The organism is Acinetobacter sp. YH12255, assembly GCF_013417355.1.
Lineage (GTDB): Bacteria > Pseudomonadota > Gammaproteobacteria > Pseudomonadales > Moraxellaceae > Acinetobacter > Acinetobacter pseudolwoffii.
Genome location: NZ_VPEC01000014.1, coordinates 1 through 57,671 on the forward strand (window position 1 = coordinate 1; position 57,671 = coordinate 57,671).

43 protein-coding genes and 1 pseudogene (1 of these 44 running past the window's edge) are annotated in these 57,671 nt (G+C 44.3%); 13 read left to right on the forward strand and 31 right to left on the reverse strand.

Features of this window, described 5'->3' with window-relative positions:
- Positions 1 to 746: 746 nt before the first annotated feature.
- On the forward strand, positions 747 to 1,616 hold the full coding sequence (locus FTV30_RS07765; RefSeq protein WP_074382801.1) for an SDR family oxidoreductase: 870 nt from the start codon (positions 747 to 749) through the stop codon (positions 1,614 to 1,616).
- A 184-nt stretch (positions 1,617 to 1,800) separates the two neighbouring features.
- Entirely contained in the window at positions 1,801 to 1,971 is a 171-nt protein-coding gene (locus tag FTV30_RS07770; protein WP_005096870.1) for a hypothetical protein, read from the forward strand.
- A gap of 89 nt (positions 1,972 to 2,060) precedes the next feature.
- Here FTV30_RS07770 and FTV30_RS07775 read toward each other — a convergent pair whose 3' ends face one another.
- The 6 genes from FTV30_RS07775 to FTV30_RS07800 form a co-directional block, all read right to left on the reverse strand.
- The gene (locus tag FTV30_RS07775) at positions 2,061 to 3,122 is read right to left on the reverse strand and encodes an enoyl-CoA hydratase/isomerase family protein (RefSeq protein WP_005096872.1); all 1,062 of its coding nucleotides are present in this window, start codon (positions 3,120 to 3,122) and stop codon (positions 2,061 to 2,063) included.
- A gap of 20 nt (positions 3,123 to 3,142) precedes the next feature.
- Entirely contained in the window at positions 3,143 to 3,916 is a 774-nt protein-coding gene (locus FTV30_RS07780) for an enoyl-CoA hydratase (RefSeq protein ID WP_005096874.1), read from the reverse strand.
- Between the two features lie 19 nt (positions 3,917 to 3,935).
- On the reverse strand, positions 3,936 to 5,063 hold the full coding sequence (locus FTV30_RS07785; protein WP_005096876.1) for an acyl-CoA dehydrogenase family protein: 1,128 nt from the start codon (positions 5,061 to 5,063) through the stop codon (positions 3,936 to 3,938).
- A 59-nt stretch (positions 5,064 to 5,122) separates the two neighbouring features.
- The gene (locus FTV30_RS07790; protein ID WP_180001365.1) at positions 5,123 to 6,772 is read right to left on the reverse strand and encodes an AMP-binding protein; all 1,650 of its coding nucleotides are present in this window, start codon (positions 6,770 to 6,772) and stop codon (positions 5,123 to 5,125) included.
- Between the two features lie 86 nt (positions 6,773 to 6,858).
- Positions 6,859 to 7,749 (reverse strand): 3-hydroxyisobutyrate dehydrogenase, encoded by an 891-nt coding sequence (gene mmsB / locus FTV30_RS07795; RefSeq protein WP_180000090.1) that lies wholly within the window; start codon positions 7,747 to 7,749, stop codon positions 6,859 to 6,861.
- An 11-nt stretch (positions 7,750 to 7,760) separates the two neighbouring features.
- Complete coding sequence (locus tag FTV30_RS07800) at positions 7,761 to 9,290, reverse strand: CoA-acylating methylmalonate-semialdehyde dehydrogenase (RefSeq protein WP_180001366.1); 1,530 nt, start codon at positions 9,288 to 9,290, stop codon at positions 7,761 to 7,763.
- 176 nt (positions 9,291 to 9,466) lie between these two features.
- Between FTV30_RS07800 and FTV30_RS07805 the strand changes: the two genes are divergently transcribed.
- Together FTV30_RS07805 and FTV30_RS07810 are read left to right on the forward strand one after the other, a co-directional pair.
- A complete protein-coding gene (locus FTV30_RS07805) occupies positions 9,467 to 10,351 on the forward strand; it encodes a LysR family transcriptional regulator (protein ID WP_159138126.1) in 885 nt (294 codons plus the stop codon).
- 205 nt (positions 10,352 to 10,556) lie between these two features.
- Positions 10,557 to 11,234, forward strand: a complete 678-nt coding sequence (locus tag FTV30_RS07810; protein ID WP_180001367.1) for a type 1 glutamine amidotransferase domain-containing protein — start codon at positions 10,557 to 10,559, stop codon at positions 11,232 to 11,234.
- A gap of 100 nt (positions 11,235 to 11,334) precedes the next feature.
- On the opposite strand, the gene aliA is transcribed toward FTV30_RS07810, so the two are convergent.
- The 4 genes from aliA to FTV30_RS07830 form a co-directional block, all read right to left on the reverse strand.
- Positions 11,335 to 12,990 carry a cyclohexanecarboxylate-CoA ligase gene (gene aliA, locus FTV30_RS07815; protein ID WP_180001368.1) on the reverse strand — a complete coding sequence of 552 codons (1,656 nt, stop codon included), beginning with the start codon at positions 12,988 to 12,990 and terminating at the stop codon, positions 11,335 to 11,337.
- Between the two features lie 48 nt (positions 12,991 to 13,038).
- Positions 13,039 to 14,196 carry a cyclohexanecarboxyl-CoA dehydrogenase gene (aliB, locus tag FTV30_RS07820; protein WP_180001369.1) on the reverse strand — a complete coding sequence of 386 codons (1,158 nt, stop codon included), beginning with the start codon at positions 14,194 to 14,196 and terminating at the stop codon, positions 13,039 to 13,041.
- Between the two features lie 12 nt (positions 14,197 to 14,208).
- Positions 14,209 to 14,991, reverse strand: a complete 783-nt coding sequence (gene badI / locus FTV30_RS07825) for a 2-ketocyclohexanecarboxyl-CoA hydrolase (protein ID WP_101162355.1) — start codon at positions 14,989 to 14,991, stop codon at positions 14,209 to 14,211.
- A 75-nt stretch (positions 14,992 to 15,066) separates the two neighbouring features.
- Positions 15,067 to 15,831 carry a glucose 1-dehydrogenase gene (locus FTV30_RS07830; protein WP_180001370.1) on the reverse strand — a complete coding sequence of 255 codons (765 nt, stop codon included), beginning with the start codon at positions 15,829 to 15,831 and terminating at the stop codon, positions 15,067 to 15,069.
- Positions 15,832 to 16,334: 503 nt separating this feature from the next.
- On the opposite strand from FTV30_RS07830, the gene FTV30_RS07835 reads away from it, so the two are divergent.
- Entirely contained in the window at positions 16,335 to 16,826 is a 492-nt protein-coding gene (locus FTV30_RS07835) for a MarR family transcriptional regulator (protein ID WP_180001371.1), read from the forward strand.
- A 194-nt stretch (positions 16,827 to 17,020) separates the two neighbouring features.
- Here FTV30_RS07835 and FTV30_RS07840 read toward each other — a convergent pair.
- The 5 genes and pseudogenes from FTV30_RS07840 to FTV30_RS07860 form a co-directional block, all read right to left on the reverse strand.
- Positions 17,021 to 17,493, reverse strand: a pseudogene (locus FTV30_RS07840) (3-oxoadipyl-CoA thiolase); the annotation flags it as partial.
- Between the two features lie 32 nt (positions 17,494 to 17,525).
- Entirely contained in the window at positions 17,526 to 19,046 is a 1,521-nt protein-coding gene (locus FTV30_RS07845) for a 3-hydroxyacyl-CoA dehydrogenase (protein WP_180001372.1), read from the reverse strand.
- 2 nt (positions 19,047 to 19,048) lie between these two features.
- Complete coding sequence (locus tag FTV30_RS07850) at positions 19,049 to 19,822, reverse strand: enoyl-CoA hydratase (protein WP_180001373.1); 774 nt, start codon at positions 19,820 to 19,822, stop codon at positions 19,049 to 19,051.
- 648 nt (positions 19,823 to 20,470) lie between these two features.
- The gene (locus FTV30_RS07855; RefSeq protein ID WP_100354827.1) at positions 20,471 to 21,670 is read right to left on the reverse strand and encodes an acyl-CoA dehydrogenase; all 1,200 of its coding nucleotides are present in this window, start codon (positions 21,668 to 21,670) and stop codon (positions 20,471 to 20,473) included.
- A gap of 32 nt (positions 21,671 to 21,702) precedes the next feature.
- Positions 21,703 to 22,857 (reverse strand): acyl-CoA dehydrogenase family protein, encoded by a 1,155-nt coding sequence (locus FTV30_RS07860; RefSeq protein ID WP_074383164.1) that lies wholly within the window; start codon positions 22,855 to 22,857, stop codon positions 21,703 to 21,705.
- Between the two features lie 480 nt (positions 22,858 to 23,337).
- On the opposite strand from FTV30_RS07860, the gene FTV30_RS07865 reads away from it, so the two are divergent.
- On the forward strand, positions 23,338 to 24,174 hold the full coding sequence (locus FTV30_RS07865; protein WP_005170895.1) for an IclR family transcriptional regulator: 837 nt from the start codon (positions 23,338 to 23,340) through the stop codon (positions 24,172 to 24,174).
- A 220-nt stretch (positions 24,175 to 24,394) separates the two neighbouring features.
- Positions 24,395 to 26,107, forward strand: coding sequence for an electron transfer flavoprotein-ubiquinone oxidoreductase (locus FTV30_RS07870; protein WP_180001374.1), 1,713 nt, complete (start codon positions 24,395 to 24,397; stop codon positions 26,105 to 26,107).
- A gap of 295 nt (positions 26,108 to 26,402) precedes the next feature.
- Here the strand turns inward: FTV30_RS07870 and FTV30_RS07875 are convergent, their stop codons facing one another.
- From FTV30_RS07875 to betI, 5 genes are all read right to left on the reverse strand, one after another.
- The gene (locus FTV30_RS07875; RefSeq protein ID WP_180001375.1) at positions 26,403 to 28,601 is read right to left on the reverse strand and encodes an OsmC domain/YcaO domain-containing protein; all 2,199 of its coding nucleotides are present in this window, start codon (positions 28,599 to 28,601) and stop codon (positions 26,403 to 26,405) included.
- 365 nt (positions 28,602 to 28,966) lie between these two features.
- A complete protein-coding gene (locus FTV30_RS07880; protein ID WP_100357599.1) occupies positions 28,967 to 29,737 on the reverse strand; it encodes a hypothetical protein in 771 nt (256 codons plus the stop codon).
- A gap of 147 nt (positions 29,738 to 29,884) precedes the next feature.
- A complete protein-coding gene (gene betA / locus FTV30_RS07885; RefSeq protein WP_100354824.1) occupies positions 29,885 to 31,552 on the reverse strand; it encodes a choline dehydrogenase in 1,668 nt (555 codons plus the stop codon).
- A gap of 15 nt (positions 31,553 to 31,567) precedes the next feature.
- Positions 31,568 to 33,043 carry a betaine-aldehyde dehydrogenase gene (betB, locus tag FTV30_RS07890; RefSeq protein ID WP_180001376.1) on the reverse strand — a complete coding sequence of 492 codons (1,476 nt, stop codon included), beginning with the start codon at positions 33,041 to 33,043 and terminating at the stop codon, positions 31,568 to 31,570.
- A 14-nt stretch (positions 33,044 to 33,057) separates the two neighbouring features.
- A complete protein-coding gene (gene betI / locus FTV30_RS07895) occupies positions 33,058 to 33,645 on the reverse strand; it encodes a transcriptional regulator BetI (RefSeq protein WP_074382768.1) in 588 nt (195 codons plus the stop codon).
- A 260-nt stretch (positions 33,646 to 33,905) separates the two neighbouring features.
- Here betI and FTV30_RS07900 point away from each other — a divergent pair, with 260 nt between their 5' ends.
- Together FTV30_RS07900 and FTV30_RS07905 are read left to right on the forward strand one after the other, a co-directional pair.
- Positions 33,906 to 35,942, forward strand: coding sequence for a choline transporter (locus tag FTV30_RS07900; RefSeq protein WP_005170883.1), 2,037 nt, complete (start codon positions 33,906 to 33,908; stop codon positions 35,940 to 35,942).
- Between the two features lie 30 nt (positions 35,943 to 35,972).
- Positions 35,973 to 36,581: a MarC family protein gene (locus FTV30_RS07905; RefSeq protein ID WP_100357603.1), complete on the forward strand. Its 609-nt coding sequence runs from the start codon at positions 35,973 to 35,975 to the stop codon at positions 36,579 to 36,581.
- A gap of 83 nt (positions 36,582 to 36,664) precedes the next feature.
- On the opposite strand, the gene FTV30_RS07910 is transcribed toward FTV30_RS07905, so the two are convergent.
- The 5 genes from FTV30_RS07910 to nirB form a co-directional block, all read right to left on the reverse strand.
- Complete coding sequence (locus FTV30_RS07910; protein WP_180001389.1) at positions 36,665 to 38,869, reverse strand: TonB-dependent receptor domain-containing protein; 2,205 nt, start codon at positions 38,867 to 38,869, stop codon at positions 36,665 to 36,667.
- Positions 38,870 to 39,556: 687 nt separating this feature from the next.
- Complete coding sequence (locus FTV30_RS07915; RefSeq protein WP_074382765.1) at positions 39,557 to 41,287, reverse strand: bifunctional protein-serine/threonine kinase/phosphatase; 1,731 nt, start codon at positions 41,285 to 41,287, stop codon at positions 39,557 to 39,559.
- Positions 41,288 to 41,352: 65 nt separating this feature from the next.
- A complete protein-coding gene (locus FTV30_RS07920) occupies positions 41,353 to 42,162 on the reverse strand; it encodes a formate/nitrite transporter family protein (protein WP_005170868.1) in 810 nt (269 codons plus the stop codon).
- Positions 42,163 to 42,467: 305 nt separating this feature from the next.
- Positions 42,468 to 44,078, reverse strand: coding sequence for a nitrite reductase small subunit NirD (gene nirD, locus FTV30_RS07925; RefSeq protein WP_180001377.1), 1,611 nt, complete (start codon positions 44,076 to 44,078; stop codon positions 42,468 to 42,470).
- 24 nt (positions 44,079 to 44,102) lie between these two features.
- A complete protein-coding gene (gene nirB, locus FTV30_RS07930; RefSeq protein ID WP_218950564.1) occupies positions 44,103 to 46,649 on the reverse strand; it encodes a nitrite reductase large subunit NirB in 2,547 nt (848 codons plus the stop codon).
- A 503-nt stretch (positions 46,650 to 47,152) separates the two neighbouring features.
- Here nirB and FTV30_RS07935 point away from each other — a divergent pair.
- Positions 47,153 to 47,731 (forward strand): ANTAR domain-containing response regulator, encoded by a 579-nt coding sequence (locus FTV30_RS07935; RefSeq protein WP_180001378.1) that lies wholly within the window; start codon positions 47,153 to 47,155, stop codon positions 47,729 to 47,731.
- A 10-nt stretch (positions 47,732 to 47,741) separates the two neighbouring features.
- Positions 47,742 to 48,743 carry an ABC transporter substrate-binding protein gene (locus FTV30_RS07940; protein WP_180001379.1) on the forward strand — a complete coding sequence of 334 codons (1,002 nt, stop codon included), beginning with the start codon at positions 47,742 to 47,744 and terminating at the stop codon, positions 48,741 to 48,743.
- On the opposite strand, the gene FTV30_RS07945 is transcribed toward FTV30_RS07940, so the two are convergent.
- Positions 48,732 to 49,625, reverse strand: coding sequence for a LysR family transcriptional regulator (locus FTV30_RS07945; protein ID WP_005096940.1), 894 nt, complete (start codon positions 49,623 to 49,625; stop codon positions 48,732 to 48,734). The genes FTV30_RS07940 and FTV30_RS07945 overlap by 12 nt on opposite strands.
- Positions 49,626 to 49,907: 282 nt before the next feature.
- Between FTV30_RS07945 and FTV30_RS07950 the strand changes: the two genes are divergently transcribed.
- Complete coding sequence (locus tag FTV30_RS07950) at positions 49,908 to 50,618, forward strand: HAD family phosphatase (RefSeq protein ID WP_180001380.1); 711 nt, start codon at positions 49,908 to 49,910, stop codon at positions 50,616 to 50,618.
- A gap of 65 nt (positions 50,619 to 50,683) precedes the next feature.
- Here the strand turns inward: FTV30_RS07950 and FTV30_RS07955 are convergent, their stop codons facing one another.
- The 4 genes from FTV30_RS07955 to FTV30_RS07975 all read right to left on the reverse strand — a co-directional run bounded on the left by FTV30_RS07955 (position 50,684) and on the right by FTV30_RS07975 (position 55,448).
- Positions 50,684 to 50,995 (reverse strand): hypothetical protein, encoded by a 312-nt coding sequence (locus tag FTV30_RS07955; RefSeq protein WP_180001391.1) that lies wholly within the window; start codon positions 50,993 to 50,995, stop codon positions 50,684 to 50,686.
- Positions 50,996 to 51,292: 297 nt separating this feature from the next.
- Positions 51,293 to 52,459 carry an acyl-CoA desaturase gene (locus tag FTV30_RS07960; RefSeq protein WP_180001381.1) on the reverse strand — a complete coding sequence of 389 codons (1,167 nt, stop codon included), beginning with the start codon at positions 52,457 to 52,459 and terminating at the stop codon, positions 51,293 to 51,295.
- A 31-nt stretch (positions 52,460 to 52,490) separates the two neighbouring features.
- Positions 52,491 to 53,513: a flavin reductase family protein gene (locus FTV30_RS16105; protein WP_218950565.1), complete on the reverse strand. Its 1,023-nt coding sequence runs from the start codon at positions 53,511 to 53,513 to the stop codon at positions 52,491 to 52,493.
- A gap of 297 nt (positions 53,514 to 53,810) precedes the next feature.
- Entirely contained in the window at positions 53,811 to 55,448 is a 1,638-nt protein-coding gene (locus FTV30_RS07975; protein ID WP_180001382.1) for a long-chain-fatty-acid--CoA ligase, read from the reverse strand.
- 471 nt (positions 55,449 to 55,919) lie between these two features.
- Here FTV30_RS07975 and FTV30_RS07980 point away from each other — a divergent pair, with 471 nt between their 5' ends.
- Positions 55,920 to 57,326, forward strand: coding sequence for a PLP-dependent aminotransferase family protein (locus FTV30_RS07980; RefSeq protein ID WP_180001383.1), 1,407 nt, complete (start codon positions 55,920 to 55,922; stop codon positions 57,324 to 57,326).
- Between the two features lie 62 nt (positions 57,327 to 57,388).
- On the opposite strand, the gene FTV30_RS07985 is transcribed toward FTV30_RS07980, so the two are convergent.
- Positions 57,389 to 57,671: the 3' portion of a DcaP family trimeric outer membrane transporter gene (locus FTV30_RS07985; RefSeq protein WP_180001384.1), read on the reverse strand. The gene runs 1,058 nt beyond the window's last position; only the last 283 of its 1,341 coding nucleotides appear in the window; its start codon lies beyond the right edge, outside the window — the gene reads right to left on this strand; its stop codon occupies positions 57,389 to 57,391.

Consider the following 57,671-nt stretch of genomic DNA (forward strand, 5'->3'; position numbering starts at 1 on the left):
TTAAGTTCTTTATCCGACATAGACACCAACATATCAAACCGTCCGCTTCAATAATCGCAAAAGTGCATATTCTAAAAGCGGACATTTTTACTTTGGAGAAACCGGACATTTCTATTTTGGGCTTACAGACTGATTTCGTATAATGTATATTATGTTAAGTTGAGTACATGATACTTTAAGTTCATCTATCTTCTACTGTTCATAAAAGTTAATTTTGAAATTTTCAGCTTCATTACTTTTTAATCTCAACAGCTCATTTCTTTATAGAGATATGCCTCAAAATCTTAATGAGGTGAATCTCATATTTCCTTTTTTTCAAATGAAATTTCTCATGCACTATTACGTCAGCTATTACATTTAGTGTGATCATGTTAGTTTGGCTGCTTCAACACCTTCATGTAATTTTACTGGTGTATCTTCTTGCTAATATATTTATTGACCCTGCCAAACTTGGTAAAGGCCTATCCTTATCTAAAGCATTTTTCTGCTATTTATTAATCAGATAAATTTTGATGAATATCATAATTATTAATTTATTCAATAATTTTAGATGCTTAATTAAATCTAGAGCCATATCCTAAAAGGACATAAAAACTCTGATAGAAATGGTTGCTCAAAATGTGAGAGATAGAATGCTGTAAACCATAGGCGGTATAATGCATTCTGTTATTAAATGTTGAGACCGAATGCATAAAGCTAGAAAGCCTCTAAGATATTTCTAAACTTTGTACAGAGAAAAGGAAAACATGAATAACTATCCTGAAACCCCTGCTTCAACTGAAACTCAAGATCATCAACCTGGTGTGCAAACCAAAATGGATCCTGCACCGGAAGTCATCAAACCGAATTATAAAGGTAGCGATAAACTTAAAAGTAAAATCGCCCTGATCACAGGTGGCGATAGCGGTATAGGTCGGTCAGTCTCGGTCTTGTTTGCCCGTGAAGGTGCTGATATTGTGATTTGTTATCTGGATGAAGATCAGGATGCTCAAGATACCAGAAAGATGGTAGAGGATGCAGGACGGCGTTGTTTACTGATCAAGTGTGATTTACAAGATCAAGATGAAATCAAGAAAATGGTTGAGCAGACGCTTCAGGAATTTAAAACCATTAATATTCTGGTCAATAATGCCGGGGTTCAATATCCGCAGAAAAGTATTAGCGATATTTCTCCTGAGCAACTTTTTAAGACCTTTAATGTGAATATTTTGTCGATGTTTCACTTGACTCAGGCTGTGATTCCGCACATGCAAGAAGGTGACAGCATTATTAATACCACCAGTATTACCAGTTATCATGGACATGATGAACTGATTGATTACTCAAGTACTAAAGGTGCCATCACCACATTTACCCGCAGTCTTTCCACCAGTTTGTTAAAAAATAAAACCGGGATCCGGGTCAATGGCGTAGCACCCGGCCCCATCTGGACTCCCCTCATTCCAAGCAGTTTTGATGAAGAACAGCTCAAAGAGTTCGGTAAACAGACACCCATGGGTCGGATGGGCCAGCCTAGTGAAGTCGCACCAGCGTATTTATTTCTAGCGAGTGAAGAAGCCAGTTATATTTCCGGTCAAGTCATTCATGTTAATGGAGGCAGTATCATTAACGGTTAATTAGAATTTGAAGATAACAGTCAGTGAGAACCGTTATCTTCATTCATTTATTCTTCAGGTTTTCTATCACTTAAAAGATGCTGGTTTTATAAAATAATTTCAACAAATACATGACAGATATTTACCGCCATAGAAACAGGTCATTGTTATAGTAATTTCAGCCAACCTTGATGAGGACAGCAATATGCCTAGAGGTGACAAATCAGCCTATACCGATAAACAAAAACGGCAGGCCGAACATATTGAAGAAAGCGAAAAAGAACGCGGTCATTCTGAGGAGGAAGCCGAACGTATTGCCTGGTCTACTGTCAACAAGCAAGATGGCGGTGGTAAGAAAAGGAAAAAATCCCATTAATAATAGGAAGTTAGGGTAAAATCCTATGTTGAAAGCTCGGCGAAAAACCCTCTCATTACTGCGTATGAGAGGGTTTTTAATCTGAATCTTTAATATGTATTTTCTACGCGCTGTTGAGTCCAAACCGGCCAGAGTTTTTCCAGCGTTTTTTCAAATTTCGAATTATCGGTTTGCCATTGTGGATTTTTATCTTTATCAATAATCAGTGCACGTACACCTTCAATAAAGTCGCCTTGCTCCAACCAGACATCCTGTAGATCTCGCTCCAGTTGCATACATTTTTCCAGCGATAAGTTTTGTCCGGCCTGCTGTAACTTCAGACTCGTTTGCTTGGCCATGACTGGACGTTGCTGCAAGATGACCAGCATTTTATTGGCCCACTCCTGATCGGTGGCGCTACTTGCATGTGCCAAACTCTGTTCGATCTCATCGAGGTTTGGATGGCCAAAATGCTGACTAATCAGATCTGCACGTTTTTGCAACTCGCTTTCTACCGGATGGGTAATGTACGCACTGATGATTTTTTGGATTTCAATCTGATTTAATACCGGTGCAGCAATCAATGCGGTTTCCAGTTCAGCAAAATTTTCACTCGGTACATGATAATCGACCAGATCCAGATAGAGCGCATCACTGCTGCTGATCTGCTCCCCTGTCAACGCCATATAAATGCCTACATCATCCAGTCGGGAGAGAAAGTGGGTGGCTCCCACATCCGGGAAAAATCCAATCGCGGTTTCTGGCATGGCAAAGCGTGATTTTTCACTGCTCACTTTAATATGACAGGCTTGAGCCAGACCAAAGCCACCGCCCAGAACATAACCATCCATCATCACGATGACAGCCTTTGGAAAATTGCGCAGTGTGCTCAGCATGCTATATTCAGTGGCAAAAAAATCCTGATATTGGGTATTGCCTGCCTGATAGCTGTCATACAGATAACGGATGTCTCCTCCGGCACAGAATGCCTTGGGACTGTTAGAATTGATCAGAATCGCTTGCACCGCTGGATCATGGCGCCACTGATCTAGTTGTGACTGAATCCCTTGAATCATCCGCAGGGTTAAGGCATTTAAATGACTGGTGCGGTCCAGGCTGATAATGCCTAAACGTCCTTGTACCCGAATCGCTAAATTATTTTCATCACTCATTTTATTTTCCTATTTTTGTTTTATTGATGGGTGAATTTGGCTGGGCGTTTTTCGACAAAAGCCTGCATGCCTTCCTTTTGATCAGCACCGGCAAAAATGGAATGGAATATCCGTCGTTCAAAGCGTAGACCTTCGGCCAGACTGACTTCAAAAGCCCGATTAATTGATTCTTTAATCATCATCACGGCCGTAAGCGACTTTTCAGCAATTTTTTCGGCAGCTTGCAGAGTTTGTTCTAGTAACTCTTCTTTGGCAAAGACACGTGCCACTAACCCACTTTGCTCGGCTTCTTGCGCGCCCATGTGACGTGCAGTCAGACACATTTCCATGGCTTTGGCTTTACCAATCGCCAAGGTTAAACGTTGCGTTCCGCCAATGCCGGGCAATACCCCTAAAGTGACTTCAGGCAAACCAAATTTTGCATTATCAGCGCAGTAAATAAAATCGCACATTAAGGCCAATTCACAACCACCGCCCAAGGCATAGCCACTCACCGCAGCAATTAAGGGCTTACGGCGCTGGGCAATCCGGTCGGCCAGACTGAAAAAATCATCCAGATAAATTTGCGGAAAGTTTAAATCTGCCATTTCTTTGATATCTGCACCTGCAGCAAAGGCTTTTTCCGAACCAGTGATGACAATACAGCCAATCTGCGGGTCTTTTTCCAGCTGATCCAGCGCCTGATTCACTTCAACGATCAATTGATTATTCAAGGCATTTAAGGCTTGTGGACGATTTAAAGTAATCAGCCCGACCCCGTTACGCTGTTCGAGTAAAATAGTTTGCCATTGCATGATAAAAATCCCTTTAAAATTATAAACTACGTGCAATTACCAGACGCTGAATATCGCTGGTGCCTTCATAAATCTGACAAATACGCGCATCGCGATAAATGCGTTCAATCGGAAAGTCTTTCAGATAACCGTAACCGCCAAAAATCTGCAGCGCTTTGGAACAGACACGTTCTGCCATTTCCGAAGCAAAGAGTTTGGCCATAGAGGCTTCGGTTAAACAGCTTTCACCTGCTTCCTTTTTACGTGCAGCAAAATGGACCAGTTGTCGCGCCGCTTCAATTTCGGTGGCCATGCTGGCCAGCCTGAACGAAATCGCCTGCTGTTCAAAAATCGGTTTGCCAAAGGCCACGCGATCATGTGCATAAACAGTCGCTTCTTCCAATGCAGCGCGGGCCAGACCCACTGCTTGTGCGGCAATGCCGATCCGTCCACCTTCCAGATTGGCCAAGGCAATTTTTAAGCCTTCACCTTCTGCACCGAGTCTTAAACTTTCATGAACGCGGACATCGGTTAAAGCAATCTGACAGGTATCCGAAGCATGCAGACCGAGTTTTTCTTCGACCCGAATCACTTCATAACCGGGCGTGTCGCGCGGCACTAAAAATGCACTCATGCCTTTTTTTCCCGCAGTTGGATCGGTCACGGCAAAGACAATAATCATCCCGGCATTATGACCCGAGGTAATAAACTGTTTGGCGCCATTGATAATGTAGTGATCGCCATCTTTCACGGCCCGGGTTTTAATCGCTGCAGCATCCGATCCGGTATGCGGTTCGGTCAGGGCGAAGGCACCAATCATTTGCCCTTGAGCCAAAGGTTTTAGAAACTGCTGCTTTTGCTGTTCCGTTCCAAACTTGAGAATCGGCACACAACCCACCGAGTTGTGTACGCTCATGATGGCGGACGTTGCACCATCTGCCGCTGCCACTTCTTCGAGGGCCAGTACATAAGCCAGCGTGCCTGTACCTGAACCGCCCCACTCTTCTGGAATCAGCATGCCTAAAAAACCTAGCTCACCCATTTGAGACAAGGTCTGTTTAGGAAATATGCCTTTTTGATCCCACTCGCCGGCAAAAGGTTTAATCTGTTCCTGAGCGAAGCTTTTGGCCATATCCTGAATCAGTTGTTGCTCTTCCGTAAATTGCATGGATGCTTCCTTCAATCTCTTTATTTAATATTTTTATTCAATCTGCTGGCTTTGGCTAGTTATGCGGTCTTTACCTGCTGCTTGTTGATTTCCTGATTACGCAGTAAGAAACGCTGAATCTTGCCACTCGGGGTTTTTGGCAATTCTGTGACGAATTCAATCAGGCGCGGATAGGCATGCGCAGACAAACGCTTTTTCACAAACTGGCCTAGTTCTTCTTCCAGATGAGATGAAGCTGCAAAGTTATTCGCCAGAATCACAAAGGCTTTAATCACTTCGGTACGTTCAGGATCAGGCACGCCAATGACTGCTGCTTCGATTACCGCATCATGTTCCAGCAAGGCACTTTCCACATCAAATGGCCCCACGCGATAGCCTGAGGTGGTAATGACATCATCACTACGTCCAACAAAGCTCATACTGCCATCAGCATGAATTTCCGCGGTATCACCGGTTAAATAGTAATGTCCAACAAAGGGCGATTTACGGCTTTCTTCATAACCCGAGAACCACATCATGGGTGATTGACTGATATCCACTGCCAGGACGCCCGGAACGTCAGCCGTTAATTCATGACCTTGTTCATCGACGACTGCAATCCGGTAACCCGGGCTGGCAAAGCCTGCCGAACCTGAACGGACCGGATGTTGCAGCGCATGATGATTACACACCACCATCCCGACTTCAGTCTGGCCATAATGGTCATAAATTGGCACATCCAGCACCTCTTTAAACCAGCGGATCACTTCCGGGTTTAAAGGTTCTCCAGCACTGCTGACCACGCGCAACTTGCCCCGTAGCTGTGCCATCTGTTCAGCATCTGCTGCCATCATCATGCGGTAAGCGGTCGGCGCACCGGCCAGATTGGTAATGCCATATTGCTTGACAATGTCGCAGACACTTTCGGCATTGAAACCACCCTCATAAAACAGGGTCGAGTGTCCGAGCAATAACGGGCCGGTAATCCCATAGTACAAGCCATAAGCCCAGCCCGGATCAGCAATATTCCAGAAAGCATCATTTTCGGTTAGACCGATGGCATTGTGCATATAGCCGGCAAAAGCAATCAGGGCTTTAAGTGGAACTTTTAAGGGCTTGGCCGGTCCAGTGGTTCCAGAGGTAAACATCAATAAAAATGGCTCATCGATACTGAGCATTTCCAGTTCACAACCTTCAGCCTGGCGGTTTAACACCGTCCAAAAACTGAGGTCTTGTGGATAACGCTCTGCCTCGGTTTCGACATGTACAGTGACGATCGTGGGACAAGCGCTAAGATCGGATAGTTTCTCCCGATTCGCCAGATCAGTCACTACCAGCTTGCTTTGCGCCAGCTGAATGCGATGTTCAATGGCTTTGGGACCAAAGGCAGTAAATAAAGGTTGATACACTGCACCAATCCGCCAGGTCGCTAAAATGGTAATGATCAGCTCTGGAGTCCGCGGTAATAATCCGGAAACGCGGTCGCCTTTGCCAATGCCTTGAGATTTTAAAAAGTTGGCAAACTGGCTGGAATATTTCTTGAGTTCGCGAAAACTATACTGTTCTTTGCGGCCATCTTTACCGTACCAGTGTAAAGCAATTGCATCGGAGTCAGCATGGCGGTCGCAACATTCATAACAGGCGTTCAGCGCCTGCATCGAACCGGACAGATACTGCTTTGCCACTGCATCTAAATCAAAATTTTCAATTGTTTTTTGATAATCTAACATGTTAAACCTCAGCCTGAATTTATCGTTATTACTGACAAGGTATTGTTGATGAAGCGAATCCTTGCTCCATCTGGATATTTTAAGTATTAAGCATTTGGCGTGGTGTATTGATGCATAATACTGGAGAAGTCCAGATGAGCATCGCCTTCCTGACACAGTTGTTGATAGAGTTTCTGCACCATGCTACCCAGAACCACCGGTTGGTCCACCTGTTGCGCTGCATCGACAGCCAGGCCCAAATCTTTAAGCATCAGCTGTGCTGCAAAACCATCGGTATAACCCCGTGATGACGGTGCATTGGCACAGATATCCGGCCAAGGATTATAGATTTCAGAACTCCAGCAACGTCCGGTGGAACTATTGATTACCCCGGCTAGTGCTTGCGGATCAATTCCCAGTTTGGCTCCAAGTGCCATGCCTTCTGCAACGGCGGTCATGGAAATACCCAGAATCAGGTTATTGCAGATTTTTGCGACCTGTCCTGTTCCTACAGCGCCACAATGCACCAGATTTTTGCCCATACAGTTGAGGACCGGTTTTACGGCCTCAAAGGTGGCATCGTCTGCACCCACCATAAAGGTCAAAGTTCCGTCTTTGGCGCCCAAAGTCCCGCCAGAGACTGGCGCATCACAGACACGAATTTGTCTGGCCTGCGCTGCTGCAGCAACCTCCTGAATGGTTTGCGGGTCAATGGTACTGCTGTCGATACACAAACTGCCCGCCTGAAGCACGTTCAGAATACCGTGCTCACCGAGATAAACTTCACGTACATGCTTGGCTGCAGGTAACATGCTGACCACAAAATCTGCCTGTTTTGCGGCCGCTTGTGGACTGTCACAAACGATACCACCCGCTTCGGCAAAATGCTGTAAAGCGACTTCACTCAAGTCATAACCAAAAACCTGATGCCCTGCCTTGAGCAGGTTCTGCGCCATCGAGCCACCCATGTTGCCCAAACCAATAAATGCAATCTTCATGCTGATGCTCCTTAGCGCAGGCTAATCGTGGTATTGACACCTGTGGTTTCCTGATCATCTTCAAACCAGCGGCTGGTAATGGTTTTGGTCTGGGTATAGAACTGCACTGCCTGCTTGCCATAAGGACCTAAATCCCCCAGTTTTGAACCACGCGAACCGGTAAAGCTGAAGAACGGCACAGGTACAGGAATTGGAATGTTAATACCGACCTGACCGATATCAATCTGGTGCTGGAATGTGCGTGCAGTATTGCCATTTTGAGTAAAGAGTCCAACGCCGTTACCGAATGGATTGGCATTAATCAGCTCAATCGCTTGTTCTAAAGTATCAACATGTATGATCGCCAGTACCGGACCAAATACTTCTTCCTGATAAATGCGCATATCGGTCGTGACCTGATTAAAAATCGTTGGTCCGACAAAATTGCCTTTTTCATAACCCTGAACATTCACATCACGACCATCCAGCAGCAGTTCAGCGCCTTGTTCAACGCCACTGTTAATTAAGTCGATGACACGCGCTTTGGCACGGGTCGAAATCACTGGCCCAACATCAGTATTCGGTTCATGGCCTGCATTAACTTTCAAAGTTTTGGTTTTATTAACCAGTTCATCGACCCAGTGCTTGGTGTCCCCGACCATCACGGCCACCGAAAGCGCCATACAACGCTGACCGGCTGCACCAAATGCTGCACCGACCAACGCATTTAAGGTCTGTTCTTTATTGGCATCCGGCATCACCACGACATGGTTTTTCGCGCCCATCATCGACTGTACACGTTTACCGTGCTGGCCGGCCAGATTGTAGACATGCGTACCCACAGCGGTTGAACCGACAAAGGAAATGGCTTTGATGTCACGATGGGTACACAGCAGATCCACCACTTCTTTACCGCCATGCACTACATTCAGCACACCAGCAGGTACGCCTGCCTCAATTGCCAGTTCCACCAGCATCATGGTCGATAGCGGATCCTGTTCAGAGGGCTTTAAGACAAAGGTATTACCGCAGACAATCGCCATCGGGAACATCCACAGTGGAATCATCGCCGGAAAGTTAAACGGCGTAATTCCCGCACAAACACCGAGTGGTTGCTGCAAGGTATAGGTATCGACCCCACGTGCCACACCTTCAACATATTCACCCATTTGTAGTGAACCAATAGAACAGGCATGCTCCACCACTTCTAAGCCACGCTGAATGTCACCTTCGGCATCAGCCAGGGTTTTGCCCTGTTCCGCCGTTAATACTTGGGCAATACTTTTTAAGTTAGTACGAATCAGATCCTGCAGCTTCAACATAATCCGCATACGTGCCTGAATCGGGGTTTGGCGCCAGCTGGCAAAGGCATTTTGTGCGGCAGCAATCGCGGCATTGACTTCTTCTGCAGTTGCAAATGGCACCTGACCCAAAACTTCTTGAGTGGCAGGGTTGATAATATCTTGCCAATGACTGGTTTTTGATTCGACAAATTCACCATTAATGAGGAGTTTTGCGGTGGTGAATCCGGTACTTTGCTGTGGATGATGAATGGCGTTCATGGTCGCTCCGTGCTGGTTTGTTATTGTGGTTGTGTCTGCCTTTACTGGCTGTTTTAAACGTATTATTTTTACGCTGTTTCAGCAGACTAACAAAGAACACTTTGACCACCAATAGAAATTGATGCACGATAGATGTGCAAATATGCACAGGGATTTAACAGGATGTTAAATAGAAGATGAAAGTAGATTGGGATCATTTACGTTTCTTTTTGGTTTTGGCACGTGCCAAAACGCTCACCAATGCAGCACGCTTGATTGGGGTGGAACACAGTACCGTGGCACGGCGGATTCAGGCGCTGGAAAACACCTTGGGTACTCAACTGTTTAAACGCGAAGCGACAGGGTATGAGCTGACCTCGGAAGGTCTGGCATTGGTGCCGCGTGTGGAACTGATGGAACAATCCTTTATCCAGATTGACAAACGCAACGATCCCTTGCAAGGCCGGGTGCGGATTGGTGCACCAGAAGGTTTTGGTACGGCATTTTTAGCGCGCTTACTGGCCGAGTTCTCCCAGCACTACCCTTTACTGACCATTGACCTGATTCCGGTGCCGAAAGCGATCAAACTTTCGCATCGTGAAGCCGATATTGTAATTGCGATTGACCGGCCCAAATCGGGCCCCTATATCATTACCCGGCTGTCCAACTACTGTTTAAAGCTGTATGGCAGTAAAGATTATTTACAGCAAAATCCCCCCATCAAAGGGATAGAAGATTTAACTCAGCACCGTTTTGTCGATTATATTGATGATCTGGTCTATAGCTCTGCGTTGTATTCGCTAGAACGTTTACCGCTGCAAGTGACTGCCTGCTTTCGCAGTAACAGCATTTTGGCTCAGCAGATTGCAGTCAGTGCCGGTGCCGGACTGGCGATTTTGCCACGTTTTATTGCCCATGAAAAAGCCGAGCTACAAGAGGTTCTCAGTGATCAAGTCAGTTTTTCCCACACCTTCTGGATGCTGACGCTGGTAGATTTGCAACATGAGCCCCGGATTAAACTGGTCTGGGACTTTTTGCGTAAACAGGCCGATGTACAGCAAGAACTGTTAATGGGCAGATAGCCTATCTTGGCGTTTAAATCAGTTGTTTTGGTTAATTCAATACTATCTGGAATGAATCCGGAATCAGTTGAATCAAATCGGAATAACAACATCTCGATACAGCAATTGAACGTATCAGAACATTGCTGACGCCTGTGACTTGTTAAATTAGTTAAATTAACAGCCGATGACTTGCATTATCTATAAACAAATACAGGAAAATAATATGAAAATTCTGATTGTTCTGACCTCACATGACACGCTGGGTGATACCGGCAAGAAAACCGGTTTCTGGCTGGAAGAGCTTGCAGCACCTTATTATGCATTTATCGATGCCGGTGCAGAAGTCACCCTGGTCTCTCCTCAGGGAGGTCAGCCACCGTTGGATCCGAAAAGTAGCGAACCGGATGCACAAACGGCAACGACCCAGCGTTTTGAAGCAGATGAGGTAGCGATGCAAGCACTGGCAAATACCCAGAAACTAAGTACAGTCTCGATTGATGATTTTGATGCAGTATTCTATCCAGGTGGTCATGGGCCTTTATGGGATCTGGCCGAAGATCAGAACTCTATTTCCCTGATTGAGCGGACTTTGCAGGCAAATAAACCTGTGGCATTGGTTTGTCATGCGCCGGGTGTCCTTCGACATGTCGAAGATGCTGAAGGCCGTTCAATTGTAGAAGGCAAGACTGTGACTGGCTTTAGTAATAGCGAAGAAGACGCTGTTGGTCTGACCGAGATTGTTCCATTTCTGGTTGAGGACATGCTAAAAGAAAATGGCGGAAAATACTCGAAAGCTGAAGACTGGCAGGTACATGTTAAAGAAGATGGCCTGCTCATTACCGGACAAAATCCGGCATCTTCTGCTGCAACAGCTGAGGCTTTACTCAAACGATTAAAGTAACCAGATAAATCAGCTTTAAAGCTTCGCCTTTCATTTCAAACAATAAAAAAACAAACTCCTGAATACATTTCAGGAGTTTGTTTTTATAGATCAATGGGGCTTAACTGGATGATGCAATATGACTGGCCAGCAGCTCGCGAAGTTTAAACTTCTGGATTTTTCCAGACGGTGTCATTGGAATATCTTCCCAAATCTCCAAACGTTCTGGAATATACTGCATCGCCAGATTATGGGTTTTCAAAAAGCTGACGATATCACTTAGTTCTAAAGGCTGACTTGGATCTTTGAGCTTGATAATGGCACAGGCTCGTTCACCGAGCCGTTCATCGGCATAAGCGACCAGCGCCACGACGGCGATATTCGGGTGTTTATAAAGCAATGATTCAATTTCTGCCACCGGAATATTTTCTCCACCGCGAATAATCACATCTTTTTTGCGCCCCCAAATACGGATATAGCCTTGTTCATCCTGATAGGCAATATCTCCGGTATCAAACCAGTCATCTGCATCGGTATCATTTAAATGGGCACGTTTTAAATAACCGCCAAAACTTGAACAGGCACGAATCATTAAGCGTCCAGGCTCATTCAGCGGTTTAATTTCTCCCGCCTTATTGACAATTTTAATCTCTACACCGGGAAAAGCAATCCCGTCCGTATTAAAGGAACGCTCATCATCATCTTCAGGTCGTGTGGTGGTAATTGCGCCGCACTCGGTCATGCCCCAAGCAGAAATCACTTTGACCCCCAAAGTTTCCCGTGCTTTTTGCACCAATGAACCTGGAATTGGTGCACCCGCGCATAAGAAAGTTTTCAGGCTGCCAACCTGATCATGCTGTTCTGCAACCGTGGTAGACAGATCATTCAGGAATGGTGTAGAGGCCATGGTAAAACTGACCTGATGCTGGTGAATTAAATCTACTGCCTGTGACACATCCCAGACATCTTGCAACACCACTTTGGCATTCAGTTCAATCGGCATCATCAGACCATACATAAAGCCGGTTTGATGCGCCATGGGTGAAGCCATGAGTACTACATCATTTTCATTTAAATGCAGTCGTTCGGCATAAGGTACAATATTGGAAAATAAGGTATTGGCAGTATGCATTACCCCTTTCGGCTCACCTGTGGTGCCAGAAGTAAAAATCAGCTGGGTAATATCATCGGGTTGAGCTTCAAGCTGATCCAGGCCTGCAATTGCTGCGGAATCCTGCTCAAGCCCATGATTGACCAGGACCCGGTCAAAATTATTCTCTTCAAGACCATTGACCACCACCACATGTTGCAAAGTCTCAATTTTAGTCTTTAAGTGATTTGCCAGCTGTTCATGATCAAAATTACGGAAGTTTTTCGGTACGATAAATACTTTGGCTTCGCCATGTTTCAGCATGAATTCCAGTTCACGCTCCCGAAAAATCGGCATAAGCGGATTGAGTACGGCACCGATACGGCTACAAGCCAAGTAAAGCAAGGTAAATTCCCACCAGTTCGGTAACTGACAAGACACCACATCATTTTTTTCAACACCTAGCTGTTTCAGACCCAGCGCAATTTTATTGGTCATGTCCCAAAGTTGCTGATAGCTGAAAGTCTGTTCAATTTGATTCTCAACCTTAACGCTTACTAACGCTGTTTTGTCCGGATTCTTTTCTACGGCACTACGTAAAAAATCAAGAATCGTTTGATTTAACCAGTATCCCTGTTTGAGCATGGCCTCTTTTCTGGCCGGGATCAGAACCGCATCGAAATCCATTCGCTTACTCCTCATTATAATTTTAGTTCAGGCCTGTGCTTATTTTCCTTAAGCTGGTACAGCCTTACGTCCTGCTTTGTGCCGCGCAATAATGGTTTTCATGATTTGTGCTGTTCCATCACCAATCTGGAAACCGAGTACATCCCTCATACGCTGTTCCATCACACCACGGTCGTAACCGGCATGGCCAAAAGTCAACAGACATTGATGAATTACATCATAGGCCAGTTTTGGCCCCCACCATTTACACATGCCTGCTTCAGAGGTATGTGGCAGATGATTGTCCTTGAGCCACAAGGTTTGCAGGCAAAGTAAGCGTGCAGCCTCAACCTGGGTTTCGTATTCCGCGAGTGGATGTGAAACTCCCTGAAATGCAGTCAATGGCTGACCAAAAGCTTCGCGTTGCGCGGCATATTCCCAAGCTTCATCCAGACTCACCCGGGCAACGGCCAAAACCTGTAAACCGATCAGAGCACGTGAAAAATCAAAGCCCTGCATCACCTGCACAAAACCTTTGTTTTCATCCCCTAGACGGTGATTGACGGGTACGCGAACATTGTCAAAAAAGATTGAACCGCGACCAATTGCGCGCTGACCATGACAGTCAAATCGTGTGGTACTGATGCCCGGTAAGTTCATCGGAACCAAGAGCGCTGTCACGCCATGCGCACCATCTTCATTGGCACCAGTGCGGCCAAAAACCACCGAAGCATCTGCCTGATCAGCCGCAGAAATTGAGGTCTTTTCGCCATTAATGACATATTCATCACCATCACGTTCAATCTTTAAACGTAAATTCGCTGCATCAGAACCGCCTCGTGGCTCGGTCAAGGCAATCGAAAAGATAGCCTCGCCTGCAGTGAGTTTTTTTAACCAAGGCTCAACCACTTCTGGCTGACCATGTTCAGCCAGAATCTGGCCATTTAGGGAAGCAAGCAGGTTGATATAGGAGAAACTTAAATCTGCTTTGGCAATGGCTTCATGGATAATTCCAGCAGCCAGTCTGCCCATGTCCTGACCGCCGTACTGTTCCGGCAGTTCAGGTGCAATAAAGCCCATTTCACCCATTTTTTTGACCAGATCACGGTCAAAGACTCGGCTTTGGTCACGTTCCAAAAAACCGGGAGCAATATATTTTTGGGCAAATTTTTCTGCTGTTTCTGCCAAAAACTCGAGTTCTTCAGTGATATAAGGATTCTTTTTCATGGATTAGCCTCCTTATTTGGCATATTTACGGAATTCAGGCTGACGTTTTTCTTTCAGTGCATTGACTCCCTCTCGAGACTCTTCAGTATCGTAATAAAGTTTCAGCGCATACATGCCCATGCCGGCAATACCTGCCTGATGCGCGGTATCCATATTGAAACTGCGTTTGGCAATTGCTATGGCAGTCGGACTACGCTGACAGATTTCTTCTGCCCAGGCCTGCACTTCAGCATCCAGTTGATCGGCCGGTACGCATTTATTCGCCAAACCCATTTCCACAGCTTCCTGACCAGAATAACGGCGGCACATATACCAGATTTCACGGGCTTTCTTTTCACCTACCACACGTGCTAAAAATGCCGTGCCATAGCCTGGATCAACCGATCCCATTTTCGGACCAACTTGGCCAAAAATGGCTTTGTCTGAACAGATAGTCAAATCACAAATGGTTGCCAGCACATTGCCACCGCCAATGGCATAGCCTTGTACGCGTGCAATTACCGGTTTAGGTACATCGCGGATGGCGGTATGCAACTCTTCCATTGGCAAGCCGATCGTGCCGCGGCCATCATAATTACCGTCATGTGCAGACTGATCGCCACCGGTACAGAAGGCTTTCTCACCCGCGCCTGCCAGTACAATTGCACCGACGTTGCGATCATAGCCTGCTTTATTTAACGCCTTGATCAGTTCGTCACAGGTGGTGCCACGGAAGGCATTCATTTTTTCCGGACGATTAATCGTGATCCAGGCAACACCGTTTTTAACTTCATATAAGATATCTTCAAAATTCATTTTCATAACTTCCTGTACTATTTTTTTGATTTGGTTTAATTCTTGAAAACAATTATGGGTTGGTGTGCTTTTCACTTAACCACTCATGGTTAAACCGCCAGAGACACTGAGTACCTGTCCAGTAATAAAGCTGGCATCTTCACTTAAAAAGAACGCAATCGAAGAAGCTAAATCTTCAGGTTGGCCTAAACGACCTAACGGAATAGCACGAGTGAAAGCCTCACGAAGTTTTTCTGGATTTGATGCACCTTCAGTCACGCCTGCAAGCAAAGCCGTATCGGTGGGTCCCGGGCAAATCACGTTTATTTTGATGTTGTGACGTGAATGCTCACGTGCAAGCGTTTTAGAGAAAGATAACAAGCCGCCTTTACAGGCCGCATAGACTGCTTCACCTGAAGAACCGACCCGGGCTGCGTCAGAAGCAATATTTACAATACTGCCGGAATTGCGTTCAACCATGCCTTTCAGCACTGCAAAATGCATATTCAACATACCGACCAGATTAATCTGGATCAGTTTTTCCCATTCCTGCGGATTGGTTTTAACAAAAGGTTTAAAAATATCCCAGCCGGCATTGTTGACGAGTCCATCAATTGGACCGAGTTCAGTTTCGGTTTTTTGAACCGCCTGCTCAACCACATCACTTTGGGTAATATCACACTGAATTGCCAGTGCCTGACCGTATTGATTGATTTCATTCGCCAGCTTTTCAGCCGCTTCCAGATTCATATCGAAAATGGCAACTTTGGCGCCTTCCTCTGCCAGACGTCGGCAGGTGGCTGAACCAATTCCGCCTGCTCCGCCTGTCACAATCACAACCTTGTCTTTTAATCCTTTCATTGCTCATCCCTACGCTATTTTGTTGTCGAATTTAATCGGCTGTTGTTTTAATTCGGTATGTTTTATCTAAAATAGAAAGAGATTGAATTTATGTCAATATGTTTACATAAAATAATATTTATAAATTATTATTTATATATTTATTAATAACTTAATATTTTTATTTATTCAATGTATTGACCTATATTGGTTTTTTGCTTTAGATTAATTTGAATCTGACTTTACTCTAGGACCAAATTATGTCTTTTGCATGACAGATAATTTATTCCTTTAAAATGAGGAAGAAAACCTTAGATATTTGGCGAGTTAGCGCAATGGAAGTGAGGAGAAAAAGAGAGATTTCCAAGCCATAAAACTGATTGATTCAGAATTTAAATAGGAAAATTTCTGCAAAAACACTATGATTTTTAAAAGAAATTACAATAGAAGCTGAGTTAAGCGAAAAAGCGATAGGCTATACTCTGCGCGGCTCGGCTATTTCAGTTTTGAGGATGTCCAATATTGTGAGTGATACTTTGTCAAAAAAATATGATCAATCCTTATATTCTGCTCATAACCGGCTTTTTTTCCGGTTGTTTCAGGTGGGCAACAGCCTAGACCGAAAATGCCTCAATGAGCTAAAAATATCTCCCGTGCATTGGGCAGTGCTGGGTGCCCTGTCCCGTCCAAAAGTTAAATTAGGAATGTCCTTTTCTGATCTGACTGAATATCTGGGCGTGAGCCGGCAAAATCTGGATGCAGTATTAAAGCGGCTGGAACGTGATGGTCTGGTGGAGCGGGTCATTAGTGAACAGGACCGGCGCGCTAAAATTGTTGCACTAACTACTGAAGGCTTTCAGACATGGGATAGTCTGCAGGATGATTTTTTTGAGTTTTATGGTCAGGCCTTAAATAAGCTGGCTTTTGATGATCTAGTTACCCTGATTCATCTGCTCAATAAAGTAAATGATGGTTTAAAAAGTATTCATCTGCACAAAGAAATGGATCAGGAATAAAAAAATAAAAATACTGTTTCAATAGATAAATATAAAAAAGAGCCTGTATTCGGGCTCTTTTTTATAAGTTGAAATTATGCCTTTTGTGGATCGTATTGACGGTCTTTGATGAATATCCCGGATACTGCTCCACACAAGAAATAGGCACCGCCCATAATCAGGAAACCTAAACCGATTGATCTGCCACTTGCAGACAGCGTCAAGCCGGCACGTTGTAGTGCTTTTTTAATCACTTCAATAGGGCCTGCACCTATGATGCGTGGCTCAATGCCAGCAGCTGCAGAAGACAGGATGCGAGAAAGGTTTTTAAGCCATACTGTTCCTGAACTTTTTCACTGCCGATCATCAGTGCTGCAACGCCGTCTTTGATTCCTGAGGCATTACCCGCAGTCACCACACCACCTTCAAACAGTGGTTTTAACTTGGATAATGCTTCAAATGTTGAAGATGCACGTGGATGCTCATCTTCAGTAATTTGTTTAGGTGGTAATTTGCGCCCTTGTGAAACTTCAATCGGGGTAATTTCACCTTCAAAGAAACCGGCTTCTTTCGCCGCCTGATATTTTGCCTGTGATGCAGCGGCGAAGGTATCTGCCTGTTCACGGCTAATGCCAAATTCTTCTGCAACATTGTCACCTGTTTCCGGCATGCTGTGTGCGCCAAACTGTTAACATCAGTGTTATTCCTTTAACTTTTTAATTAATGTGTAGTATGGACAAGTGGAAGGCCGAGCTGGACACGGCGACGCAACCACAGACTTGGACGGTAACGCTGATCACGGGTAATTGCAGTCATGCGATCCAGAATTTTCAGAATTTTTTCAGCACCCAGCACATCACCCCATTCAATTGGGCCATATGGATAACCGAGACCTAATTTGACGGCAATATTAATGTCTTCTACCGTTGCCACGCCTTGCTGGGCTATATCACAGCCGAGATTCACAATCATTGCCAATACGCGCTGCGCCACAAAGCCGACACTTTCCTGAATTGTGCTCGCAGTCACGCCATCCAGATTGAAAATGGATTGTGCGGCATGAATCAGTTCAGGCTTGGTCACAAAAGTCGGCATTAAAGTGCGATGTTTATTCAGACCATAAAGCAAGTCGATACAGACCACTTGCTGAGGTGCCACCTGATAACGGACAGCGGCGGAAGTGGCATCTTCACCATAAGTGGCAATTAAAATTAAGGCATCTGCTGAAGGTGTTTCAGTTTGCTCGACCTGAATATGGAGTTGTTGTAGATATTGCTCAAGCGCCTGACGGTCTTCGCTATATTCTATACCTAGCCAAACCGATGGATATCGCTCCAGTTTTTCAACCAGTGTTGGTATTACATCACCCTGTTTATTGCCCGAGGTGTAATCATAGAATCCTTTACCGGTTTTACGACCTAACTGCTTGGCAATAAAACGCTGACGGGTAATCACACTTGGACGGTAACGTGCTTCTTCATAATACTGATGATAAATCGATTCACTCACCGGATGCGATACATCCATACCGGTCAGATCGCCTAACTCGAATGGCCCCATCTTGAAACCGATTCCATCGCGGTAAATCCGGTCAATCTCATAAAATGGCGTGACATTTTCATTCAGAATGGCATAGGCTTCACTGCCAAAGGCCCGACCGGCATGGTTAATGATAAATCCTGGGGTATCTTTGGCTTTGACCGGGCGATGTCCCATCTTGGTAGATAATTGAGTCAAGGCTTGCACAATATCAGCGCGGGTATTGAAGCCTTCAATCACTTCCACCACTTTCATCAGTGGTACCGGATTAAAAAAATGATAGCCGGCCACACGTTCCGGCTGACTGCAATTGGCAGCAATGGCACTGATCGATAATGAAGAGGTATTCGATGCCAGAATGGCTTCCGGTTTTACAAGCGCTTCCAGTTGCTGCATCAGCTTTTGCTTGATTTCCAGATTTTCGATAATCGCTTCAACAATCAGATCACAATCTTTCAAGTCTTCTAGCTGCTGCGCGATTGATAAATGGGCAATATCTTCAGCTGCTTTTTCGTGGCTAAACTTGCCTTTATCGGCCAGTGTATTCAGTGTTTTAGCCAGTTTGTCCTGTGCCTGTTCGGCTGCCCCTTCTTTGGCATCAAACAGCACCACATCATGCCCAGACTGAATCGCGATCTGGGCAATGCCCGCACCCATGGTGCCAACACCAATAATACCGATTTTCTGAATCTGAATACTCATGCTTATCGTCCCTGATAATTCGGTTTACGTTTTTCGATAAAGGCCTGCATACCTTCTTTTTGATCTTCTGAAGAAAACAGCATCTGGAAAGACTTACGTTCTAGGGTAAGTCCAGCATTGAGCGGCACATCTTCGGCCAGTAATGCCACTTCCTTGATTTGTTCCAGTGCAATTGGCGGCATTTTTGCCAGACCTTCGGCCATCTTGATGGCAGTTGCAAGGGTTTCACTGTCCTCGGTCACTTGAGAGACCAGACCAATTTGATAAGCTTCCGGTGCAGGTATCAGACAACCGGTCATGATGATACGCATGGCATGAAATTTACCCACTGCACGAAATAAACGTTGAGTGCCCCCTGCCCCCGGCATCACGCCCACTTTCACTTCAGGTTGACCGAACTGGGCACTTTTTCCGGCAATAATAATGTCAGCATGCATCGCCAGTTCACAGCCACCACCCAGCGCATAACCATTGACTGCGGCAATGACAGGTTTAGAGCATTGTGCAATCGCCTGCCAGTAACGTTCGGTACGGCGCTGCATCATCTGGATGGTTTCAGCAGTGGCCAATTCTTTCAAGTCGGCACCCGCTGCAAAATCTGTTTCGCCCCCAGTGAGAATAATGGCACGGATATTTTCATCATCATTGAGTTGTAAAAAAGCAGCAGCAAGTTTCTGACGCACTTCTGTATTCAAGGCATTTTTTGCTTCAGGCCGATGAATTTTAACCATCGCCACATGCGTCGAGATTTGCTCGATTTGAACGACCTGTTCCATTAAAATCTCCATTTATTTTGTATAGCGAATTTTTCTTTTTTATAAAGCAGCTGCTTTTTCAGTAACTCAAACAGCTTTCTTGTTTAACTAGTCAATCAAGTTTTTTTAATCAAAATAGAGTAAAAGAACCTGTTTAATTTATGATTTTAAATCACTCATTTCGCACTACAGAATCAGTCTTTAAAATCAGTTCTGGTTTTTTTAATTAGATATGAGCAATAGAAAACCTGAAGATAAATTTACGTTAATAAGATATCCTGCATTCTTGAATGATTTTTTCTGCTGCACCCAACTGAAACATCAGAATCTGATCATTATTGAGTTAAAGCAAATAGAACTATCATCTCAAAAGTGCGTATAGAGTTAATATAATGACCACTATCAGGCTTACTCAAGTAGCTTTTTACAGATATGAATCACAGCAGCATCTGGCTGCCCAGAACCCATTTTAGCAGTACGTCAAAAAAACCATTTTCCGATTGTTATAAAATGTTTAAACGATCTATTCCTTGGTTGTTTGAGCATCAAATCAACGGCTTTTTATCAAAAATGCTAAAACCAGATTACACCCAAAACTGGGTTGGTTGACTAAATTAAAGCCAGCCAAAACTTACGAGCCAGCATCGCTGACTCAATGTTGCCCTATCTTTAATTACAAAATGCTGCGATTCCGGTTTGAGCACGACCCAGAATCAAGGCATGTACATCGTGAGTACCTTCATAGGTATTCACCACTTCCAGATTGACCAGATGACGGGCTACGCCAAATTCATCAGAAATCCCGTTACCACCCATCATGTCACGTGCCAAGCGTGCAATATCCAGGGCCTTACCGCAGTTGTTGCGTTTGATCAATGATGTTCCTTCGACTGATGCAATACCTTCATCTTTCATACGACCAAAACGTAAGGCGACCTGTAAACCAAGAGCAATTTCAGTTTGCATGTCCGCCAGTTTCTTCTGGATCAGCTGATTTGCAGCGAGTGGTCGACCAAACTGTTTACGATCCATGGTGTACTGATGTGCGGTATGCCAGCAGAATTCTGCTGCCCCCATGGCACCCCAGGCAATGCCATAACGCGCACTATTCAAACAGGTAAATGGACCTTTTAGACCACGCACTTCCGGGAAGGCATTTTCTTCTGGAACAAAGACGTTATCCATCACGATTTCACCGGTGATCGAGGCACGTAAACCGACCTTGCCATGAATCGCAGGTGCAGACAGCCCTTCCCAACCTTTTTCCAGAATGAAACCGCGAATGTCACCGACATTACCCTCAGCAGAGACTTCTTTAGCCCAGACCACAAATACATCGGCTATTGGACTATTGGTAATCCACATTTTTGCGCCAGTTAAACGGTAACCACCATCGACTTTTTTGGCACGGCTAATCATGCTGCCCGGATCAGAACCATGATCCGGTTCAGTCAGGCCGAAGCAACCAATATATTCACCAGTCGCTAGTTTTGGTAAGTATTTCTGCTTTTGCTCTTCAGAACCAAATTCGTTAATCGGCACCATTACCAAAGAGCTTTGTACGCTGGCCATTGAACGATAGCCTGAATCAACACGCTCAACTTCGCGTGCAATCAGACCATAGCTGACATAATTTAAACCAGCACCACCATACTGTTCTGGAATAGTGGGGCCCAGTAAACCAAGCTCGCCCATCTCACGAAAAATGGCCGGATCGGTTTTTTCATGACGGAACTGTTCTAATACGCGTGGCATCAGCTTGTCCTGACAATATGCTGCTGCCGCATCACGGATCATACGTTCCTCTGAGCTGAGCTGCTGTTCAATCAGGAACGGGTCTTGCCAATCAAATCTAGTTTTAGTCGTCATTTTTATATTTCCCTATTTTAAAAATTATATGTTTAGGCTGTGGCCTGTTTAATCATTTCACGTGCAATAATAATTTGCTGGATTTGTGTCGTGCCTTCATATAAACGGAACAAACGCACATCACGGTAAAAACGTTCAATTGAATATTCACTGATATAGCCTGCTCCACCATGAATCTGTAAACAGCGGTCAGCAACACGACCACACATTTCAGTGGCAAACATTTTGGCGCAAGAGGCTTCCGTCGTCACATTCTGACCGGCATCACGCAGTCGGGCTGCATCCAGCACCATACATTTGGCTGCATAAATTTCAGCTTTAGAATCTGCCAACATGCCCTGAATCAGCTGAAAATTTGCAATAGCCTGACCAAACTGCTTGCGTTCTACCGCATAATTTAAGGCATCTTCCAGCATACGCTCTGCCATACCCACGCTATAGCCGGCAATATGTAAACGGCCTTTGTCCAGAACGCGCATGGCTGTCTTGAAACCAACGCCTTCAACACCACCAATCAGCTGGTCTTTATGCACCCGGCAATTATCGAAAATAACATCGCAGGTATAAGAACCATGTTGACCCATTTTTTTATCAATTTTGCCTAGGCTCAAGCCCGGTGTGCCCGCTTCTACCAGAAATGCTGAAATGCCACTGGCGCCTTTGATTTCTGGATTGGTGCGTGCCATGACTGTAAATGTCGTTGCACGTGGCGCATTGGTAATAAAACGTTTGGTGCCATTTAAAACATAATAATCGCCATCTTTTACCGCATTGGTTTTTAAAGATGCAGCATCTGAACCGGAATCTGGCTCAGTCAAACAGAAAGAACCAATGATTTCGCCGGTTGCATAACGCGGTAAATATTTCTGTTTTTGCTCTTCTGTACCATCAATGACGATGCCACTTGAACCAATACCGTTGTTGGTCCCGATTAGAGAACGGAATGCAGCCGATGTCCGGCCTAATTCCATCGCAACCAGAATTTCCTCTTCCATGGTAATGCCTAAACCGCCGTATTCTTCTGGAATCGTCAGACCAAACAAACCCAGTTCTTTCATCTGCTCCACAATATGTTCAGGAATGGCATTGTTCTCTTCTACTTCATGTTCGAGAGGAACCAGTTCATTTTTTACAAAATCTCGAATCGTAGACAGAAGTTGATCGAGCATTTCCGGATCGCGAATCATATGAATCTCCATGTATATGGTCTGGGTAAATTCCTTTACCGTTTTATTTTTAGTTTCGTATTACGAAATAAATAACCATAAAAATAAAAAATCAGCAAGCAAATTCGTCAAAAAATTTATTTTTTATAAAAAAACGAAATTTATCTGGCTTTAAAATGGATTTTATATAGAATAATATTTCACAATACGAAATTATTGCTTTTTAAATTTCGCTTTACTAACGCTGCTTTCTATAAGGAGCTGACCAGAGATGAGAGCTTAAAAAGTGGTAAAATTTATTGTTTATTTAAAGGCTTTATTTTAAAAATAGCTTCACTATTTTTTGCAGTTATTTACTCTGTATAGCAGCATTTAGACATGAGATAGAATAATATTTAGTCGTTACTCATATAATTCATCTACAATTTAAATGTTTTATTTTGTATCGTGAAACTAAGTTGCTATGATATTCATTAATTTACTTCTCTATTTCTGTAGACCATGACTAAAAATAAAACAGGTGAAATACCTAATTTTGATGAAATTCGCTTAGATCCGATCTCGCATATTCATCGCGAAAACAATCCCCAATTTATTGCGTCTATTGCGCGTGGCCTTGAGATTCTAAGATGCTTTTCTGCGACCAATCAGTTGTTGGGCAATCAAGAAATTGCACAAATGACCAATTTACCAAAGCCAACCGTGGCGCGTATTACCAGTACGCTGGTATCTTTAGGCTATCTGAAACAACTTCCAAATACGACTAAATATTTACTCGATGTCGGTGTACTGGCTCTGGGCTATTCTGCCTTAAGCAATATTTCTGCGCGAACCCAGGCCTATCCATTTATGGAAGAAATGTCACGTTATGCCCAGGCGCCAGTGGCAATGGCAACACGTGACCGTCTCAATATGATCTATCTGGAAGTGGTACATACAGATACGACTTTAACCATGCGCCGTTCAGTGGGTTCAACTTTACCAATTCATTCGAGTGCCATGGGGCGTGCATGTCTGGCGGCGATGGACGTGAAAGAACGTGAATATTTATTTGATGCCATTAAAAAAAGAAATGAAGATCAATGGACAACAATTAAACGAAATCTAGAACGCGCCATTCGCGATTATCAGGATTATGGTTATTGTTTATCTCTCGGAGACTGGGCCAAAGATGTGAACTCTGTGGCCGTTCCTTTGATTCATCCCAAACATGGTATTTTAACTTTTAACTGTGGTGCACCAAGTTATTTGCTAAATCAGGAAAAACTGGAAAATGAAATTGGCCCGCGTCTGATTCACATGGTGAATAGTATTGCCATGAACCTGAATAATATGTAAGTAAAACCTCTCATTCGGGCGGCTTAGGTCGCTCTTTTTATTTGTTGCAGCCAATAATAATTAAACCGTTTTCTAATATTGAACCGGATCTTTTCAATTCTATTCATTCTACAGCAATCCAAGACTCTCAAAATCTATCCCTATAAAAAACAAAAATTAGACTTCATAAGCCATCTGGATAATGCTATAAATATCGTATAGCAAAACTGGATTTTATATTATGGAAGATATAACAAGAGAATCGATGGAGTTTGACGTCGTCATCGTCGGCGCAGGCCCTGCAGGTCTATCTGCTGCGATCAAGATCCGTCAACTTGCAATTGAAAACAACTTAAATGATTTGTCCGTTTGTGTCGTAGAAAAAGGCTCCGAAGTCGGTGCACATATCCTGTCAGGTGCGGTACTTGAACCACGTGCCATCAATGAATTATTCCCGGACTGGAAAGATCAAGGCGCACCGCTCAATGTGCCGGTGACCGAAGATAAAACTTTCTTCCTGCTTTCAGATGAAAAATCACAAGAAGCCCCACACTGGATGGTGCCAAAAACCATGCATAACGATGGCAACTATGTCATCTCGCTGGGCAATGTGGTGCGCTGGTTAGGCCAGAAAGCGGAAGAACTGGAAGTCTCGATCTTTCCGGGCTTTGCCGCATCGGACATTCTGTATCATGCTGACGGTACCGTGAAAGGCATCCAGACCGGTGACATGGGCATTGGTAAAGATGGCGAACCAACGCATAACTTTACCCCGGGTTATGAACTGCATGCCAAATACACCATTTTTGCTGAAGGTTGTCGTGGCCACCTCGGTAAACGTCTGATCGAACAGTTCAACCTGGCCAAAGATGCAGATCCACAGCATTACGGTATCGGGATCAAAGAACTGTGGGAAATTGATCCGGCCAAGCACAAAGCGGGTCTGGTGATGCATGGTGCCGGCTGGCCACTCAATGAAACCGGCTCGAGTGGCGGCTGGTGGTTATACCATGCTGAAAATAATCAGGTGACTTTGGGCATGATCGTGGATCTGTCCTACACCAATCCGCATATGTATCCATTTATGGAAATGCAGTGCTGGAAAACCCATCCTCTGATTAAACAATATCTGGAAGGCGGCAAGCGTATTTCTTATGGCGCACGTGCCGTGACCAAAGGTGGCTTTAACTCACTGCCTAAATTTACCTTCCCGGGTGGCTCTTTAATTGGTGATGATGCAGGTTTCCTGAACTTTGCCAAAATCAAAGGTTCACATACGGCAATGAAGTCCGGCATGCTCTGCGGCGAAGCGGTATTTGAAGCGATTGCGGCTGGTGTGGAAAAAGGCGGTGATCTGGCGGTTGCGCGTGTAGTTGAAGGCGAAGATTTCTTTGTCAAAGAACTGACCGCCTATAAAGACAAGTTTGATGCAAGCTGGCTGAAAGAAGAGTTATATAACTCACGTAACTTTGGCCCGGCAATGCATAAATTCGGTCAATGGATCGGTGGTGCATTTAACTTCATTGATCAGAACGTGTTTAAAGTACCGTTTACCCTACATGATCTGGTACAAGACCATGCGGCACTGAAAACTCAGGCGGCTGAAACGTTTAAACCGAACTATCCTAAACCGGATGGCAAGCTGACCTTTGACCGTCTATCTTCAGTATTTGTATCCAATACCGTACATGAAGAAAACCAGCCTGCGCATTTAAAGCTGACTGATGCTTCGATTCCGGTGGAAGTGAACTTACCGAAATGGGATGAACCGGCACAGCGTTACTGCCCTGCGGGTGTATACGAAATCATGGAAAATAATGACGGTTCCAAGCGTTTCCAGATCAATGCAGCCAACTGTGTGCATTGCAAGACCTGCGATATTAAAGATCCGTCTCAGAACATCACCTGGGTAACACCGGAAGGTGGCGGTGGTCCGAATTACCCGAATATGTAAGGTAATTCTTGTGAATTAAAAAAAATATATATTTCTCTGATTCACTTACCCAATCTTGAAGCAGTTCGTACTAACTCTTCACTTTAATTTTTTAGGTAATCCCAGTTCTCTCGAGAGCTGGGATTAATAAATTTTAAAGTAAATCAAAATAAGCCTATATCACTCTATCTATTGCAATGAGATAGGAAAATAATCTGGTTTATTTCGTGCTGAAAAAATGGCTGACCCGAAACCGGATCAGCCATTTTAAAATCAGACCTGAACGACTAAAATTTGAGTCATTCAGGGAATTGATTTATTTTGCGACAAACTTGGCACGCGCAGCATGCAGTTTTTTATAGCTATCAATCAGGCGTAAATGACGATCCAGACCTTCAAGCTTCATACTGGTTTCAGTCAGGCCATGGAAACGAAGCGTGCCTTCAACTGAAGCCATAACCGCATCCATACGTTCATCTCCAAACATACGGCGGAAGTTGTGTGCATAATCTTCCAGCTCCATCTCGTCATCGAGCAGTACTTCAAGCACGACATTCATGCATTGGTAGAACAGGCCACGTTCAACGGTATTGGTATTGAACTGCAAGAACTGTTCAACCAGATCCTTGGCTTCTTCAAATTGCTGTAAAGCGATATAAATCAAGAGCTTTAGCTCAAGAATAGTGAGCTGTCCCCATTCAGTATTTTCATCGAATTCAACCCCGATCAAGGTTTTGATCTCGGTATAGTCATCCAGCTCACATTCTTCCAGACGCTCTACCAGCGCCTCAAGCTGTTCTTCATCCAGACGATGCAAGTTCAGGATATCTTCACGGAATGCCAAAGCCTTGTTGGTATTATCCCAGATCAGATCTTCGACCAGATAGATTTCAGAATAGCCTGGCACCAGGATACGACAAGCCGTTGCACCTAAATGTTGATAAACCGCCATATAGGCTTCATGACCGAGCTCTTCCAGAATGCCTAATAAAGCTGCAGCTTCATCTGCATTGGAGTTTTGACCATGGTTGGTGAAATCCCATTCCACAAATTCATGATCTGCTTTGGCACTAAAGAAACGCCAAGACACCACACCGCTCGAATCGATAAAGTGTTCGACATAGTTGTTCGGTTCAGTCACGGCATTTGAGCTAAAAGTTGGCTTCGGCAGGTCATTCAGACCTTCGAAGCTACGACCTTGCAGCAATTCAGTCAGACTGCGTTCAAGTGCCACTTCAAAATTTGGATGCGCGCCAAAAGATGCAAACACACCGCCAGTGCGCGGGTTCATCAAGGTCACACACATTACCGGGAATTGGCCGCCTAATGAAGCATCTTTGACCAGCACCGGGAAGCCCTGTTCCTCTAAACCTTTAATGCCTTCCACGATTTTTGGATATTTTGCCAGCACCTGTTCAGGCACATCCGGTAAAGCCAGTTCACCTTCAATAATTTCACGCTTGACTGCACGTTCAAAGATTTCTGACAGGCATTGCACCTGAGCTTCAGGCAAGGTATTCCCTGCACTCATGCCGTTACTTAAGTAAAGGTTTTCAATCAGATTTGATGGGAAATAAACAGTTTCACCATCAGAGTGCCGTACAAATGGCAGTGAACAAATGCCGCGTTCGGTGTTGCCCGAGTTGGTGTCATAAAGATGAGTACCTAAAAGTTCATCTTCAGGATCATAAATTTCAAGCGTGTATTCGTCTAAGACTTCCTGTGGAAGTTCGCCATTTGGACCCGGCTTAAACCATTTTTCATCCGGATAATGTACAAATTCTGCATTGGCAATGTCTTCACCCCAGAACTGGTCATTATAGAAAAAGTTACAGTTCAAGCGCTCGATGAACTCGCCCAGTGCAGATGCCAGCGCACTTTCCTTGGTTGAACCTTTACCATTGGTAAAGCACATTGGCGACTGTGCATCACGAATATGCAATGACCATACGTTTGGTACGATATTGCGCCATGATGCGATTTCAATCTTCATGCCCAGACCGGCCAGAATGGCAGACATATTGGCAATGGTTTCTTCCAAAGGCAGATCTTTGCCCGGAATAAAAGTGCTGTTTTCAGAGGCCAGACTTGGCATTAACAAGGCTTGCGCATCGGCATCAATGCTTTCGACTTCTTCAATCACAAACTCAGGGCCAGTCTGGATCACTTTCTTGACCGTACAACGGTCAATCGAACGTAAAATGCCCTGGCGGTCTTTTTCTGAAATATCAGCTGGCAGTTCAACCTGAATTTTAAAAATCTGTTTATAACGGTTTTCAGGATCGACAATATTGTTTTGTGACAGGCGAATATTTTCGGTCGGAATATCACGTGCTGCACAATATACTTTGACAAAGTAAGCTGCACAAAGTGCCGATGAGGCCAGAAAATAATCGAATGGACCGGGTGCAGAACCATCGCCTTTGTAACGAATCGGTTGATCGGCAATCACCGTGAAGTCATCAAATTTGGCTTCTTGGCGCAGATTGTCGAGATAATTGACCTTGATTTCCATGTGGACACCTAAATGTTCTTATGTGCCGCCATGGACAAATAAGATGCTGAATCTGAATGTACAAGCCGAATCACGCAGGAGAACTTGACTTAAAAATAAATCAGGGTAATAACGTAGTCATGAGACTACGGCGAACCCTTTAAGAATGGGCGCTATTATAGAGTCATTTGATGAAATTGATAACGTTTGTGACTTTTTCCGCGATATTTTCTATAAAGCTAAGAAATAGGAACAACATGAATCAACACATTTAAAATTTGTGACGATCCATGTGTTGCTTTTAATATCGAATGAGCGCTTCTGATGTAGCTTTAAAATATGTATAGACAGATTAACAATAATTTCATCTTCTAAGCTTTAAGGCCTTAAAAATCATAGCTTAAACCGAATAAAGCCAGATTTCGCTGCTTGTCACCGTAGCGGTCATAGCCCCCCAGCAGATATTCGCCTGACACACTTAATTGAGGCAAGATTGCATAACTCAGTCCGGCAGACGCATAACGGAAGGCATGCTGTTTTTGGGTATCGCCCAGTTCTCCACCTTCATATTTGCCTTCATCATTAAAATAGCTACCTGCAGCAGTCAGACTGGCATTCACACGATCATTCAATTGATGGTTCAGATTCAGCGTATAAAAGGTATCGCCCTGATTGGCATAGGCCACATCATAAAGATAGGTCGATACGCTCGCGCCAATACTGGTTTTTTCATCCAGCATACGGCTGACATTTAAACCCAACTCATTACCGGTGGTGTTTTCGCCCCCTGGATAATAGTAGGTGGCATTCCAGAAATCCCAATCATAATGTTCCGAGCTGTGCGTATAACCGACCAGAAAATCATGCTCGAATTTATCGGTGCTATGCCCTTTGCGTCCTTGCACCTCAGCATAGGAATAACCCAATGTAGAACCCCAATAGCCCACATAAAAGTTGCCATAGGCCAAATTCAACCCTGCTTGTAGTGCAATATTATCGTCTTCCGGTGCATTGCTTAAACCACGTGATACATATTTAGACACCACGCTCAGGTTGCCACTTGCTTGTATTTGATTATTTTGAACGTCATTTGCAAAACTACAAATACTGGAAAATGTGACACAGCCGAAGAGCAAGGTTTGATTTAAGATTCTCATAAAATATAAAATTCTTTTTAGGTAAATAAAAGGGCTGAACACATGATGCAGCCCTACTTAAAGATTGATTAATATCAAAATATACAGCTTATTTTAACGCATAATTAATATAAGTTTATGCCTATTTCCACCTGTAAAATAGAAATTTCAAGCTTGGCTTGAGACTCGAGCTGCCTGATAAAACGGCGCAGTCGATGCAGCTAAAGCCGGATTTCCCCGAATATGATCTGCCAGTTTCTCGGCCATCATGATGGTGGTGGCATTCAAATTTCCGGTAATAATTAAGGGCATGATGGAAGCATCAATGACTCTGAGACCCTGCATTTCATGTACCCGGCCATAACCGTCCACAACTGCCATATCATCCTCGCCCATTTTACAGCTAGAAGATGGGTGATATGCGGTTTCAGCATGATTACGCACAAACTCGTCAATCTGGGTATCTGTCTGTACAGCTTGACCCGGACTGATTTCTTCACCCCGATAAGGATCAAGTGCTGGCTGGTGCATAATTTCCCGGGTAATCCGGATGGCATCCCGGAATTCGCGCCAATCCTGCTCGGTACTCATATAGTTAAATAAAATACTTGGATGCTCAAACGGATCTTTGGATTTGAGTTGTATACGCCCGCGGGAGGGTGAACGCATCGAACCGACATGCGCCTGAAAACCATGCTCATGAATGGCATTGGTTCCATTATAGTTAATTGCAATCGGCAGGAAATGATACTGGATATTGGGCCAGTCGAACTCGTCGGAGGAGCGGATAAAGCCACCTGCTTCAAACTGATTACTGGCACCAATACCTGTGCCTAGAAATAACCATTCAGCACCAATCATCGGCTGGTTATACCACTTTAAGGCGGGATAGAGACTGACCGGTTTTTTACACTGGTATTGCAGGTACATTTCCAGATGATCCTGCAAGTTTTCGCCCACACCCGGCAAGTCCTGAACGACCGGAATGTCCAGACTTTTTAATAATGCGGCAGGACCCACACCTGAACGCTGCAAAATTTGCGGGGAAGCAATCGTCCCGGCACACAGCAGAACTTCTTTATCGGCAAAGACCTGAATGGGTTGTAAGGCATTTTGACCTTCAAAATATTCCACGCCAATCGCCTGCTTCTGGCTAAACAGAATTCTATTGGTCATGGCATGGGTAATAATAGTGAGATTGTCGCGCCCTTTGGCCATATCCAGATAACCGCGCGCGGTACTGGAACGGCGGCCTTGCGGAGTCACGGTACGATCCATCGGGCCAAAGCCTTCCTGCTGATAGCCATTTAAATCGTCCGTTCGTGGATAACCGGCCTGTACACCAGCTTCGATCATGGCATGAAACAGCTCATTATTATCATTTTTTGGCGTTGCGACTGAAACCGGCCCGGCATCACCATGGTAGTCATTGCCACCAATATCACGCGTTTCAGCCTTTTTATAATAGGGCAGACATTCTGCATAGCTCCAGTGTTCCAGACCTTTCAAACTGGCCCACTGTTCCAGATCCATGGCATTGCCCCGGATATAACACATGCCATTAATCAGCGATGAACCACCCAGACCTTTACCACGTCCGCATTCCATACGGCGATTATTCATATGTGGTTCAGGATCGGTCAGATAGGCCCAGTTATAACGCCGTCCCTGTAAAGGATAGGCCAAGGCGGCCGGCATCTGGGTTCTAAAATCCAGACGATAATCCGGCCCGCCCGCCTCTAACAGCAAGACTTTGGTGTCCGGATCTTCAGTCAATCGAGCAGCCAGCACATTTCCGGCCGAGCCTGCCCCGATAATAATATAATCGTAATTCATCAAGCGGAGACCTCCTTATGCGCTAAACACGGACTGGAATGGGCTCAATTCCACCTGAACCGATTTGGTCTGGGTATATTGCTGCAAGGTCATAATTCCATTTTCACGCCCTACGCCCGAGTGTTTATAACCACCGACCGGCATTTCCGCTGGAGATTCGCCCCAGGTATTAATCCAGCAAATTCCGGCTTCAATCTGGTGAATGATACGATGCGCGCGGGCAAGATCAGGAGTCACCACACCTGCAGCCAGCCCATATTCGGTCGCATTGGCACGGCGAATGACTTCTTCTTCAGTGTCATAGCTTAAAATACTCATGACTGGACCAAAGATTTCGTCACGGACAATCGTCATGTCGTCACGGCAATCGGTGAATACCGTTGGTAGCACATAAGCGCCTTGAGCAAACTGCTCATCTTCGGCACGGCTGCCACCACACAATAAGTGTGCACCTTCGATCTTGCCCTTTTCAATATAGCCCAGCACTTTTTCCATATGAGAGAAGCTGGACACTGGACCAAAATTTGTCTCAGGATCAAGTGGGTCCCCCATCCGGATATAAGGAATACGCTGCAGAATCTTTTCTTCAAATTCTGCTTTCAAGGCTAAAGGTACAAATACGCGGGTACCATTGGTACAGACCTGACCGGAACTATAGAAGTTGGCCATCATGGCTATATTTGCTGCCAGATCCAGATCGGCATCTTCACAGATAATCAGCGGGGATTTTCCGCCCAGCTCCATAGTCACTTCTTTCAGACTGGAATTCGCAGCTTGGGCCATGACTTTTTTGCCGGTCGCGACACCACCAGTAAATGAAACTTTGGCTATGTCCGGATGTGAGGTCAGATAGCCACCAATTTCACCACTGCCGGTCACCACATTGAATACGCCATGCGGCACGCCTGCTTCAGTATAAATTTCTGCCAGTTTTAATGCAGTTAAAGGCGTTATTTCACTGGCTTTAAAGATCATGGCATTGCCTGCTGCCAGTGCAGGTGCAGATTTCCATAAGGCAATTTGAATCGGATAATTCCACGCACCAATCCCGGCAACCACACCCAAAGGTTCACGGCGGGTATAGACAAACGAACTGCTTCTGAGCGGGATTTGCTGGCCTTCTAATGCTGGCAAAATACCTGCATAGTATTCGAGTACATCTGCGCCTGTCGCAATATCGACGGTGGATGTTTCACTGAAAGCTTTACCACTGTCGAGACTTTCTAAACGTGCCAGCTCGTCATTACGTTCACGGAGGATAGCAACCGCCTTGTTCAAGATACGGGAACGTTGAATTGCTGTCATTTCTGCCCAGACTTTTTGTCCTTGCTGTGCCGATTCAACAGCGCGATCGATATCTTCTCGCGTACATACCTGCACGTCTGCCAGAATTTCGCCAGTTGCAGGATTAATCGTTTGAAACGTGCTATTGGATGTTGCATCGACATATTGGCCGTGAATATAAGGACGCTGTAAATGATAGGTAGTCACTGTAATTCCCTCGCCTATTTGTGTGATTTCAATTGCTGCTGGATAAACTGGCTACACAGTTCGATCGGCATTTCTGGATCAATCTCGCCACTGATCAGTGCGCCGCGTAACCAGAATCCGTCGATCAGTGCAGCTAGCCCTTGTGCCGCTTTTTCTGCTTCTGATTTGGACAGCACTTTCATAAATTCGTGCTTGAGATTGGAATGTAAGCGGTAATGGTTAACCTGTTGCAACCGATGCAAGTCCGGTTGATGCAAGCTGCTCGCCCAAAATGCCAGCCAGACTTTCATAGCGGCCTTATTGGTTTGAGGTGCAGCAAAATTACCCCGTACAATGGCAAGCAAACGTTGCTCAGGTGTGGCATTCACCTGGGTCTGCATCTCTGCCACGGTTTTACCTAACTGCTGCAATAAATAACGCATTGTTGCTTCAATGAGGCCATTTTTCCCGCCAAAATAATGGCTTATGATGCCGGTCGAAACACCGGCACGTTGTGCAATCTGGCTGATTGAGGTTTCTGCAAAACCTAGTTCATTTACAGCAGCTAGGGTCGCGTCAATAAGCTGTTGACGGCGGATCGGTTGCATACCAACTTTTGGCATAAGACTAACCTGAATAACGAATCTATAAATCGGACTCATGCTGCAATAGCAGAATGAGGTAACATTAAAAAACGTTTTTTTAATTGAACGATCAATTAATAAAAATTATAGTGCCTAGCAACCTCAGATGTACAGCGCAGTTTGTTTTGGATTTGCAAATGTTTGTAATTGATTCGGCTTTGACTCTTTAAGTGTCGAACCCTGTGTCAAATCGAACTGCGCTGTAAATCACATGACAATAAAACTACGGTCACAGATTTATGCAAAAGAAAACTGAACAAGTGCAGGATAGTCTGAATAAAGTGGTGTTTTATGTTTCAGCAACACTTATTCTGCTTTTTTCTCTCGTTACGATTTTATTCAATCAACAGGCCAATCTGGTCATCACCAATATTCTGAACTGGGTCAGTCGTACATTTAGCTGGTATTACCTGCTGGCTGCCACTTTGTATCTGGTGTTTATTATTTTTATTGCCTGTTCACGTTATGGGGAAATTAAATTAGGGCCTAAACATTCCAAGCCTGAATTTAGTTTATTAAGCTGGTCAGCCATGTTGTTTTCTGCCGGAATCGGGATTGACCTGATGTTCTTCTCGGTGGCGGAACCTCTCTCGCATTATATGAATCCACCCGTCGGTGAAGGCCAGACTTTCGAGGCGGCTCGCCAGTCCATGGTCTGGACCCTGTTCCACTATGGTTTAACTGGCTGGAGCATGTATGCACTGATAGGTGTGGCCCTGGGCTATTTCAGTTATCGTTATAACCTGCCGCTGACCATCCGTTCGGCACTCTATCCGATTTTTGGTAAAAAGATTCATGGCCCGATTGGGCATACGGTCGATACTGCGGCAGTACTCGGCACGATTTTCGGTATTGCGACCACCTGCGGTATTGGTGTGGTCCAGCTCAATTACGGCCTGCATGTGCTGTTTGATTTACCGGAAAACCTGTGGGTACAGACCGGATTAATCGCAGTCGCGGTGATTATTACCATTATTTCTGTTGCATCCGGTGTCAATAAAGGCATCCGCGTCCTTTCAGAAATTAATATTTATGTCTCGATTGGCCTGTTACTGTTTATTTTAATGATGGGCAATACCGAATTCTTGCTGGCCGCCCTGATTCAGAACTTTGGTGACTATATCAGTCAGTTTCCAAAGCTGTCCTTAACCAGTTTTCCATTTGAGCAACCTAAAGAATGGATGAACAGCTGGACCTTGTTCTTCTGGGCCTGGTGGATTGCCTGGTCTCCTTTTGTCGGGCTGTTTCTGGCGCGTATTTCACGTGGACGAACCATCCGTGAGTTTGTCGCCGGCACCTTGATTATTCCCCTATTATTTACCCTGACCTGGTTATCTATTTTTGGTAATAGTGCACTCCATAGCGTCATGTTTGATGGCAATACTCAACTGGCGACCACAGTCCTGGAAAATCCGGCACATGGTTTCTATGACTTGCTGGCGCAATATCCTGGCTTTAGCTTTATCGCAGGGATCGCGACCATTACCGGTTTGTTGTTCTATGTCACTTCTGCGGATTCTGGCGCTTTGGTACTGGGGAATTTCACCACTAAATTTACCAATATCGAGCATGATTCACCGCGCTGGCTGAGTATTTTCTGGGCCATTGCGATTGGCTTGCTGACTTTGGCGATGCTGATGGCCAACGGTGTTACAGCCTTGCAAAACACCACCATTATTATGGGACTGCCTTTTAGCTTTGTGATTTTCTTTGTCATGGCGGGCCTGTATAAATCCCTGCGTCTGGAAGATTTCCGTCAGGCCAGTACCAGTATGAATGCGGCACCTGTGGTCGGAAACGTGGACATCTTTAACTGGAAAAAACGGCTGAGTCGGGTGATGTTACATCCAAGCCTGTCCCAGACCCGAAGCATGCTAAATGAGGTGTGCAAACCGGCTATCGAGGCTGTTGCAGCCGAACTCATCACTAAAGGTGTGCATGTTGATGTACAGGAAAAACCGGTAGAGGATGAACCGGAACTCTATCATCTGGATTTGATTATTCAGCTCGATGAAGAAGAAAATTTTGTTTATGAAATCTGGCCGGTGCGTTATGACACCCCAAACTTCAGTTCGCGCGGGAAACGTGCCAAACGTTATTACTATCGTCTGGAAAGCTATCTGTTTGAAGGTTCGCAAGGCAATGATCTGGTCGGTTATAGCAAGGAACAGGTCATTAACGACATTCTGGATAAATATGAACGTCATATGATGTATCTGCATATTAACCGTATCAGTCCGGGTACACGCCCGCTGTTTCCAGACCGTGAAAATTAATACCGTCCAAGGCCCTAGAAGGAATCGATAATGTCAGAAAGCTTACATGCCTTTGCCCTGTTCTTCTCTTTACTCAATCCATTTTTGATGAGTATTTATATGCTCGGAATTATCCGTAATTCCGAAGCCAAAGTCTTTAACATGGCATTGATTCAGGGCAGCCTGATCAGCTTTATCGTCTTTATTATTTTTGCCAAGACCGGTGAAGCCTTTTTTCAGGAAGTACTGCATGTCCGTTTTGAATCTTTCCAGATTTTTGGCGGTATCATTTTTCTGGTGATTGGTTATCGCTATGTCTTTGAAGGCGCCGATACCATTGGCGTGATGCGTGGGGCGCCTCATCATCTGGCAGGCACCATTGCCATGCCATTTATGATTGGCCCGGGCACCATTTCAGCGGCGGTGATTACCGGAATTCAGCTCAGTTTATGGCAAACGATGCTGGTGATTTTTCTTACCCTGTTTTTGACCTGTAGCCTGCTGATTTTAATGAAATACCTGCATGATCATTTGCAGCATAAATATTCCAACTATATAGATTTATATGTGGATATTGTTGGCCGTGTTGCTGCGCTGCTGATTGGTACCATTGCGATCGACATGATCGTCACGGGCGTCAATGGAATTATCCAGGGATAATCAAGAAGCACTTCTGATATTAAATTGACCAAAAAAAAGAGCGGGTTAATCCCCGCTCTTTTTTTGCTATTAAAGCCTAACTTTTAAAACTTGAAAGATACGCCAGCATAAGTCGAGAATCCTTCTCCCGGCGAAGATCGGGCTACATCATCACCTTGATCGTTATAGCCTGGAATCACGACCGCAGCATATTTTTCATCGGTAATATTATTGAAGTTGATCCAGGTTTTCCAGGACTGATGTTCAGGTGCATAACCCAGATCAATGCCCCAGATCTGGTAATCATCACTAAAGCGGCTATTGGCATAATCATGCGCCATTCTAGAGGCATATTCGGTATTCAGGCCAATATAAAAACCATTATGCAGGGCATAACTGAGCTGTGCCTGATACAAATGTTTTGGAATCCCGGGCAACTGGTTTTCGCCAAACAGCGGATCATTTTTGTATTGGAAATCACTCAGTGTATAGGCCTGTTGCAAGCGTAACTCGCCGTGTTTAAATTCATGCAATGGTGTATCAAAACTGAGTTCGACACCTTGATGAATGGTTGGCGTGGCATTTGCTTCTACACTAATTCTTTCCTCTGAAGTAGTAGAATCAGAATCATTCCCGTAATTTTTAATCATTTCAGAAGACAATAGCTCCTTTTTAATCTTGGAATAATAGTAGCTCAGTGCCCAGTCTCCAAAACATGATTGTCCACGCCCACCCAGTTCAAAGCTATGGGCGGTTTGCGTATCCAAATAGATTGGCGCACGTACTCGATTTGATGCAGCTCCACTGTCTTTAGAATAGTAATAAGGTGAAGACCAAGCCATTGCCCAAGGATGTGCCGGTTCAATACTACGGCTTAAATTGGCAAACCATTGCACAGAGTCATTTGGCTGATAGGTCAATCCAAGTCGTGGTGCAAAATTCCATTCATAACGACTGACTTTAGGATCTACATAAGGACCTGAATTTGGATCAGGAATAATATTTGCATAAGTCACTTCACTTTCACGATGGGCATAGACTGCTGCAAGACCCAGATCTAGGGAGAGCTGGTCATTGAGCGCCGTCTGCTGATCAAATTGCAATACATTGTCTGAACCACGATAGGTATAACGGCGCGTGACCGTATCTGCCGGATATGTTTGATTACCAATTTCTGTATTAAATCTTAAAGTTTCCGTTACACCACTGTTTGGACGATGGGTGGTACTGCGTAAGGCAATACGCCCCTGATGTTCCAGACCCAACAATTGATAGGGCTTTTCATACTGAATACGTGCAGTAATATCTTCATAATCGACATTGGTACGATAGCGACTTTCACGTAAGTCTAACGGATAATGATGATATGCCAGACTAGCAGTCAATTTTGCATCATCCTGCAAATTCCAGGTGGTGGTGTTGGCGAGCCAGGTACTGCCCGGCTGGATACGTTTGGCATCAATTCCTACAAAATTAGGATCAGCTACTTCAGGATTGTTTTTTAATTGTTCCTGGGTAATACGCCCCGGTGTCAGATGTTTGCTTTCGCGGTAACGGGCATAAAAACGGGTTTCAATGTCCGGGCTAATCTGGTAGCCGAGATTAAAAGCCAGGCCTTTGCCATCACCTTTGGCATGATCCTGAATTCCGTCAAACTGGTTACCCGTTAGTGCCAGATAATAATCCAGCTGATCCAGTTTACGGCCGGTACTGAACTGATATTTTTGATAACCATGACTGCCTGCCTCATACTTCAGTTCAGAACCATTCTGCTCGGCACCAGTCTTGCTTTTATAGTTAATCGCTCCGCCTAGCGCCAGCGCCCCCTGTTTAAAACCGTTTGCACCGCGATAGACGCCGACATGATCAATCCACCAAGGCTCTAGTAATTCATAAGCGGTGCCGCCCGGCCCGGTAAATGGAATGTCATCAATCAGCACAAAGGTACCAGAGGCATGCGCACCTGATGTCCGGTTAATACCCGAGCCACGGATAGACACTTTGGCGCCTTCATTGCCCGGGGATTGAGCATAGATACCGGGTTGCAGACGAAATACATCGGCATTATTTGCAATATGTTGATGTTCAAGCTGCTGGGCTGAAATAAAATTGGTTCCACCTGAGGTTTGCGCAAGCTCGGTCTGGTATTGCTGCTGCGGATCTGTCTGTTCAGCACTGACCACGATGGTGTTGAGTTGTTGCACAGGATGCTGGCTGCGAGATGTTTCAGCATAGACAGCACTGGAAAGAACTGAAAGGATCATCAAGCTTAGCGGTTTTTTGTTCAGCGGAATTGTTCTCGTGCTCATATCGGGTTTATACAATCCTGTATACATGATCCTAATCCTAGAGGGATTCTGGTTTTAAAAATTATGCTGTAGCATAAATGAACAATGCCGAATCAAGGCATTATTTTCTGCCAAAAAACTGACTGATCAGCGTATATTTTTTGATGTAATTTTGGTATTTTTTGATTATACAACTTGCAAGATAGCCACCACATCCTCACAAGTTCCAAGAACTTAATAATTAAGTATTTGATATTAAATAATATGCTATTTAATTCTGCACACATGTATTTCCAGTTGGCATAATGTAATACTGCGTTAAATTCATAGTGGACTAAACCAGTTACTTCATATTCAAAGCTCACTGAAATTGAGTAGCATATCGATTTGAATTAGCTCATAGCATCGTCTTGGATTGAGCCCACAGTCGTTTATATATTTTGAGAAAATTACTGAGCACTGGATCTTGGATCTGGGCTAAAGGATAAATTTTGGATCAGACTCAACCTGACTCATATTCAAAAATTATTCACTCATTGAGCAGAAAAAGGGTGAAAACAGCGTGAACATAAAGTGATGCAAACAGCAACTGTTTCATTAAAACCTGCACATAGAATAAGCAGATATTTGGACTGAATAATATGCCAAACATTTCCGAACTTGTTGCTAACAATCCAAAAAATATAATTCAAATCCTGTTAAAGAGCTTTATTTCATAAAATATAAGGAAAAGACCAAGAGCAATAAGATAAACAGAATCGCGGTGCAGCATTTCCAGAATGTCAGGGGATGACGCTCAATCACAGGACGTGAAACAGATTTTTTTAATTCAAGATCAGGCTGTTTCAAGTCATACATAAATGCTGAAAGTGCCTCATAACGTTGCTCTGGACGAATTGACAGTGCTTTTTTAAAAATCGCATCCAAACCCTTGGGCAAATCCGGACGATATTCAGACAGTGAATGATAGCGTACCTTTTTTAATTTTTTTTCGGTCTTGCAGCGCGCCAGCTCTGTCCCATAAGGCAATTGCCGGGTCAATAAATAATAGCTCATCACTGCCAGTGAAAACTGATCTGATTTTACCGAGGGTGAGCGCCCTATAAAATACTCTGGTGCCATAAATGCCAACGTTCCCAAAGGCACATCTGCATGTTTAGGATTCAGTTCGACCAGCCCTCTAACTGCCGTCGATCCATAATCAATCAGTTTTACTTTCAAAGCATCAATCGGTTCAAGCAGCATGACATTTTCTGGCCGTACATCCTGATGCAGCATTTCAAGTCGATGCATGGCATTCAGTGCTTTGGCCACCTGTTCAATAATCGGAATCAGTTGTTTTAAACTTAAAGCAGTTTTTTGACGATGTAGCCATCGGTTTAAGCTTTCCCCTTGCAAGTATTCATAACTTTGAAATAAAAACTTTTTACTGCCTGTATGCGGATAGTAGTGCATCAGGTTTTCATGTTTTAAACGCTTGGATACCCAGTCTTCCAGCTGGAATTGTTCCACTGCTTTCAGGTCATCCTGCAAATCGACAGACAAGGTTTTAATGACCAGCTGAGCTTGTGTGGCTGCATCCTGCGCCAAATAAAGGCTACTGCGATGATTTTGGTGCAGGATTTTATGAATGCGATAACCTTCAAACAAATCACCATGACTGAGTTGCTGTGGAAATAAAATATTTTCCTGAATCTGAAAGCTTTTCTCTTGAGCTAATGCATCAATTCGGATGATTTGAATGGTGAGATTGTCATCGCTACCGCGCTTTAAGGCCAGTTCGACGATAGATTGGGCAATAGTATCCAGATTTTGTTTTTGCTGCAGCATATCCGAGATCTGCTGTATATCGATAAATTCATAGACACCATCGGTCATCAAGAGAAACAAATCATCTTCACATAATTCAAGTTGTTGATAATCGACTTCAATCCGATGATCTACACCTAAAGCACGACTTAAATAATGCTCGGTTGAAGATAAACGAACCCGATGATCAATGGTCAGCTGTTCAATGCTTTGGGCTTGAATGCGATAAACACGGCCATCACCTGCATGAAAAATATGTGCCCTGTTTTGTTTCAAAATCAGTGCACTCAAGGTGCAGACATAACCATGATCTTTATCAAAACGTCCCTGACTCTGTTGGGTTTGCGCATACAGCCAAGAGTTGGTCGCACGAATCACCCGAGCAGCTGAAGTTTGGGTACTCCATGCATCCGAAGTTGAATAATAATCGGATAAAAAACTACTGACCGCCGTTTCTGCCGCAATATGGCTGACATTGCTGCTGCTAATCCCGTCTGCAATGGCACAGGCAATACCTTTGCTGCTCAGCGCATGGCCTTCAGGAATATAAATGCCATAAAAATCCTGATTTTGTGCTTTGATTCCGGCGGAAGAATATTGTCCGATACTGATTTTTAATTTTTTATTCATTGTAGACACTCGAAAAGGGATCGAATCGATCCCTTCAATTTCAAGACATAAATATCATGCTCAAATTAAAATTCTTTTTTATCACCTGTACGGACATGCGTGGTATACAGCGCCAGACCAGTTAAAGCTAAACCACCAACCAAGTTACCCAGCACTACCGGTAATTCATTCCACAAGAAATAGTCTGTAATCGAGAAATCACCGCCCATCATCATGGCAAATGGGAACAGGAACATATTCACGACAGAATGCTCAAATCCCATGGCAAAGAACAGCATGATCGGCATCCACATGGCAATGAATTTTCCACTTACAGTTGTTGACATCATGGCGCCAATCACACCAAGTGACACCATCCAGTTACACAGCATGCCGCGTATAAAGATGGTCATCCAGCCAGCAAAGCCATATTCGGCATAACCCAAAGTCCGGTCTTCACCAATATGAGCAATTTTTACGCCGACTTCGTTTGGTTCAGCTGCGAAACCCATGGTATAGACCGCCGCCATCAAGATTGCGACGGTTAAACATCCAATAAAATTGCCTAAAAACACCAGCCCCCAGTTTTTTAAAATACGCGCCCATGTCACCCCTGGACGTTTGTCTAGCCAGGCCAAAGGAGTCAATACAAATACCCCGGTCAGCAGGTCATAGCCCAATAGATATAACATGCAAAACCCGACTGGAAATAACAGTGCACCGATCAGTGGCACCCCTGTCTGTACAGCAATCGTCACCGCAAATACTGCTGCCAGTGCCAGAATCGCACCGGCCATAAATGCACGAATTACAACATCACGTGTGGCCATATGCAGTTTTGCTTCACCAGCATCGACTACTTTTTTTGCAAACTCTGCAGGAGCAAGATAAGCCATAGTTTTATCCCCTTTATATAAAAATTTCTTGCCTGTTATTAAATAAAAAGACGCCTAAGGTCTATTTCAACCCTAGGCGTCTTTGCCTTGCATTATTTAAGCAGATCAATCGTGTCATGGCGCCGTTGCCATATTTACTAAATAGATCAGCAAATAACGTGCCATATTTTTAAATGTAATTGGCTTTGTTGCACCAACCTACAATTGAAGGCTTATCCAGCAATATAATTTCTGAATGAGCAAGCCTAAAATTTAATCCTCCCCAACCCTCCTTTGCTAAAGAAGGGCTGGAGAGCTTTATCCGATTAGCCTACTTTCCTTAATGCAAAATCCCGACCAAAAAGCAGCTTGCTGCGGATATTACTAATTGGTGTCTGATCTGCAATCAGTTCGGCATACCATGCCCCATCTTCAGTATCGCCAAACAACACCGCACCGATGACTTTGTCCTGTTGAATGATGATCCGTTTATAAATCTGACGCTTCTCATCATTCAGCACGATATCTTCGAAATCATTAGTCGGTTCAAAATTACCTGCCGAGAATACGTCACATCCGCTGACCTTAAGCTGGGTCGGAACAGTCGGTGCCTTAAAGGTCAGTCGGCCATGTTCAGCCAGATGTGTCGCACAGATAAAGGCCTGTCCCCATAATGGCTCAACCAGTCCAAAGGTCTGGCCACGATGCTCAATACATTCACCCACCGCATAAATACTCGGGTCATAGGTCTGCATGGTGTCATTCACCAGCACCCCACGATTACAGCGCAAGCCAGCCTGTTCAGCCAGAGTTTTATTTGGACGAATCCCGACGGCAAAAACTACCAAATCGGCATCCAGCATTGTCCCGTCTTTTAAGCGCAGTTGAGTCACGTGACCATCACTACCGAGCAGCTCTTCGGTGTTGGCTTTGGTGATAATCCTAATACCTTTTTCTTCAATTGATTTCTTCAGCATTTGACTGGCTTTCATGTCCAGCTGACGATCCATAATACGGTCTATCAGATGTAGCACCGTTACATTCATCCCTCGCTGTTTCAAGCCATATGCGGCTTCCAGTCCTAACAGACCACCGCCAATGACGACGGCATTTTGCTTGGTTTTGCAGTAATCCAGCATGCGGTTAACATCCTGAATATCCCGGAAGCTCATCACGCCTTCAAGTTCAGCACCTGGAATTGGCGGTATAAAGGGTTTGGAACCAGTGGCGAGGATCAGACGATCATAAGCAACCATTTCGCCTTTTCCGGTATGCACCTGTTTGCGTGAGCGGTCGATAGAGAGTGCTGCATCTCCGCCAATAAAACGGATACCTTTTTCAGTATACCAGTCGACTGAATGCAACATAATTTCGGCAAAACTTTTCTCACCAGATAATACCGGTGACAACATGATGCGGTTGTAATTGCCCCATGGCTCTTCCCCAATCACGGTAATGTCATAACGATCTGGCGCCATATCCAGCAAGTCTTCCAGACAGCGCATACCCGCCAGCCCATTCCCGACCAATACCAGTTTTAAACGCTCTGTGTTTTGACCATTACTGGAAATATAGGTCTTTTGTGCAGTTGGGCTGATAAAGACTGTGCCATTTTCAATTCGGGTTGGAAATACCAGTAATTTCTGATCTTGCTCTTCCAGACAACGGCCGGTCACCAGACTGAAATGCTGCTTGTAAATTGGGGATGCGACTACACGCTCACCTTGCAGATCCCCCAGAATGCCACGTGCCATGACATTGGCCAGACTAAACGGATCCTGATTGCTGAGTGCATAAACCCGCTGTTCCTGACCCACGCGAAAAATTGCAATCTGCTGATCTTCAATCAAGGCCGCCACACCGGTATTCGGAGTGATCTCATCCAGATTGCAGACTTCGTACCAGTTCAGTTCGTTCATGTCTTTTAAAATTGTCATTTTCATTCTCCCTGACTGTGGTATTTAGGCTTCAACCACTGGAATACGGTTGAGATCACGTTCAGCTTCTGTCTTTGGACGAATCTGGCCACGTACAGGCGCAAACTGAATATGCGGGTCATTCTGCTCGGCTACTTTGGCATTAATAAAAGTCTTAAAGCGTTTGCGCACTTCAGGATCTTCAATCGCAGTGCGCCATTCATCCTGATAAGTGCCAATCACATGCTGCATACGGCTTTCCAGTTCAGCGGCAATGCCGAGCGAATCATGCACAATGACATCTTTCAGATAGTCCAGCCCACCTTCCATATTGTCACGCCACACACTGGTGCGCTGCAGACGGTCTGCTGTCTGGATATAGAACATAAAGAAGCGGTCGATATATTTGATGAGTGTGGAAGTATCCAGATCCGAGGCGAGCAGTTCAGCATGGCGCGGTTTCATACCGCCATTGCCGCATACATATAGATTCCAGCCTTTTTCGGTGGCAATGACACCGACATCCTTGCTCTGTGCTTCTGCACATTCACGGGTACAGCCAGATACTGCCATTTTAGTTTTATGTGGTGAACGCAGGCCTTTATAACGATTCTCAAGGAAAATCGCCAAGCCGACAGAGTCATCGACCCCAAAACGACACCAGGTACTGCCCACGCAAGATTTCACCGTACGTAAGGATTTGCCGTAGGCATGTCCAGACTCGAAACCGGCATTGATCAGTTTTTCCCAGATTTCAGGCAGTTGATGTACCTGCGCACCGAACATGTCAATTCGTTGTCCGCCTGTGATTTTGGTATATAGGCCATAGTCTTTGGCGATCTGACCGATGGTAATCAGGCCATCCGGGGTGATTTCGCCGCCTGCCACACGTGGCACAATCGAATAGGAACCATCTTTCTGAATATTGCCGAGGTAGTAGTCGTTGCTATCCTGCAAACCGGCATGACTTGGTTTCAGAACAAAATCATTCCAGCAGGATGCCAGAATATTGGCTACAGTCGGTTTGCAAATATCACAACCCATGCCGTGCCCATGTTGCTGGATCAGGTCAGAGAAAGTCTTGATTTCATGCACGCGTACCAGGTGATACAGTTCCTGACGCGAATAGGCGAAGTGCTCGCACAGGTGATTATTGACTGTAACCCCCTGACGCTGTAATTCAGATTTGAGAACCTGCGTTACCAGTGGTGCACAGCCACCGCACGCCGTTGCAGCCTGTGTGCATTTTTTCAGTGCACCCAATGAAGTTGCACCGCCATCAATGGCTGAACAGATATCAGCTTTGGAAACGTTATTACATGAACAGATGGTCGCACTGTCAGGCAATAAATCGATGCCACTACCACCTGATTTGGAAGTTGCCTGATCAAAACCCGGCATGATCAGGCTTTCCGGTTGCTCCGGTACCGCCAGACCATTCAGCATCATTTGTAAAAGATCGCTATATTCTTTGGCACAGCCCACCAGCACCGCGCCCAGCAGCTTGGTCTTATCTACTGACACCACGATTTTTTTATAAACCTGCGCGGCTTCATCAGCATAGAAATAACTCAAGGCACCAGGTGACATGGCATGTGCGTCACCAATAGAAGCAACATCCACTCCCATCAGTTTGAGCTTGGTGCTCATGTCGGCACCAGCGAATGTATGGCTCTCTTGGTCCAGTACATGTTTTGCCGCGATACGCGCCATGTCATAGCCCGGTGCAACCAGACCATAAATTTTATTGTCCCAAAGTGCACATTCACCAATGGCATAAATGTCCGGATGTGAGGTCTGGCAATAATCATTAATGATGATGCCGCCACGCTCACCAATCAGCAGGCCGCTCTGGCGCGCCAGTTCATCACGCGGACGAATACCGGCCGAGAACAGGATGATATCGGTTTCAAGTACCGAACCATCTCCGAACTTCATTACATGCTGAGCGTTGTAACCATCTTCAATAGATGAGGTTGCTTTTTGGGTATGCACCTTGACACCAAGGTCTTCAATTCTAGAGCGCAGTACCCGGCCGCCCAGATCATCAATCTGCACCGCCATCAAGCGCGGAGCAAATTCTACGACATGGGTTTCCAGATTCAGATCTCGCAAAGCCTTCGCTGCTTCCAGACCCAGCAGACCACCGCCAATTACCACACCGGTTTTGGCATTCAGGCTGGCTGCGCGAATGGCATCCAGATCTTCAATGGTACGATAAACAAAGCAATTCTGACGGTCATTGCCCGGGATTGGCGGTACAAAGGCATAAGAGCCGGTAGCAAGAATCAACTTGTCAAAATTCAGCACATCACCCTGGCTGGTGGTGACGGTTTTATTGAGCTGATCAATTTCAACTGCTTTGGTATTAAGACGCAAATCAATGCCATAGGCATCGGCAAAATCACTACGGCATAGGCTCAGATCCTTGACCGACTTGCCGCTGAAATATTCAGTCAAATGTACCCGGTCATAAGCTAAATGTGGCTCTTCTGCCAAAATGGTCAGCTCAATGTCATCACCGGCCTGTTCCAGTACAGATTCGATGAATTTATGCCCCACCATGCCATGCCCAATCATGAGAATTTTCATATCTGCACTCCAACTATTGTTTTTTTAAAGATGATAAAAAGCCGCATATCACGTCTAGGCATTGATATGTCTGCTGATTGAATATGTTGTAAATACCGCAACCCAGCGCTTTGTAATGCTGGAGGAAGGGTTGAAACGCTTGTGCGTTTTGTATTGCTGAACAACTGACCATGTCATTTATCCTGTGCTGAACGAAATACCAATCACACTCCTTGAAAGTGCAATTACGATCAGAACGGACATCGTTGGCCGTTGTTAGTATTGAAAGTCATCTTTGACGATTTAATAAATGCAGAAATCGTGCCAACTTTTCCAACAAGAAAACGCCTTATTCCAGGCAGATGATGTACCTAAATGCTTCATTTTGATGAGCTATCAGCTGGAATCCCTAAAGCTGTGCACTAAATTGAACAGAAAAATAGAATTTTATGCACCAATTTAATGGCATGTTTTTTGCTTTATTCCTGCTTGAATATTCCTTAGGCCTTACTTGAAAATATTCCATGTCCAAATTACGAATTGCTCTTATTGATGATGATCTGGAGCGCGCCCAATTCATCCAAGAATCCTTACTTTCACATGATTTTCAGGTGGTGGCCTGTTTAATCCTGAATGACCTGAATATGGTACATGTTAAGGGTATTCATGCAGATGTGATCCTGCTGAATATGGATCATCCGCATCGGGATATTATTGAAAGCTGTGTCAGCCAATATGAACTTCCGACCGTGCTGTTTACCCAGAACTCCAACAAAGACACCATCAAAAGTGCGATTGATGCCGGAATCACGGCCTATATTGTCGATGGTATTGATCCCACCAAATTAGAAAGCATTCTGGAAATTTCAATTGAACAGTTCCGCAAGCATAAAAAGCTGCTGAACGATTTAAAAGAAACCCAAGACAAGCTGATTGACCGTAAAGATATCGATAAAGCCAAAGCATTGCTGATCCAGCTGCATGCATTATCTGAAGAACAGGCCTTTGCCTTATTACGTAAAAATGCCATGAGTCACCGGATTACCATTGGTGAAATGGCCAGACGCCTGCTCGATGCACAGAAGCTGTTATTGGGCCAATAAGGAAAAGCATATGTCCACATTAGAAAAAACTGAACTCAATATTGGCTATATTCCTTTGCTTGATTGTGTGGCCATTCTCTGGGCCGAAAAACAGGGTTATTTTGCCGAACAGGGATTAACCATCAACTTAATCCGGGAGGCCTCCTGGTCCAGTTTAAGAGACCGTCTGGCCTATGGCTTTCTGGACGCTGCGCATTGTTTGTCCGCCATGCTACCTGCTGCTGCTCTGGGTACAGACCAGTTACAGGTGGCTTTGCAAACCCCGTTGGTGCTGAGTATCAATCAGGCTTATATCAGCCTGCGTCAAGATCTATGTTATGAATTGGGAATCCATGCAGAAGATGATGAAAAAAGCAGTTCTCAGAAACTGGTGCAGGCCTTGCAACAACAGCAGAAAATGAATCTGGCCTATGTCTATAAGCACTCAATTCATCATTATTGTATAAAAGAATGGTTAGCCCTGACAGATGTCAATATTGCCCACAAGATTCAGCTCATGACCTCACCACCAGCTTCGATGGTAAAAGGAATCTCGGAACAGGTCTTTGATGGCTTTTGTGTGGGAGAACCCTGGAATATTCAGGCCAAGCTTGAAGGCTATAGTTTAATTGTCGCTGCAAGCCAGAATGTCATTCCTAAAGTTGCCGACAAGGTTCTGGCCATGACTCAGGAATGGGCAGAATTACATCCATGCACGGTGAAGGCTTTGGTCAATGCTGTCCAGAAAGCCCAAACGGATTTAAAACAGCGTGCTGATCTGTCCCAAGTTTGGGACATGCTGGTTGATTATCAGATTATCCAGTTTGAATGCTCTGCACAGCGTCATGTCTGTGACTATCATAAAATTCAAAACATCATCCGCAATCTTGTTGGTGCAAGTGCGAAACCGCAGCTTGCCGATTTTATCTGGTTAATCGAGCAGATTGAAAAATGGGATGGTGTCGAAATCTCTGAGATAGAGAAAAAGCAGATTGCAGCACAATGCATGTATGCTGAAATGCTATTTGCTTAAGATTTCATGCAACATATTGCGTAGCCATTGATGACTGGTTTTATGATGACAGGACATATGCCAATACTGCTTTACAGAATAGGTCGGGAAAGCAATCGGTGCCCCAAAAATCTTGAGATTGCCACGTGATAACAGGACTTCACTCAAATAATAAGGCACGGTCGCAATCGCATCGGTTTCCTGTACCACCAGTCCCACGCCTAAATAGCTGGGCAGACGCATTAGAATGTCGCGCTTGAGTTCCAGATTCAGCAATTCATTTTCAATATGGTAATGCCCCATCCCGGCATCAATATCGATATGGGTTTCACGTAAATACTCTTCGGTCGTGATGCTGTCACCCGTTAGTCGCGGATGGTCTTTCGCTGCGATCACCACATAATACTGTTCAAACAGTTTCTGCTGATAAAAGCCATTCTCCAGATTTGGCAAGAAGCCCAAAGCCAGATCAATCTCGCCATTGGCCATCTGATAACTGGTTTCCGAGGTAATCGGACGCACATTCAGGCGGATATGTGATGCATGCTGCTTGAGATACTGTGAAATTTTTGGCAATAACACCAGATGCGATACATCGGTCATCGCCAGTGTAAAACGTTGCTGTGAAGTGACCTGATCAAAATTGATGGTGAAATTATTAATCGCTTCAACTTTACTGAGTGCTTCACTGACCAAGGGAAACAACTGCTTAGATAAATCTGTCGGCAGCATTTCATTGCCAATACGTAAAAATAAAGGATCACCATAATGCTGGCGAATTTTATTCAGCAGATTGCTCACCGCTGGCTGGCTCATGTCTAAATGATCAGCTGCCTGAGATACGTTTTTAAATTTATAGACATAATAAAAAATACTGAGCAATTTACAGTCAAGTTCAAACACAGAAACACATTTCCTTTAACTTTCTAATAATTTTGACGAAGATATCATCGACATCATTTTATCAATTGCCAATGTTCAAATATAACACTTTGCAACGATTTCTAGGATCAGTCAATTTCCATGTGGTGTTAAAAATTACTTTTCTCTGATGTGGAGCCTCGTTACAAGTAGTTCTGTTGTAAATATGCACTTCTGTTTTTCCTTGGTCAACTTAAACACGCAAGCTTCATGCTATATACTCAAGCCCACAGAATTAACGATGCAAATTAAGAGAAATATCTTATGTTCCAAGGCAAAAAGTTGGTGTGTTTTGATTTGGATGGCACCTTGATTGATTCCGTGGGAGTCTGGAATCAGGTCGATGCTGCGCTGATTCAGGAGTTGGCAAATATTGAAGTCGACTTAAGTCAGATCCAGCAACAGCGCGATCTTCAGCTCAAAAAATTTAAACATCGGCCGGATCCCTATCTGGAATATTGTGCTTATTTAAAAGCGCTTTATGGATTTGCGCCGAATAAAGAAGAAGTAAAAAACCGCCGTTATGCAATTTCACGGCATTTTCTCGATCATGTGGTCGAGCTAAAACCACATGCTGAACGGTTCATTCAAGCCCTGAAACAACAAGGGATTCAGATCGCCCTGACCACAACCACCAGTTTGTTCAATGTGCAGCGTTATCAGGACAATAATCAAAACATTAACAAAAAAATCAGCTTTAATGATGACTTTGCCCTGCTCTTGACCCGTGAAAATGTGCAGAACATCAAGCCGCATCCTGAAGTCTATTTCAATGCCCTTCAGCATTTTCAGGTGCAAGCCGCAGATTGCCTGATTATTGAGGATTCATTAATTGGCGTTGAAGCGGCCAACAATGCAGGAATCGATGTGATTGCAGTTTATGATCAATACTCTGTTCATGAAATAGATTTGATCAAGGCCAAAGTAAATTATTTCGCAGAAGATTTTGCTGAGTTATTAAGTTTAGCCCAATAAAAAAATGCCATGAATATTGTGTTTCATGACATTTTTCTGCAGATCTCTGACCTGAGAAGAAAACGTTATTTGGCTTTCTCATAGACTGAGCCTGAACCGACCAGATTTCCTGTTTTTTCATCGATTGCAAAATCAACCATACCTGCACCTGCATTTAACTGAAGTAAGCCATTTTTGCTCACTGCTGCCGGCATCGGATTTTTCTCTTCGGTTTTACCAGTTTCTTTGTCTTTTATGGTGTTGGTAATGAAGTAATTTTCACCATTTTTCGAAATGACCAATACATTTTCAAGTTTTGGATTTTCCAGCGTATTTTTCCAGTTTCCTTGATAATCTGGAGCTGGTGCTTCTGTGAGGTTACAAGCAGTTAAAAGCAGTAATAATGAGATGCCTGAAAAAAAATTGAAGATATTTCAAAACTGAGACCTTGATTGTGACAACGCGGCCATTATAGGGACAACCCTCTAGAGCTTAAGCAGGTTGTTGTAGGCAAAGCGTTTCAGCAGTACCGTATCTGTTTTTCTTTGGTGATTTTTTTGAAATATCTCTCCATACTTCATTCATAAAAATGGATGATTCAATTTCTACTAAAACGACAAAAAGCAAAAAAGGCCTCAATAGACCATGTAAATCTATTGAGGCGTAGCAAACGGGTGAATACCACACATTAAAAATTAGGGCATGATTTTGGATTTAAAGTAGCTCAATGCAGATTTAGCAGAGTGGGTTTTTTCAATAATCTGTGCAGTCCAGTGATTCGGCAATGAACATTTGGCCAGACGCACCCAAACAGTAGAAAACTGTTTTATAAAGCTCGCTTCATTATAATGAATGCCATATTCAGCACACAGCGCTTTTACTTTCGGCGCCACCTGCGCATAGCGATTGGCTGGCATGTCCGGAAATAGATGATGTTCAATCTGATGGCTCAAATTACCACTCAAAATATGCAGCCAGTCCGTCCCGGTAAAATTACTCGAACCACGAACCTGGCGTAAATACCACTCAGCACGGGTTTCATTGTCGGTATTGTCCATCTCAAAAGTTTCAGCATCTTCCGTAAAATGACCATTAAAAATCACTGCAGACGCCCACAGACTACGAATTACATTGGCTACGGCATTTCCGGCAAACACAGGAATGGCATTCGGGCCAGCAATCACTGGAAAAAATACATAATCTTTTAACACCTGACGGCGCATTTTTTGACGCAGTGGAGCCGCTTCTTTCCAAACTTCTTTCCAGGTTTTGGTTTTATAGGCAATCACATCTTCCAGATGCAAGCGTTGCAGGCCGACATACCATTCAAAAAACACCATTAACTGCATGCCCAGTGGAATATTCAACAGGAAACGTGGTTCCCATTTTTGGGATTCACTGACCCGAATCAGGCCATAACCGACATCATGATCCATCCCGACAATATTGGTATAGGTATGATGAATATAGTTATGGGTATATTTCCAGTCATCTCCTGTGGAAATCGTATCCCAGTCATAGGTGGTTCCGTTCAGGGTCGGATCATTCATCCAGTCGAACTGACCGTGCATGACATTATGTCCCAGCTCCATATTTTCCACAATTTTGGAGATGCCAAGCAGCCCTGTCCCTGCCAGCCAAACCGGTGGCAACCAGCCAGAAAACATCAACATGCCTCGGGATGCAATTTCGCTATAACGGACAAAATTACGGATTTTATAAATATAATTGGCGTCTTTTTCACCCAGATCGTCCATGACCTCGCGGCGGATCGCATCGACTTTAGCACCAAACTCCTCAATCTGTTCAGGACTGAGAAATTGCGACTTACTGTGTCGTTTAAAATCAATTTGCATATTCATGGGAGCACCTTTTTATTCGTTTAATACTGGCTTATAAATTAATAACGACTGGACTCATCGCCTGGGAAATACAAAGTTTAATCTGGGTGTTATTGCCATGATCAACCTCACCGGTCAGGACATTACGCACCGAGCCACTGACTTTGGTACAGGAACAGGTATTACAGATTCCCATCCGGCAACCATGAGCAGGACGCAGGCCTGAATTTTCAGCGCTTTCCAGCAAGTTGGACTGAGCCTGAAACACTTGCTGCGATCTTAAAAACTGTACTGGCTGCGCCTTAATTTTTTCATCGACCACAATCTGGAAATATTCCGAATGAAAATTGGATTTCAAATCCAGTTTTTCTACAATTCTAAGTGCAGCCTTCATCATCCCAGCAGAGCCACAGGCATATATTTTTCGTTCTGCAACATCTGGCACCAGTTTTTGCAATAATCTTTGATTCAGATGCTGTTGCTGTTCCCGTGTATTAAAATGATGATATTTCAAGTTTGGATGCATTAAAGCCAGGGTTTTCAATTCAGCATGAAAGGCATCATCGCGAGTAAAATAAATCAGGTCGATCTGTTCCAGGGACTGGATCACTGCTTTTTGCAGCAAGGAATATATTGCAGTAATACCACTGCCGGATGCCAGAAATAAAGTGGGCTGGCTAGAGTTTTGCAGTATAAAGTCACCTTGCGGCTGCGAAATTTCAATGACAGCCCCGATTTGCATCTGGCTTAAGGCACGTGACACTTTGCCCTGCTGTTTAACCGCAATGATCAGATCACCATTTTTCAATACAGTGACCACAGAATAATGTCGCTGATGACGTACGCCATCGAGTCTAACAGTCACTGCAATATTCTGGCCGGCCTGAAATGACTTGGCTTTAAAATTATGATTTGGACGTAAGTGAATCTTGAAAAAGTCAGGGCTGATGGCTTGAATACCCATAACGGCAGCCTTAACTTTTTTGATTGCCCTGGTTGGATGGATTTTTTCACCAATAAAATCAATGAAATCTTCCCGAATCCAATGCGGCTGATAGGTTGGCATGCTTGTCATTTTTATCCCCTTATCCGCAGACAGTTCCATTAATGTACAACTGTCTAATTATTATATTGCTCAGGATAAAGAATTCTCACATTCAGACCATGTCAATACAGGTCAAATTATGTTCCTAAGCCATATAATATGACTTTTTGTCGGACAATATTGTCTAAAAGTAGCGATCAAGGCGATATGGATTGAGAAAAAGCATTTTTAAACCGACAACGCTGCTTAGCCTATACATAAAAAACTGACCTCTCATAGAGATCAGTTTTTTGACTTCATGTTGGGATTTTCAGCTTAAATGATGCGTTAACCTGCCACCTGTTCCAAAAGAATAGCACCATATAATTCACGCAAATCTTTTTTCAGCATCTTTCCAGTTCCACTTAGTGGAATTGAGTCTACAAAAACCACTCTGTCTGGAACCTGCCATTTAGCGACTTTATCAGCATAATAATCGAGCAGCTCTGTCTCACTCAGCTGACTGTCCGATTTTTTAATCGCAATCAATACCGGACGTTCATCCCACTTTGGATGCTGGGCGGCAATCACCGCCGCCATCGCAATTTCCGGATGGCCCATAGCAATATTTTCCAGATCCACCGATGAAATCCATTCGCCGCCAGACTTGATTAAATCTTTGGAACGGTCACTGAGTTTTACAAAACCATCTTGATTCAGCGTGCCAATATCCCCTGTATCTAACCAACCATCCTCAGTCAATGGAGATTCTTGCTTACCGAAATACTTATTAATAACCCAGTGCCCTTTCACCTGTAAACTTCCGATAGTTTCACCATCTCGTTCAATTTCATGCGTACATTTTTCTACATCAGTTAAACGTACACTAACCCCAAATGGCGGTCGGCCTTGAGACAGACGAATCTGCTGTTTTTCTTCATCTGATAGCTGTAAATGTTTGGCTTTGAGCTGATTGGCAGTAGCCACTGGACCTGTTTCCGTCATGCCCCAAGCATGAATTGTTTCACAGTTAAACTGCTCTTTGAAAGTTCGTAACATTGCCGGTGGACAGGCCGATCCTCCGATTACATTACGTTTCAGACTTTCCAGCTTGGAACCTGACTGGTTTGCTGCGGCAATCAAACCCTGCCAGATGGTTGGCACGCCAAGCGCCACTGAAACTTTATAAGTATCAATCAGATTCACCAGACTAACACCATCAAGACCTGGCCCCGGCAGTACCAGCGTACATCCCACCATGGCCGCCGCGTATGGCGTGCCCCATGCATTCACATGGAACATCGGCACCACTGGCAACATAATATCGGCAGCCGAGACATTTAGTGAGTCCGGTAAAATGATGGCATAGCTATGTAATACAGTAGAGCGATGACTATATAGCACGCCTTTAGGGTTGCCCGTGGTTCCTGATGTATAGCACAGTGAACTGGCTGAGTTTTCATCAATGATTGGCCATTCAAATTCTGTGTGTTGACTGGCAATCAGATCATCATAAAATTGTACTTCTGGAATGGCTTCAGTGACGCTCGGATCGGCAGCATCCAGACAGATAAAATGCTCGACAGAGGTCAGCAGTGATTTCACTGCTTTAATTAAAGGAACAAATGTCTTATCGAATAGCACCACACGGTCTGCGGCATCATTCATAATAAAAATCAGCTGTTCAGGAAACAAGCGCGGATTAATGGTATGACAGACCAGACCGCTGCCAGAAATAGCATACCAGGACTCTAAATGGCGATGATTATTCCAGGCAATGGTGGCAACCCGATCTCCCTTTTCCAAGCCGAGTTGTTGCAATACCTTGGCAAAACGTTTCGAGTTTTGATGAATTTCGCCCCAGTTGGTCACCTTAATGCTGGTGTCGGTATTTTTGGAAATTACCTCGGTATCGGCATGATAGCGTCCTGCATGTTCAATCATGCTGCTGATCAGTAAAGGCTGAAACATCATATTTCCGAGCATTGTCCACTCCTTTGTGCTTGTTATTGGTCCGTGTATTCGTATCGTTGTTATCTAGACATGATGGAGCGGTCTAAGACCGTGACATAGTTTTTATCATCATGTGGACTGAATTTAGCAAGTAAATCTGAATTTGTAAGTATCGAATTGTGACAAATTAAGAGAAGTGACTCAGGCGTATAAAAATTAGAATACGATTGATGGAGAGGTAGAGAATTTCCCTAGAAAGGTTGAGGCCTGATATTCAGTTTAATGATCATGTATTGAGTTCATGTCGACCCGATTAATACAACCATCCCATTTGAATAGAAATATTTACTTGGATACTGATCTTAGAAGAACAGTACAGCAGATCGATAGAACGCCAGCTTGAAAATAGACTGACAACCACATTAAACTTAATTTGTTATATTGAGCATCTTGAAATATGCTATAAATCAAAATAATTAGAACAGTCTTAGTTCAAGCAAGTGTATGTATAAGTCTGAAAAACTGGCGCAGAATATCCGTCAGATGATTGAAAACGGCGTATGGAGGGTACATGAAAAATTACCTTCACTCCGCGAACAGACCCAATTGTCTGGCTATAGCCTGATGACGGTACTCAATGCTTATCAGGAACTTGAAGCGCAAGGTCTGGTTTATGCCAGAGATAAATCCGGCTATTACGTTGCAGAGCGTTCTACAGATCTGGTCAACAGCAAACAACCAATCCAGATTAGTTTAAGCCCAAAAGTTCAAATCAACTCTGTGGTATTTAATTATTTAAAATCGATCCAAGCTGCAGAAATTGTGCCTTTTGGTTCCGCATTTCCCAATGCAGAGCTGTTATATAACGCCAAATTTATGCAGATTCTGGCGCAGCAGGCCAAAAGAAAAAGCAGTTATAACAACCAGAATCATATGCCGCCTGGCAATCAGGATTTACGCCAACTGATTGCCAATCGTTACCAGTTGCAAGGCATTGCTTGCCATGCAGATGACATTGTCATTACATCCGGTGCACTAGAAGCACTGAATCTGTCTTTACAGGCATTGACCCAACCCGGTGATTTTATCCTGCTGCAACAAACCATATTTTATGGGGCCTGGCAGGCAGCCGAGCGTTTGGGGCTACAGGTGATTACTATCCCTGAGCATCCGCAATTCGGTTTTGATCTGGCATCATTTGAACAGGCTTTGAAACAGTATCCGATCAAGGTGTGCTGGCTAATGCTGAACGCGCATAATCCGATTGGCTTTACTGTTAGTTCGGAAATTAAACAGAGAATTGCTGAACTTTTGTATGAATATCAGGTCTATTTAATCGAAGATGATGTTTATCAGGAGTTGAATTATGGTTCATCCAAACCGCTACCGGTTAAATATTTTGACCAGCATCAGATGGTGCTGCACTGTGCTTCATTTTCCAAAACACTAGGCATGGGCGCACGCGTCGGTTGGGTCTATGCCGGTCCATTTTCCGATGCCATTCAGCATTTGCAGCTCATGAGCACTTTGACGGTCAGTCCCTTACTCCAGAACACGCTGGTAGAATTTATTTCGCATCATCATTATGAAAAACATTTGCGCCATTTAAGGCAGCATCTGGAAAAATATAAAAAGAAATTTTATCAGGAACTTAAAGCACGTTTGGGAAGCATCTGTGAAATTTACTATTATTCTAGTGGTTATTTTCTCTGGATTGAATTGCCGAAACAACTGGATGCCCAGGCGCTCTATGAACAGTTGCTGCTGCAGCATATTTCAATTGCCCCTGCACTGCTGTTTAAACCGGATCATGCCAGTCAGCATTATATGCGCCTGAATTGTTCTTTTGAATGGACCACCGAGATAGAAAATGCAGTGAATCTTTTAGCAGATACCATTCAGCAGAAATAGAAAAGCGTGAATGAGTTCATCCACGCTTTTTTTAGGTCAAGATACCCGAATTTACAAGCATCTTAGAAATTGTAAATGGCCACTGCATTGATCCGGTTGTCTTCACCTTTACGGCTGCTAATCGCTTCTTCTTTGTCATTAAGAACTGGGCCATAGGCTGTACGTTCACCATAGACATATTCTAGACCGAAGCTAAGTGGTTTACGTGGGCTATAGAATATATTGGCCCATGCCTGCCAAAAATCTTTATTCGCAGCACTCTTGTTACTTAAAGCATTAATGTAATCTTGATCATCATCAAACTTCATATAGCCATAGCCCAAAGTACCACGCAATTTGTCATTA

What these genes read in the sequence shown, in the direction of transcription:
- FTV30_RS07875 (WP_180001375.1), bottom strand. Translation starts at nt 28,601, where the DNA reads ATGGAAATCAAGGTCAATTATCTCGACAATCTGCGCCAAGAAGCCAAA.
- FTV30_RS07935 (WP_180001378.1), top strand. Translation starts at nt 47,153, where the DNA reads ATGTCCAAATTACGAATTGCTCTTATTGATGATGATCTGGAGCGCGCC.
- FTV30_RS07975 (WP_180001382.1), bottom strand. Translation starts at nt 55,448, where the DNA reads ATGCTCGGAAATATGATGTTTCAGCCTTTACTGATCAGCAGCATGATT.
- aliA (WP_180001368.1), bottom strand. Translation starts at nt 12,990, where the DNA reads ATGGATTTCGATGCGGTTCTGATCCCGGCCAGAAAAGAGGCCATGCTC.
- nirD (WP_180001377.1), bottom strand. Translation starts at nt 44,078, where the DNA reads ATGACAATTTTAAAAGACATGAACGAACTGAACTGGTACGAAGTCTGC.
- FTV30_RS07920 (WP_005170868.1), bottom strand. Translation starts at nt 42,162, where the DNA reads ATGGCTTATCTTGCTCCTGCAGAGTTTGCAAAAAAAGTAGTCGATGCT.
- FTV30_RS07805 (WP_159138126.1), top strand. Translation starts at nt 9,467, where the DNA reads ATGAAAGTAGATTGGGATCATTTACGTTTCTTTTTGGTTTTGGCACGT.
- FTV30_RS07860 (WP_074383164.1), bottom strand. Translation starts at nt 22,857, where the DNA reads ATGATTCGCGATCCGGAAATGCTCGATCAACTTCTGTCTACGATTCGA.
- FTV30_RS07845 (WP_180001372.1), bottom strand. Translation starts at nt 19,046, where the DNA reads ATGAGTATTCAGATTCAGAAAATCGGTATTATTGGTGTTGGCACCATG.
- FTV30_RS07870 (WP_180001374.1), top strand. Translation starts at nt 24,395, where the DNA reads ATGGAAGATATAACAAGAGAATCGATGGAGTTTGACGTCGTCATCGTC.
- FTV30_RS07765 (WP_074382801.1), top strand. Translation starts at nt 747, where the DNA reads ATGAATAACTATCCTGAAACCCCTGCTTCAACTGAAACTCAAGATCAT.
- FTV30_RS07950 (WP_180001380.1), top strand. Translation starts at nt 49,908, where the DNA reads ATGTTCCAAGGCAAAAAGTTGGTGTGTTTTGATTTGGATGGCACCTTG.
- FTV30_RS07960 (WP_180001381.1), bottom strand. Translation starts at nt 52,459, where the DNA reads ATGAATATGCAAATTGATTTTAAACGACACAGTAAGTCGCAATTTCTC.
- FTV30_RS07850 (WP_180001373.1), bottom strand. Translation starts at nt 19,822, where the DNA reads ATGGAACAGGTCGTTCAAATCGAGCAAATCTCGACGCATGTGGCGATG.
- FTV30_RS07790 (WP_180001365.1), bottom strand. Translation starts at nt 6,772, where the DNA reads ATGTTAGATTATCAAAAAACAATTGAAAATTTTGATTTAGATGCAGTG.
- FTV30_RS07910 (WP_180001389.1), bottom strand. Translation starts at nt 38,869, where the DNA reads ATGAGCACGAGAACAATTCCGCTGAACAAAAAACCGCTAAGCTTGATG.
- FTV30_RS07880 (WP_100357599.1), bottom strand. Translation starts at nt 29,737, where the DNA reads ATGAGAATCTTAAATCAAACCTTGCTCTTCGGCTGTGTCACATTTTCC.
- FTV30_RS07855 (WP_100354827.1), bottom strand. Translation starts at nt 21,670, where the DNA reads ATGACGACTAAAACTAGATTTGATTGGCAAGACCCGTTCCTGATTGAA.
- FTV30_RS07810 (WP_180001367.1), top strand. Translation starts at nt 10,557, where the DNA reads ATGAAAATTCTGATTGTTCTGACCTCACATGACACGCTGGGTGATACC.
- FTV30_RS07940 (WP_180001379.1), top strand. Translation starts at nt 47,742, where the DNA reads ATGTCCACATTAGAAAAAACTGAACTCAATATTGGCTATATTCCTTTG.
- aliB (WP_180001369.1), bottom strand. Translation starts at nt 14,196, where the DNA reads ATGAAAAAGAATCCTTATATCACTGAAGAACTCGAGTTTTTGGCAGAA.
- FTV30_RS07785 (WP_005096876.1), bottom strand. Translation starts at nt 5,063, where the DNA reads ATGCAATTTACGGAAGAGCAACAACTGATTCAGGATATGGCCAAAAGC.
- nirB (WP_218950564.1), bottom strand. Translation starts at nt 46,649, where the DNA reads ATGAAAATTCTCATGATTGGGCATGGCATGGTGGGGCATAAATTCATC.
- FTV30_RS07865 (WP_005170895.1), top strand. Translation starts at nt 23,338, where the DNA reads ATGACTAAAAATAAAACAGGTGAAATACCTAATTTTGATGAAATTCGC.
- mmsB (WP_180000090.1), bottom strand. Translation starts at nt 7,749, where the DNA reads ATGAAGATTGCATTTATTGGTTTGGGCAACATGGGTGGCTCGATGGCG.
- betI (WP_074382768.1), bottom strand. Translation starts at nt 33,645, where the DNA reads ATGCCAAAAGTTGGTATGCAACCGATCCGCCGTCAACAGCTTATTGAC.
- FTV30_RS07780 (WP_005096874.1), bottom strand. Translation starts at nt 3,916, where the DNA reads ATGCAATGGCAAACTATTTTACTCGAACAGCGTAACGGGGTCGGGCTG.
- FTV30_RS16105 (WP_218950565.1), bottom strand. Translation starts at nt 53,513, where the DNA reads ATGACAAGCATGCCAACCTATCAGCCGCATTGGATTCGGGAAGATTTC.
- FTV30_RS07900 (WP_005170883.1), top strand. Translation starts at nt 33,906, where the DNA reads ATGCAAAAGAAAACTGAACAAGTGCAGGATAGTCTGAATAAAGTGGTG.
- FTV30_RS07905 (WP_100357603.1), top strand. Translation starts at nt 35,973, where the DNA reads ATGTCAGAAAGCTTACATGCCTTTGCCCTGTTCTTCTCTTTACTCAAT.
- badI (WP_101162355.1), bottom strand. Translation starts at nt 14,991, where the DNA reads ATGAATTTTGAAGATATCTTATATGAAGTTAAAAACGGTGTTGCCTGG.
- FTV30_RS07770 (WP_005096870.1), top strand. Translation starts at nt 1,801, where the DNA reads ATGCCTAGAGGTGACAAATCAGCCTATACCGATAAACAAAAACGGCAG.
- FTV30_RS07915 (WP_074382765.1), bottom strand. Translation starts at nt 41,287, where the DNA reads ATGAATAAAAAATTAAAAATCAGTATCGGACAATATTCTTCCGCCGGA.
- FTV30_RS07775 (WP_005096872.1), bottom strand. Translation starts at nt 3,122, where the DNA reads ATGAGTGATGAAAATAATTTAGCGATTCGGGTACAAGGACGTTTAGGC.
- FTV30_RS07800 (WP_180001366.1), bottom strand. Translation starts at nt 9,290, where the DNA reads ATGAACGCCATTCATCATCCACAGCAAAGTACCGGATTCACCACCGCA.
- betA (WP_100354824.1), bottom strand. Translation starts at nt 31,552, where the DNA reads ATGAATTACGATTATATTATTATCGGGGCAGGCTCGGCCGGAAATGTG.
- FTV30_RS07830 (WP_180001370.1), bottom strand. Translation starts at nt 15,831, where the DNA reads ATGAAAGGATTAAAAGACAAGGTTGTGATTGTGACAGGCGGAGCAGGC.
- FTV30_RS07980 (WP_180001383.1), top strand. Translation starts at nt 55,920, where the DNA reads ATGTATAAGTCTGAAAAACTGGCGCAGAATATCCGTCAGATGATTGAA.